At 37.3% G+C, this 57,671-nt stretch carries 36 protein-coding genes, 2 tRNA genes and 2 pseudogenes (2 of these 40 cut by a window edge); 16 read left to right on the plus strand and 24 right to left on the minus strand.

Going from position 1 to position 57,671, the window contains the following annotated elements:
- The 14 genes and pseudogenes from BC008_RS22145 to BC008_RS22205 all read right to left on the minus strand — a co-directional run.
- Positions 1-546, minus strand: the 5' end (the start) of a protein-coding gene (locus tag BC008_RS22145; RefSeq protein WP_058183830.1) for a GAF domain-containing sensor histidine kinase. The gene continues 1,443 nt to the left of window position 1, outside the view; 546 of the gene's 1,989 nt are visible here — the first part of the coding sequence; its start codon is at positions 544-546; the stop codon falls past the left edge of the window.
- A 978-nt stretch (positions 547-1,524) separates the two neighbouring features.
- Entirely contained in the window at positions 1,525-2,682 is a 1,158-nt protein-coding gene (locus BC008_RS22150) for a glycosyltransferase family 4 protein (RefSeq protein ID WP_027843033.1), read from the minus strand.
- A 394-nt stretch (positions 2,683-3,076) separates the two neighbouring features.
- Positions 3,077-4,843, minus strand: coding sequence for an MFS transporter (locus tag BC008_RS22155; RefSeq protein ID WP_027843032.1), 1,767 nt, complete (start codon positions 4,841-4,843; stop codon positions 3,077-3,079).
- Positions 4,827-5,444: pseudogene (locus tag BC008_RS52775) on the minus strand (DNA repair protein RecO); the annotation flags it as partial. The gene BC008_RS22155 and the pseudogene BC008_RS52775, both read right to left, overlap by 17 nt.
- 129 nt (positions 5,445-5,573) lie before the next feature.
- Positions 5,574-5,888 (minus strand): annotated as a pseudogene (gene recO, locus BC008_RS52780) (DNA repair protein RecO); the annotation flags it as partial.
- A gap of 54 nt (positions 5,889-5,942) precedes the next feature.
- Positions 5,943-6,641, minus strand: a complete 699-nt coding sequence (deoC, locus tag BC008_RS22165) for a deoxyribose-phosphate aldolase (RefSeq protein WP_027843030.1) — start codon at positions 6,639-6,641, stop codon at positions 5,943-5,945.
- 376 nt (positions 6,642-7,017) lie between these two features.
- Positions 7,018-8,481, minus strand: a complete 1,464-nt coding sequence (locus tag BC008_RS22170) for a slr1306 family protein (RefSeq protein ID WP_027843029.1) — start codon at positions 8,479-8,481, stop codon at positions 7,018-7,020.
- A gap of 276 nt (positions 8,482-8,757) precedes the next feature.
- A tRNA-Met gene (locus BC008_RS22175) sits at positions 8,758-8,834 on the minus strand.
- 170 nt (positions 8,835-9,004) lie between these two features.
- Positions 9,005-9,081, minus strand: a tRNA-Met gene (locus tag BC008_RS22180).
- 49 nt (positions 9,082-9,130) lie between these two features.
- The gene (locus BC008_RS22185) at positions 9,131-10,084 is read right to left on the minus strand and encodes an asparaginase (RefSeq protein ID WP_027840607.1); all 954 of its coding nucleotides are present in this window, start codon (positions 10,082-10,084) and stop codon (positions 9,131-9,133) included.
- Positions 10,085-10,146: 62 nt separating this feature from the next.
- Positions 10,147-10,647, minus strand: a complete 501-nt coding sequence (locus tag BC008_RS22190) for a CGLD27 family protein (protein WP_027840608.1) — start codon at positions 10,645-10,647, stop codon at positions 10,147-10,149.
- 6 nt (positions 10,648-10,653) lie between these two features.
- Complete coding sequence (rsfS, locus tag BC008_RS22195; RefSeq protein WP_027840609.1) at positions 10,654-11,106, minus strand: ribosome silencing factor; 453 nt, start codon at positions 11,104-11,106, stop codon at positions 10,654-10,656.
- Positions 11,107-11,882: 776 nt separating this feature from the next.
- Positions 11,883-13,154 (minus strand): glycosyltransferase family 4 protein, encoded by a 1,272-nt coding sequence (locus BC008_RS22200; protein ID WP_027840610.1) that lies wholly within the window; start codon positions 13,152-13,154, stop codon positions 11,883-11,885.
- 702 nt (positions 13,155-13,856) lie between these two features.
- On the minus strand, positions 13,857-14,861 hold the full coding sequence (locus BC008_RS22205) for a sugar transferase (RefSeq protein WP_027840611.1): 1,005 nt from the start codon (positions 14,859-14,861) through the stop codon (positions 13,857-13,859).
- A 225-nt stretch (positions 14,862-15,086) separates the two neighbouring features.
- On the opposite strand from BC008_RS22205, the gene BC008_RS22210 reads away from it, so the two are divergent.
- Complete coding sequence (locus BC008_RS22210) at positions 15,087-15,881, plus strand: 7-carboxy-7-deazaguanine synthase QueE (RefSeq protein ID WP_027840612.1); 795 nt, start codon at positions 15,087-15,089, stop codon at positions 15,879-15,881.
- A gap of 202 nt (positions 15,882-16,083) precedes the next feature.
- Here BC008_RS22210 and BC008_RS22215 read toward each other — a convergent pair whose 3' ends face one another.
- From BC008_RS22215 to BC008_RS22225, 3 genes are all read right to left on the minus strand, one after another.
- Positions 16,084-24,045, minus strand: a complete 7,962-nt coding sequence (locus BC008_RS22215) for a PAS domain S-box protein (RefSeq protein ID WP_058183831.1) — start codon at positions 24,043-24,045, stop codon at positions 16,084-16,086.
- 24 nt (positions 24,046-24,069) lie between these two features.
- Positions 24,070-26,016 (minus strand): ATP-binding response regulator, encoded by a 1,947-nt coding sequence (locus BC008_RS22220; RefSeq protein WP_027840613.1) that lies wholly within the window; start codon positions 26,014-26,016, stop codon positions 24,070-24,072.
- Between the two features lie 496 nt (positions 26,017-26,512).
- Positions 26,513-26,713, minus strand: coding sequence for a hypothetical protein (locus tag BC008_RS22225; protein WP_153009639.1), 201 nt, complete (start codon positions 26,711-26,713; stop codon positions 26,513-26,515).
- 339 nt (positions 26,714-27,052) lie between these two features.
- Here BC008_RS22225 and BC008_RS22230 point away from each other — a divergent pair, with 339 nt between their 5' ends.
- Positions 27,053-27,616, plus strand: coding sequence for an SRPBCC family protein (locus BC008_RS22230; protein WP_027840614.1), 564 nt, complete (start codon positions 27,053-27,055; stop codon positions 27,614-27,616).
- Positions 27,616-28,191, plus strand: a complete 576-nt coding sequence (locus BC008_RS22235; RefSeq protein WP_027840615.1) for a DUF924 family protein — start codon at positions 27,616-27,618, stop codon at positions 28,189-28,191. Before BC008_RS22230 ends, BC008_RS22235 begins: the two co-directional genes overlap by 1 nt.
- A gap of 357 nt (positions 28,192-28,548) precedes the next feature.
- On the opposite strand, the gene BC008_RS22240 is transcribed toward BC008_RS22235, so the two are convergent.
- On the minus strand, positions 28,549-28,800 hold the full coding sequence (locus tag BC008_RS22240; protein WP_027840616.1) for a Nif11-like leader peptide family natural product precursor: 252 nt from the start codon (positions 28,798-28,800) through the stop codon (positions 28,549-28,551).
- Between the two features lie 443 nt (positions 28,801-29,243).
- Complete coding sequence (locus BC008_RS22245) at positions 29,244-30,998, minus strand: FHA domain-containing serine/threonine-protein kinase (RefSeq protein ID WP_027840617.1); 1,755 nt, start codon at positions 30,996-30,998, stop codon at positions 29,244-29,246.
- A 968-nt stretch (positions 30,999-31,966) separates the two neighbouring features.
- Here BC008_RS22245 and BC008_RS22250 point away from each other — a divergent pair.
- Positions 31,967-33,130: a ligand-binding sensor domain-containing protein gene (locus BC008_RS22250; RefSeq protein WP_058183833.1), complete on the plus strand. Its 1,164-nt coding sequence runs from the start codon at positions 31,967-31,969 to the stop codon at positions 33,128-33,130.
- Between the two features lie 221 nt (positions 33,131-33,351).
- The gene (locus BC008_RS22255) at positions 33,352-35,643 is read left to right on the plus strand and encodes a serine/threonine-protein kinase (RefSeq protein WP_058183834.1); all 2,292 of its coding nucleotides are present in this window, start codon (positions 33,352-33,354) and stop codon (positions 35,641-35,643) included.
- Positions 35,644-35,686: 43 nt separating this feature from the next.
- On the opposite strand, the gene BC008_RS22260 is transcribed toward BC008_RS22255, so the two are convergent.
- Positions 35,687-37,495, minus strand: coding sequence for a HEAT repeat domain-containing protein (locus BC008_RS22260; RefSeq protein ID WP_027840620.1), 1,809 nt, complete (start codon positions 37,493-37,495; stop codon positions 35,687-35,689).
- A 682-nt stretch (positions 37,496-38,177) separates the two neighbouring features.
- On the opposite strand from BC008_RS22260, the gene serA reads away from it, so the two are divergent.
- The 4 genes from serA (at position 38,178) to BC008_RS22280 (ending at position 44,550) form a co-directional block, all read left to right on the plus strand.
- On the plus strand, positions 38,178-39,758 hold the full coding sequence (serA, locus tag BC008_RS22265; protein WP_027840621.1) for a phosphoglycerate dehydrogenase: 1,581 nt from the start codon (positions 38,178-38,180) through the stop codon (positions 39,756-39,758).
- A 345-nt stretch (positions 39,759-40,103) separates the two neighbouring features.
- Positions 40,104-40,820: an SDR family NAD(P)-dependent oxidoreductase gene (locus tag BC008_RS22270; RefSeq protein ID WP_027840622.1), complete on the plus strand. Its 717-nt coding sequence runs from the start codon at positions 40,104-40,106 to the stop codon at positions 40,818-40,820.
- Between the two features lie 653 nt (positions 40,821-41,473).
- Positions 41,474-43,123 carry an MFS transporter gene (locus tag BC008_RS22275; RefSeq protein ID WP_235595907.1) on the plus strand — a complete coding sequence of 550 codons (1,650 nt, stop codon included), beginning with the start codon at positions 41,474-41,476 and terminating at the stop codon, positions 43,121-43,123.
- A gap of 260 nt (positions 43,124-43,383) precedes the next feature.
- Positions 43,384-44,550 (plus strand): low temperature requirement protein A, encoded by a 1,167-nt coding sequence (locus BC008_RS22280; RefSeq protein WP_027840623.1) that lies wholly within the window; start codon positions 43,384-43,386, stop codon positions 44,548-44,550.
- 91 nt (positions 44,551-44,641) lie between these two features.
- Here BC008_RS22280 and BC008_RS22285 read toward each other — a convergent pair whose 3' ends face one another.
- Complete coding sequence (locus tag BC008_RS22285) at positions 44,642-45,247, minus strand: GNAT family N-acetyltransferase (RefSeq protein WP_027840624.1); 606 nt, start codon at positions 45,245-45,247, stop codon at positions 44,642-44,644.
- Positions 45,248-45,477: 230 nt separating this feature from the next.
- Here BC008_RS22285 and BC008_RS22290 point away from each other — a divergent pair, with 230 nt between their 5' ends.
- Positions 45,478-46,065 carry a Uma2 family endonuclease gene (locus tag BC008_RS22290; protein WP_027840625.1) on the plus strand — a complete coding sequence of 196 codons (588 nt, stop codon included), beginning with the start codon at positions 45,478-45,480 and terminating at the stop codon, positions 46,063-46,065.
- Between the two features lie 121 nt (positions 46,066-46,186).
- Here the strand turns inward: BC008_RS22290 and BC008_RS22295 are convergent, their stop codons facing one another.
- The gene (locus BC008_RS22295) at positions 46,187-48,331 is read right to left on the minus strand and encodes a peptidase domain-containing ABC transporter (protein ID WP_027840626.1); all 2,145 of its coding nucleotides are present in this window, start codon (positions 48,329-48,331) and stop codon (positions 46,187-46,189) included.
- 610 nt (positions 48,332-48,941) lie between these two features.
- Between BC008_RS22295 and BC008_RS22300 the strand changes: the two genes are divergently transcribed.
- Both BC008_RS22300 and surE read left to right on the plus strand, forming a co-directional pair.
- Positions 48,942-50,291, plus strand: coding sequence for an HlyD family efflux transporter periplasmic adaptor subunit (locus BC008_RS22300; RefSeq protein ID WP_058183835.1), 1,350 nt, complete (start codon positions 48,942-48,944; stop codon positions 50,289-50,291).
- A gap of 829 nt (positions 50,292-51,120) precedes the next feature.
- Positions 51,121-51,816, plus strand: coding sequence for a 5'/3'-nucleotidase SurE (surE, locus tag BC008_RS22305; protein ID WP_027840628.1), 696 nt, complete (start codon positions 51,121-51,123; stop codon positions 51,814-51,816).
- Positions 51,817-51,900: 84 nt separating this feature from the next.
- On the opposite strand, the gene BC008_RS22310 is transcribed toward surE, so the two are convergent.
- On the minus strand, positions 51,901-52,221 hold the full coding sequence (locus BC008_RS22310) for a hypothetical protein (RefSeq protein ID WP_058183836.1): 321 nt from the start codon (positions 52,219-52,221) through the stop codon (positions 51,901-51,903).
- A gap of 646 nt (positions 52,222-52,867) precedes the next feature.
- On the opposite strand from BC008_RS22310, the gene BC008_RS22315 reads away from it, so the two are divergent.
- The gene (locus tag BC008_RS22315) at positions 52,868-53,548 is read left to right on the plus strand and encodes a sugar transferase (protein ID WP_027840630.1); all 681 of its coding nucleotides are present in this window, start codon (positions 52,868-52,870) and stop codon (positions 53,546-53,548) included.
- Between the two features lie 252 nt (positions 53,549-53,800).
- Here BC008_RS22315 and BC008_RS22320 read toward each other — a convergent pair whose 3' ends face one another.
- Positions 53,801-54,907: a M20/M25/M40 family metallo-hydrolase gene (locus BC008_RS22320; protein WP_027840631.1), complete on the minus strand. Its 1,107-nt coding sequence runs from the start codon at positions 54,905-54,907 to the stop codon at positions 53,801-53,803.
- Between the two features lie 326 nt (positions 54,908-55,233).
- Here BC008_RS22320 and BC008_RS22325 point away from each other — a divergent pair, with 326 nt between their 5' ends.
- From BC008_RS22325 to BC008_RS22335, 3 genes are all read left to right on the plus strand, one after another.
- Positions 55,234-55,734: a hypothetical protein gene (locus tag BC008_RS22325; protein ID WP_058183837.1), complete on the plus strand. Its 501-nt coding sequence runs from the start codon at positions 55,234-55,236 to the stop codon at positions 55,732-55,734.
- A 451-nt stretch (positions 55,735-56,185) separates the two neighbouring features.
- Positions 56,186-57,409: an urease accessory protein UreH domain-containing protein gene (locus tag BC008_RS22330; RefSeq protein WP_027840632.1), complete on the plus strand. Its 1,224-nt coding sequence runs from the start codon at positions 56,186-56,188 to the stop codon at positions 57,407-57,409.
- Positions 57,387-57,671, plus strand: the start of a protein-coding gene (locus BC008_RS22335) for a hypothetical protein (RefSeq protein WP_027840633.1). 414 nt of this gene lie beyond the right edge of the window; the window shows 285 of its 699 coding nt (coding positions 1-285); the start codon lies at positions 57,387-57,389; its stop codon lies off the right edge, out of view. Before BC008_RS22330 ends, BC008_RS22335 begins: the two co-directional genes overlap by 23 nt.

Here is a 57,671-nt window from a genome sequence, read left to right on the forward strand (position 1 = left end):
AAGGAATTTGAGCATCTCTATGCGATCACTCGTAAACACACCACTGGTCAAATGGTTCTCCAAATACACAATCCCAATCAAATGTCCCTGATTGAGGAGGGGCAAGCAGAGGAGACTCTTGGGTTGTTGCTGACTCAGATACTCGTCAATCACGGGTAAATCCGTGTTGAGATCGTCAATCACCACCATCTCTTGGGTATTTTTGACATATTCAATCAGCTTAATGGGCAAGTTGGGATTGTCATCAAGGGGATGCGAACAAAGTTCTATGGTTGAGGGTGTGGCAATGGCTGAAACATGCCATGAGTCATCACAATTGGGAAGAATTAGAGCACAGTGTGAACCCCCAGAGTTTTGCAGAATAATTTGCGTAAGTTGGCGCAGTAGCTCATGGAGTTGAATGGTTCCAGAAAGTGCTTGAGAGACTTTGAGGATAGCTGCAAAGTCTAGATTAGTATTCATGCTGCCGCTAGAAGAACTGCTGGCTAGAGCGGCAGCATTGAGCCCAGATTCTTGTAAAAAGCTGCAAGATGTATTCAAAATCATTGATTTCTTATTACTGATAAAAGTATTTTTGAGTTGTATGGTGCAGCAAACTTTCCGTCTGCAGAAAGGGTAAAAATTAGAAAGCACATATTGTACTCAATTACACATATCTAGCCCTACAGTAATGTCAATTTTTGTAATCTGTTTTTACTATTTTTATTGCGATTATTTTTTATTTTTTTAATTGTGTGTTCATATTTTATTAACACTAACTATATTAAGCTTATAGTCTTATAATTAGTCAAAAAACCTTTAAAGAAAAAATAGATTTTGGATAAATAAAATCTATTTTTTGTCATTTTATAGACTGAATAAATACTGATTTACAACCATATTTCTCAAGATAAAATAATTATAGAATAGCTGTTTAATACCAGAAAAAATACTTATTTGAAGTCAGTAATAATACCAGTGTTTTCATTAACTTCAAATTTCCCCTATATATAGAAAGAATCTCCTTAAAAATATCATTGGACCCGTCCAAAAATTAAATTTGCGGAAAGATAGAATATAGGAATCCTATTTGATTTTTGAAAAAACTCCGTACATCTGAAGAGCAATGATGATAAATTGACAGGTAAATCTCCCTTTATTCAAGCAAAAATTGATCTTCCTGTTTTTTGCAAAAACTCGGAATTTAACTTCATTAGTTAAAATGCTTATAATGCCTAAATTTTACGTTGCTCCATTACAGCGATAACACTAGTCGCGATAGCATTGCAAAAATGAGATAAACTACTCCCTCAGCAATGCCCCTATGTTTTGATAGATTGAATATAAGCCCCCCTAAAAAAGGAGAGCTTAAAGTAATAACAAATCTTTAATAGGAAGTTGTAGGAAGATAAAAAATCTTGCAATCTTAATTATCTGCTTTAATTTACACCGCCCTGTTTTTTTAAAGTCGTGCGTTACGCAAATATGTCCCAATCGATAGTATGAAAAATGTCGACTTACAGCAAAGAAAAATCATAACACTTATCACCAACCATAAGTTCTGCGACTCATCTGTACGTGCGTATTTGATAAAACTTCTTCATACAGCTTTTCTAAACGAGTGATGTTATCGTCAAGAGTATAACGTTCTAAAATTCGTTGCCGGGATTTTTGCCCTAATAAAGTTGTTATTTCTGGATGGTCTTGGAATAAAGGTAGAAGAGTACGTAATTGCGCCCTTACCTGCTTAGGATTAATAACAACACCTGCACCTTTCTCTAAAACTTCACCATCAGCACCAACATCTGTTGCCAAACAAGCTACCCCGCAAGACATTCCCTCTAATAAAGATAAAGAGAGACCTTCAACAAGAGAAGGTAAAATAAATACATCTGCCCCGCGTAAAATTTCGATTCGCCTAGTTTCTTCAGCAATAAATCCCAACCAAATAACGCCGTGTTCCTCATTAAAATACGACTCTAAAGAAGGCTTTAGGGGTCCGTTACCAACAATTAGTAACTTACTTTGTGACCCCATATCTGCTTGTTTCCAAGCACGAAGTAAAGCTTCAACATTTTTTTCTGGTGAAATTCGCCCTTGATAAACAAATAAACGTTCGGCTCCAAATTCAGCTTTGACATTTGAAGGACCAGGGGAATATTTATTTGGATCAACTCCGTTGGGAATAACGGCTATTTTCTCCTGGGGAACGCCCAAACGAACTAGCAAATCGCGTTGTAATTGAGAAAAAATAATTACGCGATCGTAATTCCCTAAAAAAGGTGCATACACTTGGTATGCCAAAAGTTGTGTGCCAGAGACAATTTTTGCTCCCTTCGCAGCAAAAGCAGTATGAAAAGTCGAGACTAGGGGTAAATTTAATTCTTCACAAATTTCTGGGAGAACGAAGTCTAAAGGAGAAAGAGTCAAAGAAGCATGAACAATATCTGGCTTAATTTGCTGTAAAGATTGAGTCAGAACCTTTGTCGCTTTAAAACTAGGAATTGTGTAAACCTGAGACTTGTAAATACAAGGAAGAGGAACTTCTGGGCAATTAGGCCAATCATCCCGTTGCGCTTCTTCTTGGGCAAAGTGGAGGAAACTAACTTCGTATCCCCGATCTAGTAAGGAATTTGTTATTTCTCGACCGTAAGTGACATTACCGCAAAAGGGTGATTTTTTTCCAATCCAGGCTATACGCATTCTTTATTAGCTATCAGGAAAGTAGGTTTGATATGAACTTTATTTTCGTAAAGTATTTTTTTTCGCCTTAACTTACTTATGGCTCCTGGCTATCATACAATTTAGCCAATACCTGTATCAAACCCTATACAATACTTTAACAATAATTGAGTATTTATAATTTTATTAATAAATTTACTGCCCACATCTGAAACAGCAGTTAAATTCAGAACATCAATGATTAACTTTTATAATATTCTAGTTAGCTTATTGTCTTTATAAATTATTGATTTTATAAGCATTTATGATTATGACAATTCTACACAAGTATTAAATATTCTATTTAACTGACAATCATCATAACCTAACTGATAAAACTCACTATTTATTCCGATCAACTAACTTTAACTAATACTTATTCATAATAGCTATAACTGGATAGTAAACCACCGACAAAAACAATTGCACCTAGTCCTAAAAACACTGTGCGTAATCCGAAAAAAGTTTCTGCTACTCCCGCTAAAGCTAAAGGTAGGGAAAGAGCAATATTAATTAAGTTATTTTGTAATCCAAAAACCTTTCCTCGCATTTCTGGTGGTGTTTCAGTTTGAATTGCAGTTTGCATGGGAATACCAACTAATGCTCCAAAAGCACCTAACAAAGTTACTAATAACAAAACTATCCACAACTGTTGGCTGAATAAAGATAAACCAGCCAAAGATGCAGCCATTCCCAAACAACCGTACAAACTTAAGCGAGCATAAGCAAAACGTTGCCCAAATTGACCTAATATTCCTGCACCAACTGCAACTCCGACCCCACCAGATGCGAGAAGAAATCCAAACTGTTCTGCCTTTAGATTTGGAATTACTTCTGCCATTCTTACTGCAAGGACAGTCAATGCTGCCAATACAGAAAAAAGAATAATTAATCTTACTAAAGCATTACGCAAACGGTTATTGGCCTTAATATAAATAAAACCGTCTTTTAAATCAGCAAAAATATGCGGCTTTTCGATTGTTTGATGGGATTTCTCATTAGTGATTAAAAGCAATAAAATTAATCCGGCGACAGCATAACCTCCACCAACAACAATTTCTTGTCCTAGCCCAGCAACACCACCAAACTTTTGCCATAAATGCTCAACAGCACCTAATAACGGTTCTCCCACTGCAAAACCAACAATCACTGAAGCCATCATTGTTGTAGTGTAAAGTGAGTTGGCACTTAGCAAATCTTTTTCTTTAACAATTAAAGGAATTGCAGCTTGTTCTGCTGGAGCAAAAAATTGCGTAAGTGTAGATACTAAAAAAGTTATGCCAAGAATGATCGCAAAACTGACTGGAATTATTCCTTTAAATGATTGCCAATCATGGGTCAACCATAATAAAGGTGGTAGTACAAAAACTAAAGCTCCTCGCAAAATATTGGTCGCAACCAGTACTGTCTTTTTTGACCAACGATCTACAAATACACCAGCTAAAGAACCAAAAAAAATTGCAGGTAAGGTAAATGCCATCATTAGCGCTGATACCCACCCACTGATAGTCCCAGATCCTGACTGGAAATTAGCATTAATCAAGGCAATCATCAGTACCAAATAGACTTTGTCTGCTAATTGGGAGAAAACCTGACCAGACCAAAGTGCTAAAAAATTTCGGTTTTTGAATACAGCCAGAAAACCTTCTTGGTTGTTTTGTATCGATATATCATTGATACCATTTGATGAACCTGATGCCAGTTCTAAATTATTGTTAGATAAATTATTGTTAGATAAATTATTATTAGATAAATTATTATCAGATGTGTTATCCGACTTATTGTTAGATAGATCATCAGATTTGTGGTTATCATCGCGATTTACAATTTGTGAAGAAGTATGATTGTCGCGATCGCTGTTATTGTTTTCGATTACTTCTGACCTAGTTGATTCTGAATTATTGTTTTTTTGTTGGGAGCAATCTGGATTAATCAACTGATTTGGCTGTTCGATATCATCAGGAAAGCTGTAAATTTCTTCACTACCAGATGTCTCTTGGGAAGAAATTTTACTAGTTATGGTTTGAAAATTTGGCCCATAATAATTTAACCTAGAAGATGAATCATACAGATTATTTGTGTCATCTGTTGGGTAAGAAGCACTATTTTTTATTTTTTCATCAAGTTTAAACGGTTGCATCATAATTAATTGCAAAATAAGAGTCAATCAAAGTAGCAGAACGAATAGATAAGCCTAAGTGGTATTGCGTGTACTGACGTAGAATTTTTTCGATGGATAACCAGACCGGATGGGTAGTTAAATTTTTAGCTATTTCCGATCTTGATAATTGTTGTAACATTTCTAGTTCTCTAGTACTCAATCTGTGGGATACTCTTGGGATTTCTTGAGTATGATTAATTGTCTTATAAATTTCGGAATTCTCTTTTGTAACCGATGAAGGGACTGGTGATGAAGAGATTCGCGGTCGGGAAACTGAGTTGGACAGAACTACTTTCGGTACAGAATCTTGAACTGATGTAGAATTCTGAACTGATGTAGAATTCTGAACTGATATAGAATCCTGAATTAGTTTGTTTTCAGTAGCTTTACGCTGCTTGTGTAAGTTTTCCCAAGTTTTTAAACAAAGTATTCCACCTCCATTAATACTAAATCCTACCTGTGGTTCGGGTTCATTAAAATTAGGAACTAGAGAACGTTGGCTCAAACAACAAATATTAATTTGTGGCGTTACCCCTGCTAAAGCTAAAAGTTGAAAAAGCCCATGGGTCAAATAAGCTAAGATTTCATACTTATTTGAATCCAATTTACTTGACGTCCCATAACCACCAAACGTACTGTCCGGACTGATCGCTTCTAAACGACCGATATGCTCATTAAATAGGTGGAAAAGCTCTGCTTGAGGTTGCTCGCTGAGTGCTTGACATAGTACAACTTCTGCTAAATATTGACTTGCTGCAAGTTTTCCCAAATCTTTTGCAAGCCCAGGATATGTTTTTACTGTTTGAGCTTGAGTAATTTTACCAAGACTTTTACCTTTCGCAATCAATAATTCATTAACCACAAACACTCCACTCCTACCACCCAAGCTGGATTTGTGTTTGCGAGCACCAGGAGCAATGACTCGGATTAAACCATGCTCCTGAGTCAAAATTGTAACTATTCGGTCGGACTCACCAAATACTTGGGTTTTGAGATTAATACCAGTGGCTTTAAAAGTTTTACTCATTAGTCAATAGTCAGTAGCTACATAGTAGCGAGCAAAGACATCATATACAAACTACTAGTAAACTACCGACCCCTGCTGTTTATTTTCAGTACGTTCGCGAAGTAGTTCTACACCTCGGGATGTACCTAACCTCGTCGCACCGGCTTGTATAAGTTCTAAAGCTTGTTGAATGGTACGAATACCTCCAGAAGCTTTTATACCTACCCTTTCTCCGGCAATTTCTTTCAACAATCTCACGTCTGCAACTGTAGCACCACCATTCCAACCAGTACTGGTTTTAAGGAAAGCTGCTCCGGCATCCAAAATAATTTCTGCTGCCAGTCGTTTTTCAGGCTCTGTAAGTAAATTTGTCTCCAGAATTACCTTAACAACCTGCCCTGTTGCTTCACAAATTTCTGCAATTTCTCGATGTACTTCATTAGTTTTGCCAGACTTTAACCAACCCAAATTCATTACTACATCTAATTCGGTTGCTCCATTTTCAACTGCTTCTTGTGCTTCATAAAGCTTAACACTTGAAGTTGTAGCCCCCATAGGAAATCCAATCACCGTGCAAACCTTGGCTGTCTTACCATGAAGCAGTTCCGCTGCTTGTTTCACATGTACTGGATTGATGCAAACTGTGGCGAAATGAAATTTATCTACTTCTTCACACCATTGCTCAACCTGTTGCGGACTTGCTGTTGGTATCAATAAGGCATGTTCGATGTATGGCGCAATATCAATGTCTGAATAGTCTACTCCTGCTGCCATTGCTTCTAGTTCTTAGTTAACAATTATTAACATTTGTGAAAATTTAAGACTATTCTTCTAGAATAGACTAGAAATAGAATAATTTTCGTAGAAAATTTCCATTCCTCATTTATTGGAACCTCCAAACATAAATAATTATGAGGAAGCACTATAAGATATTTTACTTTGCTTTGGCTTTACTTTTGTTTGTTAAATATTAGACAAAGATAGCTTAAGCAAAAATAATATTAGCATCGATAAAGATTATAGAATTATCATTTTCTGTCCATTTGTATCGAATAAGTAATCCTCAATCCTCAATAAAAAAGATGGAGATACCAAAGATGACTCCATCTTTTTTAATTTTAATTAGAGTATGGAAAAGAGTATGGAAAAGTTAGGTTGCAACTTTTTGATTTGTAATTAATTTATTTGTCTCAGTTCCCGGTAACAAACGTTTAATACCTTTTTGAACAAATCCTTGAAGGAATTTTGTTTGTTGGTTATTCTCAAAAACACTTTGTAGAGTTTGTTGTAATTTACCCAAATTTAAAGCACTACCGGAATTGATGGCAATTTCTTGCTCTTGGAAGTATTCAATTAAAGCCAGACCAGCGATTCTTGTTAGATAGGCTGCACTAATTCCCTGAACAGCACCTCCAGCAACAAAAGTTACAGTATTACTTTTCAGGATAGTACTTACAGTTTTGGTGGAAAGTTCTACTAAGCCCAGTTTTAACATTAGGCTCCCCATTGTGCTAGCTACATTTTGTGCTTGTTCTAGGGAAAATTTTTGCTGATAAAGTTCACCTAACTCTACAATCATTTGGGCATTAATTGCCACTGTCGCGAGAACGTCTAAGGCTGGAACAGGATTTACAAATGCTGCTGCTGCTGCGATCCACTGATACTGCTCAATGGTTGGTTGGGCGCGATCACGTCTGATTTCATTTAACAAGTCTTTAGCTTGAGCTTTTAATCCTAAGGCTTTACGCATTGTAGTAGCCCAGACTAAATTCTGTCGTTGGTTCGCCAACATTTCACTTAGTTGAGTATTTAACTCTTCCAAGTTTGGTTTTACTTGTTCCATCCACTCTTGGAAAGAACCATCTTGATGATGTTTGCGCACTTTAATGGGTAAGGGGGATGCAGCTATCCCAACTACGGGAGAAGATATTTTTTGCTTTAAAGATTGCAAAATACTAGCCCGTTCGTCTGCTAAATATCGATCTTGCTTGTTGAAAACTAAGATGACTTGTTGATTCCTGGCTTTAAGTAGTTCCAAAGCCTGAAATTCTGAGTCAGTTAGATCGCTGTCGATCGCAAACAATACAAAATCATATTCGTCTCCACTTTGAAGCACTTTATTATCTGCTTCTTCATCAATCTGCAAGAATAAAGGTGATGTTTCCTGAATATCAACAGTCAGTTGAGGAAAATTCTCAAAACCAGCATTTAGCTCTTTGACTAAAATTGTTTTCCCTACCGATTTACCACCTGTAACAAGTAACTTAATTTCTTGTCTGTCTAATTCGACTTGTAACTGAGTAAGTCGCTCCCGCAGATTGTCCAATGCAAAATGACTTTGTGATTCTTGAGCTAATCTGTCTATCACTATTTCTGAACTAGCGATCGCATCTACTGCTGTTTGTCGATCTACGGGTACGATACTTTGAGTTTGGGAGTTCTCCACAACATTATTTTGCCTGACCAGCCACAAACCACCACCAACTGCAGCTAAACTTAATAGGCTAAACTCTCCAATCTGTATTATGGAATCTTGCCAACTTTGTAAAACCCACAACCCGAATGAGATTCCCAATCCTCCAACTAAAATAGGTCGCTTTAATTTAACAATCATAAATCACCTTATTTTTTAGATGGTTTTTATACTGTTGCAATAATTGTAGGTGGAAAAAAGCACACAGAACAAAACTCAATGCTAATAGGAGTCAGGAATTAGGAGTCAGGAGTCAGGAGTCAGGAGTCAGGAGTCAGAAGTCAGAAGTTAGGAATTAGGAATTAGAATATTTTTTGCACCTGGATTTGAGTTTTTTAGCTCACTTGCAATTGCTATTACTTATAAAAAATAAAGCCTCACACTCAAACTAGAATGTAAGACTTTATTTTGTGTATTTGGTAGCGGGAAGTGGATTTGAACCACTGACCTTCGGGTTATGAGCCCGACGAGCTACCAGGCTGCTCTATCCCGCGTCGCTTTCTTAACTTTCACTATAAAATTTTCACCTTACTTACATACAATCCACTATTTTTATAACAACAATGAATCTACGTTTTCTGGTTGGGATATTTTCTATTCCCTGTTCTCTACAAAAATAATGCCTTACACTAAAAATATGGTGTAAGACTTTACTTTGTATATTTGGTAGCGGGAAGTGGATTTGAACCACTGACCTTCGGGTTATGAGCCCGACGAGCTACCAGGCTGCTCTATCCCGCGCCGCTTTCTTAACTTTCACTATTAAAGCACACAGATAATAATTTGGCAACTACAAAATTGATAATTCTCCAATAACTTCCAAACGCTTGTATTTGTCTAGGATTGTGAACTTTTCTGATAGGGCTTCCGCAACAGTAGGAGCGATCCAACCCATTTGTTGCAATAAGTGAATGGCTACTGCATATTTTGCCCGTCTTGCTCCATCTATGACTTTAATTGCCATGCCCATACCTTCACCAAGACGACCGATGCATTGTATGCCTTCTCCACCAGATTTACTGACTAATTCTCCCGGAGTTAAGCGCATCAATTCTGTATCAAACAGCCCATCTCCTGCCACCATCGTTGGATGATGGGTCATTGCACGAACAATACGTTCCATATCTAAAGTACTTCGCGTTGCCAGTTTCGCATATAAAGTGGCAATTTGAGCAATTTGCATCAGATAGGTTGGTACGCCACAATCATCATGGGCGCTGATAAATTCTTCTGCCGGCATTCGCAGTAATTCTGCAACTTTAGTCAGAATTAGTTGCTGTACGGGGTGCTTGCGCTCAAAATAGTTATTAAATAACCAGTTATTTTGTTTGCATACGGCTAACATCCCAGCATGTTTTCCAGAACAATTATGTTCTAGACGACTACTTTTACCTTCTGGTAGAGGGCATTGTAACAATAATGGGTCGATATCAGAACGCCAAAGGATATTAAATGCCTGTCTTACATGCTCAATACTACCCTTGTGGGAAGCAGTAATAATTGCCAAATCGCGATCGCTCAGATTGTAACGCTCTAAAGTTCCCGTCGCAGTTACAGCTAGCGCCTGAAATGGTTTAAGCGCCGAACGCACAAAACTAGCAGTTTCTGCATTTCCGGCGACAGATAAAATTCTTCCACGTTCATCTGTGACAACAGCCTGAACTATGTGCCTTGATTCGATTATACCTTCCCGCAATAATCTTACTTCTAGCGGTACGGCTTGAGTTCTTTTTGCCATCGTCAATATTTAGCTGCGAACCCCAAAGTTATGAATTAGTTCTTCTTAACGGTGGAAGTCCCAACTACTCATAGTAATTGCCAAACTATACTACCAGCAATGAATAATCCAACCAAGCCAACAAAGGTAAGCTTTATGCGCTGCAAAATTGGTCTGATTTCATAACTAACAATTAAGCGATCGCGATCAAGTATATCTTGAGGTTTAGCCCAGTTATGTCCGTCATACCACCCTGATTCTTCATAAAATATTATTGGGCTATAAAGACGGGAGCGAATATAAGACCAACCCAGATATAACCTTGTTAGCAACAGTATGACCCCCACACTTCCACCAGCAGCACTGGATAACAAAAAATGTGAGAGATCTTTGTGTAGAGGAAAGCTGGTAGCAGCAACAGGGGCAGCAAAAATCAAAGACAAACCCCAAGCCCAAATGATCTTGGTTATATATTTTCGCCACGTTAAAGTGCAATCGCGAAATAACCAAGATGACTTTAATTCTTCATACTCATTAAGGGGCTGTTGCTCTGTTGGTACTGGACAGTTAAAAACTGAGGACCTAATCATGCCGATTTACCCCATTTCATCATCTGATAACTGCAACTCAATACGTTCGGCGTGACCCCAGAACGCTTCTAAGTTATAAAATTCCCGTTCATATGGCATCATAACATGTACTATGACGTCACCATAATCTTGCAATATCCAGTTACCTTCAGTTTTCCCTTCTGTGCGTAAAGGACTTTTCTGCCATTCAGTTTTGAGAGTATGTTCTACAGCATCTGCAATTGCTCTTACTTGTACGTTGGAATACCCTGTTGCGAGGATAAAATAATCTGCCAGATAAGAAACATCTGCGACTTTAAGCAACAAGATATCTCCTGCTTTTCGCTCGGAAGCAGCATTTGCAATACTTACAGCTATTCTTTCACTAATTTCTCTGTCTTCAAGCTGTTGCCTCTCAACTTCACTCTTGGTAGTGGTGGTAGACTGTGATGGAAAATTTGCTTGGAAATAATCAGTCATTAAACCTCAACTTATTTTTCTGTTCGTCAAAAGTTTTCACGATTACTGACAAGCTTTCATAGAACTGCAACCTTTGCTCTTTGTTATCTTGAATACTAACAAAAAAAACAGGTTTTTATGCACAATGAATTAACAATTGTTTGAGATTACTTTCACGAGAGCGAATAGCAAATTACAATTTGTCGCAACTCGGGTCCCAATTTACTAATTATTAAGGATAATCAACTCTTTAAGTGTATAACCATAATTCAATTAACAGTTCAACACATGTATATATGACTTAATATCCTTAAAGCTTGCAACAAGTGTGAAAATTATTTGTTGATTTTAAATATCTGCCTTCACATAGAATACAAGATAGTAAAGTGACACTCGGTCTACCTAGAGTATGATTGGTAATTTCCTGTAATACTTCTTCACTCGATTAGATGTAACAAGTATCACATTATTCGTTGTTAGTAAAAATTAAAGGTAGATACTTTAAACTCTGTTTAACTCTGTTTATTCATGGGTCCTTAGCCTTAAGACAAGATATTTCATTACTTAAAGTTTTGAATCATTGATTCATTTCCAGCTTATCTCAAAAAAAAACATTCCCGATGTTAATTAAAATTCTTTCACTAACATCAGGATTTTTGAGGGCTATTCATAATAGATGTATCAATTTATTGCTTTAGAAGTATCAAGCCATATTTGTAAGCAAAAAATCTAACAATATGGCAGTTGATACCCATGTTTAAATGCTAGCGTAATATTTAAAGATATTAAGCAATGAATTAAACTTCTTGTTTGGATGCAATTGCCGGATTGATTGTTTCTCTGTCTGCAGTTACAGAATAAAATAGTGATTCATAATTTTTCAAGGCTTGTTCAAAGCTGTATTGCTCTGTAGCAAATTTACGGCTGTTGTAGCCCAAAGTTTTAACTTTTTCCGGATGTTCATATAGGTCTAACACAGCATTAGCTAGTTCCTGAGGATCTTCTGGTGGGGCTACAATTCCACCACCGCTTTGTCTGATCGCCCTAGCTGCGGTTCCATTATCCGGAACAGAGGCTACAATTGCTCTTCCACTGGCTAATAAAACTTGGATTTTAGATGGCATATTAAAAGAGATCACATTTTTCTTTTGTACGACCAAACCCACGTCTGCAGCAGCTAACATTTGAGGTAAATCTTTGCGGGGTTGAAATGGTAGTAGTAAAACATTATCTGCACTGCAATTGGCGCACTCTTGTTTTAGCCGTTGTAAACCCGAAGCTTCTCCAACAATTACAAAAGCAATATCCTTGATTTCTTTTAATTTTGCCGCAGCTTTAATAACCGTTTCTAATCCTTGGGTCAGAGCAATGTTGCCAGAATATAAGACAACAAATTTACCATTTAAATTATTTTGTTCGCGAAAATAGTTACCTTCTTTTTTGAAAGGTCGGATAAAATTCACGTCAACCCAATTGGGTATTTGCACCATTTTATTTGCTGGTACGTGCTTCTCTAGAAGATTTTCCACAAAACCATCAGCAATAACGCTTATTTTAGTTGCAGAGCCGTAAGCAAATTTTTCTAATCTCGAAAATAAGCGAATCAAAAACTTATTTTTCAGTAAGCCCACATGAACTGCAGCTTCCGGTAAGATGTCTTGAAGATTGAGAACTACAGGGCAAGCATGTAACAATCCTAGTAACGTGCTAGGTAGACAAGCAGGTAGTGATGGAGAAGTTGTTAAAATTACATCTGGACGCCAATCCATTAATGCAGGGAAGAAGCTATTAATAACAAAGCTTGCGTCTAACAATATTCTATCTATTAGCTTGGGTTGGGGGCGAATCCAAACATAGCAACGTTGAATTTTAACCCCATTTTTGTATTCTGTTAAAAAGAATTTTCCTTTATAGTCTTCGTATATTTGACGTTCTGGATAATTAGGCATAGCTGTGACTACACGCACTTGATGTCCGCGTTTAACTAAGCCTTCTGCTAATTCCGTCATCAATGGTGCAATACCAATTGGCTCCGGATGATAGTTATAAGAGTAAATTAAAATCCGCATAATAAATAATTCAAAAGAATCTGACTTTTCTTAATCTGTGTATTTTTAATTCGTGTTTTATTTCAAATAGAAGTTTTATTTCACACTTCTATTTGAATTTTCACTTCAGAAACACTTAATGTCAGTTCTTATTCGTTGAATATTGAGTAAAATTTTACTTGAATAGCTCAAGTAGGTAATGCAATATTTTTAGCTTGCTCTGTGGAGGTTCAACTTGATGATTTAGAGGATTTTTAATCTCAGGTTGCGGTTTTTTACGGATATCAAATGATATTGATCGCAAAAACAAATTTTTAGTTGTAGATTTTAAGTATAAATATCAATATAAAAGGTGAAAATAAATTTTATTTATACTATGTGTATGTTAAAAATAGATACATTAAATATTTCAAAAAACAGCAATGTTACTTACTTTAGTAATAAGTTTAGAAAAATCCGAATTCAACATGCATTCGAAGATTTTCATCTAAAATTAAGTACAGAACAAAACAATCGTTCGCCTATTACCTTGACAATAGTTTGACCTGATTGACAAAGCAATATAACGAACGATTTGTTTGTTTTAAAATTTACAGTGCGAACTAAATAATTGAACTATTTTTGACTGCTAGGCGTTGCATCTGCCATAGGCGCTGCGATCGCTAAACAGCTTTATAGTTTGTCATAACTACATATAGTTGGTTTTAGGAAAGTTAAAAAATATTAAACAGCACCACTATTTTTATCAAATAAAATTGTTACTGTTTTGAAAATGAGCTTTAGATCGTAGAATAAATTCCAATTTTTCTGATACTGCAAATCAAGGCGGATAACATCTTCAAATTTTCGGACGCTAGATCTCCCATTAACTTGCCATTCTCCAGTCATACCAGGTTTAACGTCTAAGCGTTGCCATTCTGGAACTTCATAGCTTTCTACTTCATTGGGTGTGGGTGGTCTTGTACCCACCAAACTCATTTCCCCTTTTAAGACATTCCAAAATTGTGGTAGTTCGTCCAGGCTAGTTTTTCGCAAAAACTTTCCGACTTTAGTAATTCTGGGATCGTTATCAATTTTGAAAAAAGCACCTTCAACTTGATTGTGCTTTTGCAACTCAGCTTTTTTTGCTTCTGCATCAACACACATCGAACGAAATTTCCAAATTTTAAAATGCTTACCCATCCAGCCACAACGAATCTGACCGAAGAAAATTGGACCGGGATCGTCGACTTGAATAGCGATCGCGATCGGAAGAAATAAAATAGCTGTAATTACTAGACCAACTAACGCACCAAGAATATCTATAGAGCGCTTCATCCAAGATCGTATGGAAGGATGAGTGGTGGGTAGCTGTTCTTCTAAAACAGCATTATTAACTGGGCTAGTTTCTGTAGCCACTTCAATTGGAAAGACTAAATCTAACCCAGTAAGATTTAATACAGCCATTACCTGAGGGGTAACATTTTTGAGTTTAAAATCAATCCCCTTCTCTTGTGTAGTTTTTAAATTACTGACCAAAGCACCCAAGCCACTGCTATCAATAAAAGTTGTTTGGTGAAAATCAACTGTAATCTGTGTGACGGGTGTATTGCTTGGCTGAGTCAAGTTTTCACAAGTTTGCTTGAAATTGATAGCCTCAAGTACGCTCAGGCGAGATGGTACTTCTACCATCGCTTTATCTTTGGATAACGTTACAGGAAAGTTTACCTCTGTGGGTTGTCTGCTCATGAAACCCTACTCTTTTTTACTATAGAAATAAATTCAATAAAGTTAAACATTTTTATGTTTTAAGTTATTCCTGACCTGCGATCGGCACTGAATAAATATTAATCTCTAATTTGAGAATGAATTTAAGACCGAAGACGACCTTTCTCGATTCACAATAGAATAAGAAGTCAAAAATTTCTCTACCTTTATATTGACTTCACGCATACTTTACTTCCCAATTATCCAATGAATATTGAAACAATTAAATCAACCGCACGCCTGATTGAGATTTTTTCTGCAATTCAAGGAGAAGGATTAAATGTCGGAACACGCCAGATTTTCATTCGTTTTGCCTTTTGTGACTTACGCTGTCACTATTGTGATAGCGCTCACACTTGGAATGCACCCGATACTTGTCGTATCGAGAAACTTCCAGGCTCCCGTGAGTTTGAAATACATCCTAATCCAGTTTCATTACCTATATTAATTGAATGGGTAAAGCGACAAAATATACCTCGTTTACACGATAGCATTAGCTTAACTGGTGGTGAACCACTTCTTCACTCTAATTTTTTAATAGATTTTTTACCTAAAGTCCGCTCTGTGACTAGTCTACCAATATACTTAGAAACTGGAGGACATCGTCCAGAACAATTAAGCAAAATTTTGCCATATCTTGATTCTGTGGGAATGGATTTGAAATTACCCAGCACCAGTGGTGAATCTCATTGGCAAGCGCACAAACAGTTTCTTAAAATTTGTAACCGCGCTCAACTAGAAGTTTTTGTGAAGATAGTTATTTCGCAACAAACCAGTTGGTCTGACTTAGAACAAGCTGCTTTATTGATTAAAGATATCAATCCGAAAATTCTAGTATTCTTGCAGCCTGTAACGCCTTTGGAGCCGGGTAAAGTATTTACAAGTGAGCAAGTATTTGCTCCTTTTCCCGAACAAGTTTTAAGTTGGCAAGCCTCATTAAAGCAGTTACTCGATAGAGTGCGGGTCGTACCACAAACTCATAAATTTATCGATCAACTATGATTGAGTACTCAGCGATTGGCAAGCAAAAATACATGAGTCATAATCATTACTCTACAACATCAAAGACAGTTAAGCGGATCGTTTAATTTCTATTCAACTAATATACTTAACTCACCCTCCAGAGAACAAGTAGTAAAAAGCACGAATTAATACACTTTGAAGAAAAAATGAACAAGAACAGAAATATTATGATATTTGCAATTTATGGAGTATAGCTGTACTGATCGCTATTAATGTTGATTGATTTAATTAATTCCATGATCCTTTCAAACTGAAAGTTATGATTCAGATCGATTAAAAATTCTGCTAATAAAGCTTTAGTCTGAGGAATTTGTTCCAGTAGACCGGAAATGGTGCAATCGCTTCCTTGAGCAGCAGCATAATTCAGTTCCTGCAACCACTCTTGGGGCATTTGAGCAAGTAGTTTTGATACTTCTTCTGGAGTTGTTTGATTCTCTGCTGATTTTTGATGGCTGTTTTCTTGATAAATATATTTCAAGCCTAGATGGTATCTGAGTTTTTCTAGTAATACTTCTTCCCGGAAAGGTTTATTAACAAAATCATCGCAACCAGCGTTAATCATTGCTTTTCTATCTTCTTCAAAAACATTAGCGCTCAGAGCAACAATAACGGTTTGGAAACTGGATGCTGAATGCTCTGTATTTAATGCTTTAATCTGACTTTGTTTATTTTTGATTATTCTGGTAGCTTCGTAACCGTCAAGCACGGGCATCCTTATATCCATGAGAATCAAATGTGGTCTCCATGATTCCCAACTGGCTATCGCTTCTTTTCCATTTACTGCTTCCTTGACGCTAAATCCTAAAGATGAAAGTGATTTTACCAGTAACAGGCGACTTTCAGTCGCATCATCTACCACCAAGATCCGATATTGGGGTTGGTTTACTGCTAAACCAATAACCTGACGATAATTTGTTGTGGAAATGATTTCTTGGGAGCAGGATAATTCTACAGGAATATAAAAGGAAAAAGTACTTCCCATACCAATGATACTAGTAACGCTAATATCACCACCCATCAGCTTAATATATTTGCGACTAATTGCTAAGCCCAATCCTGTTCCCTGTTGAGATTTTCTTCCTGTCTCAGTTTGCCCAAAGGCTTCAAATAACAAGTCCATTTCTTCTGAAGATATGCCCGCTCCAGTATCTATGACATCAAATATCAAAAATTGTGAAGGAATATCAGATTCATTGTTAGTAGATTGAGATGGATCAACAGCTGCAGTCCCGATTCGATCCATTTGTTGCTCCGATTGATTTCGAGCGGCTGTATTGTTTTCTAATTTCTTGGGAAGTTCGGGCTCATCAATATTGAATTTAACTTTGAGGGTAACGTTACCTGTTTTGGTGAATTTAATTGCATTCCCCAATAAGTTCAGCAACACCTGACGTAATTTACTCGAGTCAGTTTGAATGTAGCGCGTGAGTTGGCGAACGTCGTATTCAAATACCAATTGTAGTCCTTTAGAAGTTGCACGAACTTGCAACATATCTTGCAAGTTGTCTAATAGAGCAACTAGATCGAAACTGGTGACATTAAGTGTCGTTCTTCCTGCTTCAATTTTTGACATTTCTAAAATATCATTAATTAAATTGAGCAAATGTTCCCCAGCACGATTGATAATTTCTACATTTTGTTGATGTTCGTTGAGGATGGAGCGATCGCGACTCATAATTTGGGTAAAGCCCAAAATTGCATTGAGTGGCGTTCTTAATTCGTGGCTCATATTGGCCAAAAATTCACTTTTTGCTCTATTTGCGGCGTCGGCAGCAATCACAGCTTGTTGGAGTGCTTCTGATTGGTTCCGGGTCTGGGCGAGTAATTGTCCTTGCTGAAGTGCTACACCTAAATGGTTACCAATTTGAACAACAATGTTGATTTCTCCTGTTTTCCAATGGCGAGGTCCGGAGTTTTGATAACTTGCAAGTAGACCCCATATTTTGTTCCCACAGAAAATCGGAACCGTAATATATGCTCGGGCTTGAAAACGCTCCAAAAAATTTATATAACAGCTTTCAAAACTTGCTTTATAAATATCTGGGACGCAAAGAAAACTAACTCCGCGACTATAAGCACCACCTTGGGTCTCTTGTAAATAAGTATCTACTAACTGCTCGTCATCACTGTCGAGCATTTGGACAACACAGCCTTCATTGTCCAAGGTATCTCCCGCCAACCCAGAACTATCTTTACCTTTATTTTTCATCATGGCGCTGACCCAAGGAGAACCTACAGACTCAGCAACGAATTCGCCACTCCAGTCGGGGTTGAAGCGGTAAACTACTACGCGATCGCAGTTAAGAACTTGGCGTAATTCTTGGGTAGTGGTGGTAAATATGCTTTCTAAATCTAGTGTTTGACGCATATTTTGAATAACTTGGGAAATAGCTTTTTCTCTTTCAGCACTTTCTCTTAAAGCAACTTCTGCTTCTTTGCGTTCGGTGATGTCGGTGATTGTGCCAATATAGCTATTTACTTCCCCATTTTCGTTATATTCGGCTAAAGCTTGATAAATTACCCAAATAACTTTGCCGTTTGCACCTAGAACTCTATGTTCGCACTGGTATTTTGTTTTGTTGTCAACAGCTTTTTGCCAAGTTATAAAAACGCGCTCGCGATCGTCTGGATGAATCACTTCTAACCAACCTTTACCCAATGCTGCTGATTGCGGCAGTCCGGTAATTTCTGTCCAACGTTGGTTGATATAAAAACAATTACCATCAGCATCATCGTGGAAAATGCACACAGGTGAAGCTTCAGCCAAAGTTTGATAGCGTCGCTGACTGGCTTGTAAATTTAGTTCAGCTTGTTTGCGTTCGCTGATATCTACCCAATATCCCACGCATTCAATAGGGTTTCCTAAATCGTCATGAATTAATCTTACCTGTTCGTAGAACCAGTGATAAGTTCCGCTTTTGTGTAGAAAACGATATTCAAAAGAACTATATTTTTGCTCGCAAAGTTTTGATAATTCGCAATGGACGCGTTCGATATCATCTGGATGAATGTGAGAAAACCAAAAGTTGGAATGTTCGAGAAATTCTCGGGCTTCGTAGCCCACCATTGCTTTAACATTTTCGCTAATAAAGGTATTAGCAAAGTCTTCTGATGGTTTCGTACTAAAAATGACTGCAGGACTAGAAGTGAGCAAATATTGCAGTCTTTCTGAAGCTAAACGTAATTCTTGTTCGACCCGTTTGCGTTCCCTTAGCACGGCTTTACGTTCGCTGATATCTTCGACAACGCCAATACAATATTTGAGCTTTCCTGATGGTTCTCGGACAACTGAAGCGGTTAGATTGGTCCAAATTGGTTCTCCATTTTTACGAATAAAGCACTTTTCCATGGAAAATACATCAATATCACCTTTTCCAGCTAAGCAAGCGTAATCTAAGTATTTTTCCAAAGAAGCAGGGTGAGTGATATCCTGACATGTCCTTTGTAATAGTTCGGCTTTGGAGTAACCGACTATTTGACAGAATTGTTGATTAACTTTAATGAAAAATCCATCTGGTGCAACTTGAGCAATCCCAACTGCTGCATTTTCGAATATTGCCCGAAATTCTTCTTCTCGCTCTTGTAACGCAGCTTCTGCACGTTTGCGATCAGTAATTTCAAATAAAACTGTACCAACATCAACACAGCGTTCATTTTCTGAGGGGATGGGAAAATAAGAAACTAAAAAGTGACGTAGGGTGTTTGGCTCTTCAAGTGAGGTACCACTCAATTCCAAATTTAGAACGGGTTGACCGTCGGTCATGACTTGTTTGTATACCGGCGCAATTACAGGTGCAATTTGAGGTAATACTTCATTGATAGTTCTGCCTAAATGTTCTTCTACTGAGATACCGTTAATTTCAGCAAGTAATTCATTAATTTGCAAAAACCGCAGTTCTTTATCTAAAATTGTTAATCCTACAGGAGCACAACTAAAGAAAGCATTGAGACGAGCTTCTCTCAAAGCAATTTCTCTTTCTAGAGTTTTTCTTTCTGTAATATCTTTATGGGTCCCCGTCATCCGCAACGCTTCGCCCCAGTGGTTGCGTTCGACAACTTTACCTTGAGATTGAATCCATTTCCATTCATTAAAACGAGAACGCATCCGAAATTCAACTTCATAAACGGGACTATTCCCGGCTAAATAATCTGTTAGGGCTTGTTTAATTTTTGGTATATCCTCTGGATGCATCAACTCTTCAGATGATGCATTGTTGTTGTTAGTTATCGTTTCTTTGTCGTACCCCAACATTTTCCACCACCGCCAGTCGCGATAAATTTTATCGTTGACTAAATTCCAGTCCCATAGTCCCAAGTCACTGGCTTCTAATGCTAGTTGTAAGCGTTCTTCACTTTCCCTGTGAGCAGCTTCTGCTTGTTTGCGTTGGATTAATGTTCCCAATTGAGCTGCAACTGCACCCACAAGTTCTAATAACCTTATGTCTACAGGAGCGCGATCGCTTTTGAAAAATACTAAAACTGCTAGTACTTGTTCGTTGGCTAAAATCGGCACCCCAAATCCAGCTTTTAAACCTACTCGGTCGGCGACGGTGGCGCGGACAAAGTTGGGGGGGAAAGTTTGAGATACATCTTCCAACCATTGTGGTTGTTTGGATTGCCAAACTTTACCGGCTATTCCGATTCCGGATGTCAGGGTGATACTTTCGCTATACAGACAAAATTCTTCTAAATTATTTTGATACCCATACCACCCCAAACAATATTCTAAAAATGTTCCATCATTGTTTGGATTCCAAGCTTCTGCAAAATCCCAACTAATATTGTTGCAGATCAAACGTAGGATTTGCGCTAAAGCATGATCAACATCAGCCGCTCGACTAATTGCTTGAGTTGTTAATAGTAACAAGCGGTTTTCATTTTCTGCCTGTTTGCGTTCTGTAATATCTCGAACAGTAGCTAAAACATGCTGTTGGTCACCAATTTCGATGGAATCAGCACTTAACAAAGCCGTACAAATTTCCCCATTTTTTTTGCGAATCTCAACTTCGTGGTTGCGTATAGTTTCAATTTGTCCCAGGAGTTGGGAAATTTGATGGTATTCCTTCAAATTCACCCAAATATTTACTTCTTCTGGGGTTCTATCTATGACTTCTTGACGAGTATAACCAAAAAAGTTGCAGAAACTGTCATTAACCTCGATATAACTGTTTTGGGGTAAGGCGCTGAGGAAAATTGGATCGGGAGAAGCACGAAATGCTGAAGCTAACATGACTTCTGATGCTCGGCGTGCAGCTTCTGCATTTTGACGGGACCTTGCTTCCAAGGCTAAATAAACTAAGTTTCCTAAGGAACGGGCAAAGTTTTCATCTTCTTGTGTCCAGTGGTGTTCGTTACCTACTTGTTCTAAGGATAGAATTCCTGTGGTTATTCCTCCTAATCTTAGGGGAATGCTCAGAGTAGCAGTAATATCTAAGGGGGTTAAATATGACTCAGTCAGTTGTTGAGTTCTGTGGTCGAGGATTGGCTGACTAGTCACTATTGGTTGATCGGCTTCTAAAGCCTGAAAATAATTAGGATAATCTGCTACTACTAATTCCGATCCTTCGCTGTGTCGGCTGCAACTTGACTCAAATAAATCTAGACATCTGACAACGGAACAAGAATCGTTATAAAGCCAAATACTAGCCCGTTCCACATTAACGTTTCTAGCTGCAGCTTCTGTGATTTCCCGTAGAGCTAATTTTAAGTCTCCCTGATAAATAACTTGATTTTTTGCAAGCTGGGTTAAAACAATATTATGATTACGAAGCTTAATGGCTGTTGTTCGAATTGCCTCATTGGCATGTTTGCGTTCTGTAATATCTCTATCTACACCCCGATAACCACTAAATTTACCCCAAGCATCAAATACTGGAACACTATTAGTTTCCAAGATTACTTGATGTCCATTTTTATGCAGGTTAGTTTTTTCCAAAGCCTGAAACGGATGTCGGGCAGCAATTTTTGAGTTGAAAACTCCCTTTAGCCTATTGGCTTCTTCGGGAGACACGAGGTCAAAAGGAGTTTTACCTAGTACTTCATGGGGATGATAACCCAATAGATCGAATACTCTGGGACTAGCATATGTATAGATAAAATCTCGATCTACTTCCCATACCCAACCACTACTAGTTTCAACCAAACTACGGAAACGTTCTTCACTCTCAAGGCGTTCGCGAATTTCTTCTTGGAGTTGTAAATTTTGCCGGTCGAGTTCGCTTCGAGCTATTTGCTCTTGTTCGAGAATTTGGGCTTGGGCTAGGGCTATTCCCAATTGAGAGGCGATGGACTCCAATAATTCTATTTCTTCAACTTTCCATTCCCGGTAGCGATCGCATTGATGCAAACCGATTATACCGTTGGGTTTTCCCTGATAGGAAGTGCGAACAGCCAACATGGATTTCATTTCCAATATCCGGCAAATATCCCTAACATTTTCTAGTAAGGGTTCTTTATAAACATCTTGAGAAGCAATTGCACGATCTTGGGACAAGACTTTATGAATATGGTGATTATTTGCAGTCAGAATTTGACTAACATGAACTTTTTTGTGCGAACTGCAACTAGGTGCAGTGAATTCTCCCAAACGTAAAAGCTGGGGTTGAGGAATATCAGTATAGCTACTAATTAATGCCCGGGATACATTTAAAGCTTGACCAATTTCTTTTGTAGATATCTCTACAATTGTTTTAGTATCTATATTGGAGCGAATTTTATCAGTAATCTTTCTGATGAATAAGCTGCGTTCTAACTGTTGCTGCAGTTTTTCTTCAGCTTGTTGGCGTTGACGCGCTAGAGAAATTGCTGTAGCTGCTGCTTGTAAAAAGGAAATCTCGTAATTATCCCAGACTTTTGCTTCTTGACAGTTATCAAAGCCGATAAAACCAAATAATTCTCCTTTGATAATCATTGGCAAAACTAGGGTTGATAAAACTGAATTTCCTCCTAGTATTTCCTGTGCCAATTTACTCAAACCTGAAACTTTACCACAGATAATTTCACCCCGAGCAAGTAATTTTATCCAAGTCGTAAATAATTTTTCTCTGAGCCGACTTTGGACTAATGAACTATGATTATTTGACTTAAATTCATCCTTACTCCATTCAGCTTTCTCACGTACAGACTTTATTCCGTTATCCTGACGCTGAATTTCAAATATATAGGCGCGACTAGCATTGGCTACATTACCTAAAATCTGGATAATTTGAGTCTCTAATTCACGACTTCCATCAAAACTCAACAAAGCACGCTGTACATCTACTAAACCGGCTAAGTAAGCTTCCCGTGAAACCCTTGCTGCTTCTGCTAATTTCTTTTCAGTAACATCTATTAAAGTAGTTACAGCAAAAGATTTCCCGTCATAGGAATCAAAATTTCCCCGCGCCATTTCCACGGTTAATTGATTCCCATTTTTCTGTTTTATCGTGTATTCATTTTTTCGTTTTCCTCTACCATAGTTATTATTCCCTAATTCGTAGCGGTAGGGAATTTTTTCTATGACTTCGAGTGGGTCGGACCCAATATAATTTAATTTAAATTTATTTCCAATTAATTCGTCCTTACTGAACCCATACAATTGGCAGTATGTTGGATTTACATCTACTAAAGATCCTGATTCATCAGTAAGACAAATTCCAACTTGAGCATTATTCAAAATTGATTCTATTTGCTGGTTGCGGTGATCTAACTGCAACGTAACTTTTCTTCTTTCTCTAATTTCTGTTTGTAGTTGAAGATTTTGAGCTTTAATTTGCTTTTGTAATTTTTGAATGGTGAGTTGATTCTCAACTCTAACTAAAATTTCTTCTGCTTGTAATGGTTTTGTTAAATAATCAGCAGCACCTAACCTTAGGGCTTTGACTTTGTCAAAAACTTCATTTTTAACGCTGGTGAATATAATGGGAATATCACGAGTTTTTTCGTAAGATTTTAAATACTTACATACCTGATACCCATCTAATCCTGGCATAACAATATCAAGCAAGATTAGGTTAGGTGGGGATGTAAAGGCTGCATTGAGGGCTAACTTACCCGATATGGCTCGCACCAGACTATAACCTTTACCAGCAAAAATTTCTGATAAAAAGTGTAGATTTTCTGCCCTGTCGTCAACTAATAAAATTTTGATATTTTCTTCATCCATATTGATTGAAAATGTCAGATTGTTTTAGTTGATTTTTTCATTCCCTAATGCTTTCTTAGTAAATTCAATTATTCTATCTAATTGAAAATGTTTCATCAGATAATTTAAGGTAAATCTCAGGTGATTTTTGTTATTGGGAATTTCTGCAATCAAAGAATTAACTAAACTTTCGTCAACTACACTTGAAGCATAATATAAATTTTTCAGCCAAGCTTTCGGCATTGTTTTTAACTCCTCTAAAGCCTCTATATTAAATCTGGCTTTGGACAAATATTTGTTATCAATTAAATCTTTATTCGAAAGTATAGATATTTTATTATAAATATAGCTTACATCTAAAAATTTAGCTATCATATCAAATACTCGAATTTCTGTAAGTGGTTTGGGAACTACATCATCATAACCAGCAGCTAAAATTTCTTGTTTGTTATTTAAATTAATACTATTAGCAAGGGCAATAATAACAGTTTTGTGAGTTACTGTTTTCATTTCTGCTTGTCGTTCTATTTCCTTAAATCTAATTTGTCTGGTTGCTTCGTAGCCATTAATTACTGGCATTCTTGTATCCATCCATATCAGATGAGGATGCCAGTTTTCCCAGGTTGTTATTGCACCCTTACCATTATTAGCTTCCCTAACTTTGAAACCGACAGATTCTAACAGTTTTGATAGCCATAGACGCGATTCTTTTGTATCGTCAACAACTAAAATTTTATATACTTGTTTGCCTGGCTTTAAGGCAATTACCTGGGGAATATCTAATGTATCTACTTGGGAACGTTCCGAAGTAGTAAATTTAGCATAAAACTTAAATAACGAGCCCTTACCTAAAATACTTTCTACTTGTATTTCTCCGCCCAGCATTTCAACAAATTTGCGGGTTATATTCAGCCCTAAACCGGTCCCTTGAGTTGATTCTTTCCCAGATTCAGTTTGAACAAATGCATCAAATAATTTAGTTGTTTCTTCTTCTGAAATTCCATATCCGGAATCTTCTACTTCAAAATATAAATATTGGGCTTCATTTTTTTTTGAACTACGATTCTCTTGCCAAACTCTTAAAGTAACACTTCCATTTTGAGTAAATTTAAGTGCGTTATCTATCAAATTTAGCAAGCAAATACGTAATTTTTTCTCGTCGGTCTTAATATATTGAGGTACATCTGCAGCCACTATAAAAGATAATTTATTCTTACTTTTAGCAGCTTTGATTTTAAATATTTCTTCTAAACTATCTAGTAGATAATAAAAGTCAAAATCTTTTTCTTCGATTTTATTTATTCCTGCTTCGGCTTTAGATATCTCCAATACTTCGTTGATTAATTGTAATAAATACTCGCCACTATTGTTAATTATTTTTAAATATTCTTGATATTCTAACTTCAAATTTGTGTCACGACTCATAATTTGTGTAAACCCAATAATTGAGTTCAAAGGAGTTTGTAATTCGTGACTCATTCGAGCTAGAAACTCATTTTTTGTTTGGTATGCCCGAAAAGCTATATTCTCTGCTTTTCGTCTTTCTTCAATTTCTATCTTTAGTTTATGATTTTGCTCTTTTAATTGTTGAGAGAGTCGACGAATAGTGATCTGATTTTCTATTCTTGCTAAAACTTCTTCTACTTGAAAGGGTTTAGTAATGTAATCAACGCCTCCCAATTTAAAAGCTTTTATTTTGCCATCAACATTTTGGATCGCACTAAGAAAAATAATTGGGATATCACAGGTGACTTGATCGCTCTTTAATTTTTGACAAACTTCATAACCGTCCAACTCCGGCATCATGATATCAAGCAGGATTAAATCAGGTGCAAGTGCATGCGCTGCTTTCAATGCCATTGAACCTGCACTTGCACCCCTAACTGTATACCCATACTGAGACAATGTCGCTGACAACATTTGCATTTCTTCTATGCTGTCATCGACTATTAAAATTTTACTCTGATGTAGTTGTCGCAGTTTACCGTTCATTCATCTTCATCTAAATTTCACACTTTTTGATTAAACTTAATTATTCTGCATAAAATAGCAAATTTAAACTGTGATAATATCCTTATTTAAAAATTAGGTATATGATATTTTTTAAAGCAAGGGTAGTAAATTTGTGAATAAATTAAATGGAGAAATAAATGGGTAAAATACAATTGATTTAGCTGAAATTTATTTGTGTATTTATTTTATGGGGTATATTTAGTGTTTGAGTTAACTGAAAATGTAATATACGTTTAGAAAATAAATATTCTTGTATTGACAATTGCGAGGGAAATAACACATTTTTCCTGTGATTTGATTTAGTAATTTGATTTTCAGTTAAAAATACTCGCATACTTTGTATCAACTCATTTGAATAATATCAAAAAATAATTTTCTATAGCTGAGAATTATGATGGATTAATCAAACAAGTATAAATTAGTGTGCTAATTTCCCGTGATTTCAAATAGGATTTTTCATAGTTCCATCTAAGTGTTAAAAACGCCACCAAGTTTTTTGGATGTAACTGAGAACTCCCATTATGATCGCAGTCAATAAAAACAATATGATTATTCCTCCAGGAAGAAATGTTAAAATTCCAAATCCCCTTAAAACCCAGACGGCGATCGCAATCCCAAGAAATATACCAAATCCCTGAATTAGTAGGCGATTTAATTTGGAAGATTGACTCACAATAATTTCCTCTGAATCACACAAATATATATTTTTGTATCTAGCTTTACTCGTTGTCCCAGAATTACAACTAAGCAATATGAATTAATAGTAAGCTGCCTGTGTCATTTTAACTGAACCTACCATAATTTTTGAATACGCTTTTGGATAATTACCATAACTAGACGGCTAGTATTTTCCATATTTTGAGCATTTACGGATATTTACAAACTTTGGGAATAATATCTTTTGAAAGATTGTTTCCGGAAAAATTGTCTTTTGAATTGCAAGTAGAATCAATTGTTTGATTTCCAGTGCAAATTCTTTTCAAACTTGAAACAATGAGGCTTTAGAACAAAGATTATGACTAAGTTTTGGAATTCAAATTCAGTTTCTACAGGTATGGATATGGCTTGGGACCAGAATAAACATCGGCTGCTGATGGAAGGTGAAATTTTAGTGGAGACCCAAGGACACACGAGAAATGGTGGTGCGGTACAGGCTTCAATGTATGTACCACTGATGCGTTCCAATGTTTGGCAACAATTAACTGATTATCCCCGTTGGGTCCAGTATTTTCCCGATGTTACTAAGAGTGTTGTTCTTAATAGAGGTGAGGTGAAACGCTTGTATCAAGCAGCACAGAAAGCGTTTTTATTCTTCACTGCCAAGGTTGAAATTTACCTTAATGTGGTAGAAGATTTAGGTCAAAGAATTCATTTTAGATTAGAGAAAGGCTCATTTGAAGATTTTAGTGCTGACATAAATTTGCAGGATTGTGGAGACGGGACTTTACTAACCTATGCAGTAAAAGCAACACCAGACATTCCCATACCTTCATTAATCATTCAACAGGCAATGAATTTTGAGTTACCTGCAAATATGCGTAAAATGCGACAGGTGCTTTGTAAGGGTCAACTAAAATAATGTCGCGTGCAGAAGAAATATTATCTTTTTGGTTTGGCGAGCCAGGTACAATAGAATACGGAAAGCAGCGTCAAATTTGGTTTCAGAAAAAAACTGAATTTGATATTACATTGCGGCGCGAGTTTTTATCAGATTACGAACAAGCCATTAATGGCGATCTAAATAATTGGTTAAATTTACCTGAAAGTTGTCTAGCTCTAATTTTGTTGCTCGATCAATTCCCGCGTAATATGTTTCGTGGCAAATCACAAGCTTTTGCAACTGACTGGGAAGCACTTTGTGCAGCACAACATGCGATCGCTCAAGGGTACGACCGAGAAATGCTACCAGTACAGCGTTGGTTTATCTATATTCCATTTGAGCATAGTGAAAATTTAGAGCATCAAAAGCAAGCAGTAAAGTTATTTAAACAAATTAGTGACGATCCTGACAGTGCAAGTGTTATTACTTACGCAATTCGTCATTTAGAAGTAATTGAACGTTTTGGGCGATTTCCCCACCGTAATGCAATATTAGGACGCGCTTCTACTCCAGAGGAGAAATTATTTTTAAAGGAGCCCGGATCTTCTTTTTAGAAATAATATTTAGCTGGTATTAACTAATTCGTATCAAAAGGCTTCCTAGAAAATACGGGAAGCCCTTACACAGCATTAAGTAATTAGGTCAGGATATTAAGCGGCAAACATGTGAATTTCGACCTGCGCCTATCTCTATAGTTAAAATTTAATTCTCCGATGTTTTCAGGGAAAATAGCGCTAGTTTTTTGGTTAGGGCATTTCTTCTATTTCCTTGACGGAAAGTAAGGACGTCATAAATACTATTATTTGGGCTATAAATCCAACTAAAAGTTATTTTGAGATTTCTTATAGCTCAACAATGAAATTATTAAAAAATGAAGATGTTATCCCAAATATAACTATTTAATTTCCAAATTAGAAACTACTGTAGGTTGGCGTTTTTATAGAGTTTTCGGTACTATCTGACTCTGTCTCAAACCATACTTGGTCTAACTCGCCTTCTGTAAAGTCAAAACCTAATTTAGCCGCAAAGTGAACAATTTTAGTCTTGTCCCAATTCCAAACACCAAAAACACCTTGCTGAGAACACTTTTTACAATATTGTTCGTAAACATCTCGATCTGAAACTAAAACTTCATAAAAAGCTGTAGCATTTTCAACTGACATAAAAGATCCTCCCTGTTTCCTTAGTTGCTAAATTTCTATGACTAGCTACGTAAGTACACGATATAATTGCGGTATCAGACAACATTTAGTTACTTAAGTCTTTATACTGAAGTAAATCACTTCTGCCGCCATAAATTATCATTTATTTACATTTCTTTCAGTAAAATACACTGGGTTAGTTAGAGTTTCAGTAAGAAAATCGAAGATCTACGTAGTATGAGTTAAAAGACTCAGTTGGAGAAAATATTGTTTCCTAAGCCAGTATAGAATTTATTCTGAATACAGAAATCTAATTTAGTTGATTTAGTTTATTTTTTGTTTGCGAAGAATCTTGCTTGTAAATAGTTTTGAATGTGGATTTGAACTTTCAACAACTACAGCTAATCCTGATATTAATTAAAATTAGTTCTATTACAGCAAAATTTATACGGGAAAGCCACACATCACTGAGAATTACGCTTACAAGGTTGTATTTGATCCCAAAAAACCCAACCCTGAGTACCATCAGTAAGTTTGACTTGTACAAAGTCTCCTTGAACTTGCATGAACATTACTTTATCACCTTCGGATAACTGTTTGAATCCATCAACTTCGGTATGGGGTTGGGGACGTAGTTTGATAGAGAATTTACCTCCAGTAGGTGCAACCACACGACACATATACCATTGTCGGGAGATCGAATTTTGTTTTGCCAAATTGCGTTCGAAACTCTCTGCTCGGAATAAGCCTAATAGCGCAATAGCACTAGCGATTGCAACACCCCCAGCACCTGTCAGAAATTTGATTTTCCCGAACAAAAACTGTATTAACCAATTATTTGGCAGTAAAAATGCTTTATCAATTGGCGACTGGTTGCTAACTTTTTGTGGAGGTAAAGTTTTAGCTACCGGTTCTTCTTGGGTGGAAACAAATTCTTCTTGCTTTTGCTCTATTTCTGTTTCTATGTGTGATGGATCTGCTTCTGGCTGTATAAGAAACGAATTGGGTCTGTTGGGAAAACGTTTTAAAGTAATAGCATCGACCTTGAGATTTTGTCTTCCCAAACGCACGCAACTTCCTTCTGTTAGAGGTATCTCTCCTGCTAATAATAACTGTCCATCAATAACTGGTGGGTTTGTTTGACGTAAATTCCGCAGAAAAAATTGCTGTTTTTGAGAATGGAAAAAGATTTCTGCATGTACCCCTGATACGGTAGGCTCAGAAAGGACAATGTCACATTCGTGGGAATTACGACCGATACGAATTTTTCCTGGTTGCTTGCTATCCTGATTTTCCAAGATTAAGCAGCTCTTTTCTGCCTGAGATTCTTCCCATCCCAACTTTAGTTCGTACAGACTACTAGCTGCAAGCGCTTTTTCTAGGTGGTTTCTACTTTGAAAATCTTCTAGCTTTCTGAGTGCTTCCAAGACTTCAGTTACTTTCTGATAACGTTCTTTGAAATGGTAACGTGTCATCTTGGTCAGTATTTCAGCTAAGTCAGGACTTACTGAAGTTAAATGTTGCCAAAGTATTTCTCCCGTATTTGGATCGTCTTCTAACTCCCCCGGATATAGTCCTGTCAAAGCTTGAACAGCTATCATTCCTAAGGCATAGATATCGCTACTAGAACGAGGTAAACGCCGAATTTGCTCGGAAGGCATGTAACCAGGAGTACCCACACTGATAGTTACTCTTGGTTGTCTGTAAATAGAAGTTTGACTTTGTATTTGCTTAATTGCTCCAAAATCAATTAGTACTATTTTTTTGTCAGATGAACGACGGATTAAATTTGCCGGTTTGAGATCTCGATGAATAACTCCTTGAGAATGGACAAATTCCAAAATTTCTAGAATTTCTACGAGCATTTCAATAATTTCGCCCTCTGTCCATCTCAGCCCTTTTGGTAATTCTAAATTTAGGGTATGTCCTGGGATAAATTCTTGTACTAAGTAAAACTGTTGCTCTTCTTCAAAATAATCTAATAGTTTGGGTATCCGGTCATGACTTCCTAATTTTTCTAATGTATCTGCTTCCTTTTCAAATAGAATTCTGGAAGTTTCTAAAACTTTAGATTCGGTACTAGAGGGTTTAAGATGTTTCAGGACACACCGAGGATTACCGGATAAAAGAGTATCTTCTACAAGATAAGTTTGTCCAAAGCCTCCCGAACCCAAGACTTTAATGACTTTATAATGTCCTGCTACTAAATTACCTATCATATTCTGATGGTGATGTTTTAAATATTGCTATTTCGAGATAGATGTCCAGTACTAGAAGTTTATTTTAACTAGTTATTTTGACAACATACCTAACTGACAAATAATAACTTTTAGTTAGTTTGTAATTCAGTTTAAACATTAAATAAAAATGAGTGCGATAAATATTATCTTAGATACACCAACTAGTAAATCAATAGCAAACCTAGAAAATCATTGTTGCCATTTTGGCAATTATTTATAAGGTTATACTATCTATTTTTTGGATAAGATTATTTATCCAGTTACATTTATGGCACATTTTTTAGGAGATGTCAGCTTTAGATTATTACTGACGATAAAAATTTATAAAAAAAATCGTAAAGCTTTATTCGTCGTGAATGGCTATAGCTTAAACTTAATTGCAAGGGAATATATACACAATTTGTGTTTATAGTAAACATTTTTAATACTGATGAAGAAGCGAGACTATAAAGGCCAATATAAATATAAATATCAACATCTATCTATTATGAGTTTTATATTACGAATATAATCAAAATTTAGATAATTACTAGATATAAAATATACATTTTTTGTATTTTCAATCTAATTATTTACCAAATCAACAAAAATAGTTGTACGCGAAATAGATGATATATTTGCTCTTTCATATATTTAAGTCGCTTAATTTATAACAAAAAAATTAATATTAGTTTTATAAACAAATACTTATATTGATAGTTTGTAAAAAGCAAGACTGTTAAAACGTAATGCCAGTTACTATTTATTGCTGTTATATCCGAATGTTTTAGTAAATGTTTTAGTAAAAGATTTATGCCTGACTTTTGTGCTCAAAGTATGCTAAGACATAAAAGTTCTACTGATTAAGTTTATAAAACTGCAAACTCGGGGAACACTGAGATTAACCTTAAACCTGCAAAGGGTAATTGGTAATAGAAAATCTCTCCCAAGGAAATTGAGACGTGATAATGCTACGTGGGTTTACTTCTCTGGTATTAGCTTGTACTGTTTTCGGACTAATCGCTGTCCCAAATGCTAGTAATGCTGTTGTATCTAAACAAGATGAACAAGAAAAATACCCAACTGAAAGTTCTCAGCAAACAATTCTGGCTGAAAACTATCTTGAAAAATATCTTGAAAACTACAAATCTGTAGGTGTTGACTCCTCTGAGTTAACCCCTACGTATCCAGCAACGACGCCACCACCTGGAGTAAAGCCCCTACCAAATCAACGAATATTGCAAGACAATCATAAAGATGTAGATTATCGCGTTCATGCTTTACAAAAAGATTATCTAGGTCATCTATGGGTAGGTTCTGGAAGAGGTCTCACGCGCATAGATCCGAACACTGGAGATATTTTAGCTCGTGTCAATTTGCCAAGCCTTGCAATTGGCGCTTTAGCAGAAGATAAAGTTGGACGTATATGGGTAGGAACCTATGCTGGGTTAAAACGAGTAGACCCCCGCAGCAGTGAAATTACAGCACAAAATTTATTTTTACCTTCTAAAAGGGTTTTGTCTTTACAACTCGACCAACGGGGCTATTTATGGGTTGGAACTGATAATGGATTAGCTTTGGTCAGTCCCGACAAAGGTTTAATTATGACGACCTTAAAAAAATTACCGGGAGTTAGCGCCAATAGCATGACCCTCGATGCAGATGGTCAGCTTTGGGTTGGAACTTTAGAAGGTCTGGTACGGGTAAATACAGCCAGCGCTTTTGTGATGAAACATATTAATAATTTACCCGGTACAACCGTACAAGCCCTCGCGATCGATTCCAAAGGTCTAATTTGGGCGGGAATGGCAAACAATTTACTGGTAATCAACCCTAAAAATGGCACAATACTCAGATCTGTAACTCGGTTGCGGGGTAAAGATGTGAGATCGATTAAGTTTGCTCGAGATGGTAGCGTTTGGGTTGGAACTAGAAATGGTTTACTCAGATTAAATCCCCACAACGGAGCGGTATTGGATCAAGTTGCGGGATTACCATCCAGTCGAGTTATGTCCATTGCACCCGACGTAGGAAATAAATTATGGGTTGGTACTAGTGAAGGTTTAGCTTGGCTAATGCCAAATATGGAAAGAGCACAACCTCATTTTGCATTTGGTCGAGATGTTGAGTAATTAGTAATGACCTGTCAAAGATATAAATAATTTTGTTTGCCAAATAAAAGGACAAGATTAGAAGTCAAAATTTAAATTTCTGCAGAGAATATATGACAAATGGCGGATGACAATTACACATGCAGCAGTGAACATTGCACATGCAACCTCACAGACATCTGATATTTGTGAACATTTTGCAGAACTCTCTTGCAAAGGGGTGAAGTTCCGCAGATAATTAGGTGTATCCACGCAAATTAATTGCAGTGATGCTCTGCTGTCTTAATCCTGCCTGTAAAAATCCCTCCCACCCTGATGACACTAACTTTTGTAGTAATTGTGGTACCCCACTGTTGCTGCTGAGAAATCGCTATCATCCAATCAAATTAATAGGTGCTGGAGGATTTGGAAGAACTTATCTAGCAGAAGATATTGATAAGCTCAATGAAAAATGTGTTATTAAACAATTTGCCCGTCAAACACGTGGAACTTATGCTCTAAAAAAGGCAAAAGATTTATTTGAGCAAGAAGCTAGACAGTTACAAAAATTAGGAGAGTATCCACAAATACCAAGATTGCTCGCTTATTTTGAAGACAATTCTTGTCTATATATGGTGCAAGAGTTTATCGATGGGGAGAATTTACTTTCTGAATTGAAACAAGAAGGAATTTTTGGCGAGCAAAAAATTAGAGATTTACTACAGGACCTCTTAAATATTCTCCAAATAGTTCACGAACATAAAATTGTTCATCGGGATATTAAGCCAGATAATATAGTCCGTCGTTCTAGCGATCGCAAGCTGGTGCTGATAGATTTTGGTGCTTCTAAGCAATTAATGACCACAGTGATGCCAGAACATGGAACAGCTATCGGATCTATGGGTTATGTTCCCATGGAACAGATAGAAGCTGGTGAGGCTTATCCTGCAAGCGACTTATACAGTTTGGGTGCTACTTGTTTTCATCTTTTAAGTGGAATTTTACCTTGGGAAGCTTGGAAGAGAGAAGGTTATAGCTGGGTAAAATGTTGGCGGAAATATTTACAACAACCTTTAAGTCAAGAGTTGGGATTATTTATCGATAAGTTGCTTCGGCAAAACTACAAACAGCGCTATCAATCAGCCGAAATTGCTTTACAGGAATTAATTAAGCTCCCATTGAACTCCAGTCAACCAGGGGAATTTTTCTTTTCCGGAAATCAACCTTACTTGTCTCAAGAATCTTCACAAGAATCTGTAACGCGTACCCTTGAACCTTCATACGTCAATTCAAACTCAATTAATTCAAACTCAATTAATTCAAACTCAATTAATTCAAACTCAATTAATTCAAACTCAATTAATCCAAACAGCATAAGTTCGCCTTCATTACAACCAGGAATCCCCACTCGGGAAATTATTTCTCCAAGCAACTTTCAAAGTATGCTTTCATCATCACTTCTGGAAGCACCTGCAGCCGTATCAACCAGCAATAATTTGCCATCCCTCCATTCTCTTGCCTTACCAAAACAAAGTAGTAAAGTTAAACAAGGACTGACTGTAGTTGGAATTTTTATACTCTTGAGTTTGGGGATATATGGTATTTGGAGCAAGAATAAAGAAACTTCTCCCTCTGTGCAAAAAGCTGAAACATCACTATCCTCAACTGTCCCTTCAGAGGAAATAGTTCTAGTTAAGACTCTTACCGGACATGATAGTCGCATCAAATCCATGGTGATTAGTCCCGACAGTGAAACATTAATCAGTGCTAGTACTGATAATACTATCCATATCTGGCACATACCTACAGGTAAGTTGGAAAAGAAAATTGCCAATCGTAATAGTCATGTGAGATCTATCGCAATCAGCCCTGATGGTAATACTTTAGTCAGTGCTCATGATGACAATAAAATTGACATTTGGTATTTACCTACTGGTAAATTAGTAACGAGTCTCAATGGTCACAATAGTGATATCTTTTCCGTTATTATTAGTGAAGATGGTAGGACTTTAGCGAGTGGAAGCGAAAATGATATCAAAGTTTGGGAACTAGCAACAGGGAAGTTACAAACTACACTTAAAGGACATTTTGCTCCTCTAAAATCAATAGCACTGAGTCCGGATGGTCAGACTATAGTAAGTGCTAGCGCAAATAAAATCAAAGTTTGGGATTTGTCAACAGGGGAGTTAAAAACTACTATTCCTCAAGAAGCTGGAATCTATTCTTTAGCGATCGCCCCGGATAGTAGAACTTTGATAAGTGTTGATTTCAATGGTCACGTTCATCGTTGGAAGTTAAAAACAGGCGTTCTCAAACACACTCTTGCAGACCGAAGAGATACTGTATTATCCGTATTTATTAGCCAGGATGGTAATACCCTGGTTACTGGAGGTCCCAACAACCAAATTAAGATTCGGAATTTACGGACAGGAGATTTGAGAACTATCTCCACAGATCATCCCGATGATGTAAAGTCTGTGGCGATCGCTCCTGATGGCAAAACTCTGATTAGTGGAAACAAAGATGAAACCATCAAGATTTGGCGAATACCTTAGGAGATTTTTTCAGAATAATATTTACCAAACTATTATCACTATACTATTTATTAATACTTCCGAGCCTGCTTAGAGCGTTACGAACGCGAGCGCGCGGTTCTTTGTTAAATCGAGCATTAGGGGCTTCCATAATTCGCAAAACTTTTGTGAATTCTGCGATCGCTTGTTGGCGCTGCTGAGTTGGAAGATTACTATTTTGCCAAGCTGTAGCCGTATCACGCGCGATTTGTCCTAGGATTGTTGCTGCATAGCCAGGTGAATGCTTCTGATTACCAGTAAGAATTGTGCGTAATTTGGGAACTAAACTCAATGCATTTGCTCCCATATTCCCAATTCCAAGAATTGCTTGATTGCGTTTGTTGTCATCTACCGAATCTAATCGTACTTTGTAATAAGGTAAGAGATAGGGAGCCGACTGAGTGCCATAATACTTTAACTGAGATAATGCCTGACGTTGCACTGAAGTCTTAGGGTATTGTAATAATCGTCCGATAACAGGTAAACCTTGATTCTGTCCGAATTGGAGTAATGCCCAATTGCTTGCCAGTTGCATCTGAGGATTATTATCTTTGAGGGCTCTTATAAGAGCACGAATAGCCCTGCGATCGTCTAATTTACCTAGTGCAATTGCAGCATTTACTCGCACTAAGTTTTCAGAATTATGAGGTGGATTGGGATATCTCGATGGTATTAAAAACGGTGGCAAAATAGGCAGTGAAGAAAAGTAGTTTTCTTTGGTGCGTCGTAGAATATAACGCCCTCTATCTTTCAGTAATTCTACTAAAGTAGGAACTGCAGACCGAGCGTTTTCTCCCATATTACCCAGCAATTTTGCAGTTTCCAAGCGTATAATGGGTTGTGGGGCTTTTAATCCTCGAACTAATTCTGGTAATGCTCTTCTTCCTAACAGTTTTAAGCCATCGCTGGCGGCATTACGAACTACAGAATCCTCATCTTTAAGGGCTTTAAGCAACGGAGCAGCAGTGCTACTATCAGCTTCGGAACCAAAAACTTTACGCAAAAGTGACCTCGAATCTTGAAATACCCTAGCTGCACTACGGCGTAGCTTTGGATCGGGATTCTGTATTGCTTCTAACCAATGAGATAGTAAAGGTGTGGAAGCTCCAATTTCTGCAAGCGCCCATGTAGCGTTAAGTTTTACCCAAGGGTCTGGGTCTTGCAAAGCTTCAGTTAATACAGGAGTCGCTGCTGCTCTAGTGGGTAAACCAATTTTTCCCAGGGCTGCGATCGCAGTAATCCGCAGTAGGTTTTCGGGATTTTGAGGGGGAACGGGTGGTACACGTCGTTGTATTTGGGTACCTGGTAAAACACGGGAATTTATTCGGGAAATTGGTCGGGGAGAAGGTGATAAAGGAGGTAATGCAGGTAAAACCGGTAAGTTTGAACCATACCAATTGGATGAAGTTCTAGGTGGTGATGGTACTATTGCTCTTTGAGTATTGCCGACCATCTCAACCAATGTGGGAATTGCTGGAACTGCTGCATCGGTAAGATTTCCCAAAACTTCTGCAACACCACTTTTGACTAGAGGGTCAGGGTCTGATATTGCTTTAACTAGTTCTGGCACAATATTTTGTTTACTTTCGCTTAGTTGTCGAATGATTTTTCGACGCTTTTCGACATCAGCAGTCCGGAGTTGTTCCACTAATTCCGTAACAATAATGGATTTTGTACTTACCCGATTCTGAGGAGATCCTGACGTGGGTGATGTTTGTGAGACAACTAGGGGTAAAAAGTTTAATTTTTTGCTGGGAACTGCAACAGATTTCTTCTCCGTCAAAAAAGTCAAAACCGCAAACAGACTTACGGCAAAATAGATTTGAGAATTCATTTTATTGAACTTTGAATTTTTATAAAATTTACGAAGTATTAGTGGCTTTCAAGTATTTTAATATACTTGCACCTGCTAGTCGATTCCTTTATGTGCAACTATATCTCGCTTTCATATATCTCCTTTTTTGTCTCTATATTTAATTTATTTCGATTCTCAAAAAGAGTATTATATTTGACTTGACAAGGAAGATATATTTTCAGTTAAACAACAAAGAATAGTCACTAACATAGATTAATTAGAAGATTTTATGGGAGCTTTGTCTTCACCAAACTTTGTTTTTTCTAAACATTTCGGATATTTCAAAATCCTCAGTAATTTCTTGTAGATAAATAATTCAGATAAAGAAAATCCTGAGAAAAATTACAAAAAATAACTTAAAAATAATAAATCTTGGGAAACAATTTTTTTATAAACCTATATTTCTTTTAGTCCACTTAATGCTTTATATTGGGCGAGGGAGTGGTTGTGTGTTCCGTTAGGGTTTTAAATATGTAAATAAGTGCCGCGCTGCCTTTATAAAGCCATAATTTAACACCATTATGGGTGAAACGCGGGAGATTTATTTTTATTTAAAGTTAAAATTAATCGTTTACCGCCTAATTGCAACCATTCAAGCGTAATTAAGATTAAACTGAAAAGTCTTCATCAGGAAAAACTTTTAGCTTCACAATAAGCAATCATGTCTAAGGTTCTCGTATCAGATTCGATCGATCGGGCTGGGATTGATATTTTGTCCCAAGTCGCAACTGTCGATGTAAAACTAGGTCTAAAACCAGAAGAATTAATCAAGATTATTGGTGAATATGATGCACTGATGATTCGTTCTGGGACCCGCGTTACTCAAGAAGTAATTGAAGCAGGAGCGCATTTAAAGATTATCGGTCGCGCTGGTGTGGGTGTTGATAATGTAGATGTACCTGCAGCAACCCGTCAAGGAATAGTTGTTGTTAATTCTCCTGAAGGTAATACAATTGCTGCAGCAGAACATGCTGTTGCAATGATGTTATCTTTATCCCGCCATATTCCAGATGCAAATGCTTCAGTGAAAAAAGGAGAGTGGGATCGTAAAACTTTCGTTGGTGCGGAAGTTTATAAAAAAACTTTAGGTATCGTCGGTTTGGGTAAGATTGGTTCCCATGTTGCTGCAGTTGCAAAAGCAATGGGAATGAAGTTACTTGCATTCGACCCCTTTATTTCTCGGGAAAGAGCCGAACAAATTGGCTGTCAACTAGTAGATTTAGATTTGTTAGTACAGCAAGCTGATTATATTACTCTGCACATTCCTAAAACCCCAGAGACAACTCACCTCATTAACAGCGAAATGCTGAAAAAAATGAAGCCCACTACCCGAATTATTAACTGTGCTCGTGGTGGGATCATTGATGAGGAAGCTCTAGCTGTTGCCATCAAAGAAGGTACAATTGCAGGAGCTGCATTGGATGTTTACGAATCCGAGCCATTAAAGGAATCTCCTTTAAAATCTTTAGGAAAAGAAATGGTGCTGACTCCTCACTTGGGTGCTTCAACTACAGAAGCACAGGTGAATGTGGCGGTTGATGTTGCGGAACAAATTCGGGATGTATTGTTGGGACTTCCTGCACGTTCAGCAGTGAATATTCCCGGTTTGAGTCCGGATATCTTAGAAGAACTCAAGCCTTATATGCAGTTGTCAGAAACTTTGGGGAATTTGGTCGGACAATTAGCAGGTGGAAGGGTAGAACTGCTTAATGTCAGCCTCCAAGGTGAATTAGCAACTAATAGAAGTCAACCTTTAGTTGTAGCTGCTCTCAAAGGTTTACTTTTCCAAGCGTTGCGCGAACGGGTGAATTATGTAAACGCCAGTATTGAAGCGAAGGAGCGCGGGATTCGTGTTATTGAAACCCGAGACGATTCAATAAAGGACTACGCTGGTTCTTTGCATTTAGAAGCAACTGGTAATTTAGGAACTCACTCAGTAACTGGTGCTTTATTGGGTAATGGGGAAATTCGCGTGACAAATATTGATGGTTTCCCAATCAACGTTCCCCCGAGTCACCATATGCTATTTACCGTACACCGCGATATGCCAGGGATTATCGGTAAAATTGGTTCCTTACTGGGAAGTTTTAACGTGAATATTGCCAGTATGCAGGTGGGACGTAAAATCGTACGCGGGGATGCTGTCATGGTTCTCAGTTTAGACGATCCTTTACCTGAAGGCATTTTAGCTGAGATTATTAAAGTACCCGGTATTCGTGATGCATATACTGTGACATTGTAATATTTGTCTTATGGAATTTTAAAGCCGTTCGGATCTCGAGCGGCTTAGTCGTGGCTAATCGGTAATAAGTAATTGGCGATCGCGTGAGTTTCTGGTTTCAAAAACACCGTTCGCAAAAACAATTGAAAACTGAACGATTCTCACACCAATTACCAACAACCAATTACCGACTACCAGTTTTTAAACATACAAGAAAATATGTAGGTAAAGTATGATACAAATTTATAAATTAAGATCTTAAAATTAAGAAATATAACAGATGCAGATTCATCACAGTTTGCATAAGCTAGTAGTAGACTGAGCTAGATCGTTAAATTCTTAGAATCAAAAGGAGCGCGATCGCGCATGAGCCAATTAAAGGTTGCAGTGGTTGTTGGCGTAGGAACGGGGCTAGGAAGTGCGATTGCTCATCGGTTCGCAGGCGAAGGCTTTAGTGTGGGTTTAATCGCCAGAAGTGCAAAAACGCTGGCTAATATTCAATCTGATTTGGAAAATTTGGGCAGTAAGGCGTTGTCTGTAACTGCTGATGTTACAGATCCTGTATCCCTTGCTGCAGCTTTGGATCTAATAAAATTAGAATTAGCTCCACCGGACATTTTAGTGTATAATGCCGGCATATTTAAAGTTAATGGCATTTTAGAACTGTCACCAGAAGAGTTTGAGTATTGCTGGAAAGTTAATTGTTTTGGTGCTTTTGTCGCAGCACAGCAGGTTTTACCAGCAATGTTAGAACGTGAAAAAGGTACGATTCTTCTAACTGGTGCTACTGCATCCCTTAGAGGTTCGGCTCGATTTTCTCCCTTAGCTGTGGGTAAGTTTGGATTGCGGGCGTTAGCGCAGTCATTAGCAAGAGAGTTTGGAAACCAGGGTATTCATGTGGCTCATATTGTCATTGATGGTATGATAAATACCCCTAATATTCGGGAACTATTCCCACAGGTAGAAGAGGATAACCTTCTCTCGCCTGATGCGATAGCTGAAACTTACTGGCATCTTTATAAACAGGATCCTAGTGCTTGGAGCTTAGAAATGGATATACGTCCTGCAGTGGAGAAGTTTTAACTCTGTGGTTTTGATTTCATAGGTTTGAACTCCAAACATAAATGGATTCTTCCTCAAGCTGAAGCTTTTAAAAATACCACGTGTAAACCCCTAAGTAAGACTGATAAAAAATTAAAAATGTGAAGTTACCGTTAAGAAGATAAATATCTGTACTCATTCTATTTGGTTTTCATTCCTTTAAATGATTTAAATCTGGGGCTTTTCTGGATATTTCGACACATAAAGTAGTTCCAGATCGGAAGTAAACTTCATATCAGTTTAACTTGATTCAGATATTAGGATTTGTAATTGGTAAATTTACAACGAGGTTCTTGGCAAAAATCACGTCACAGTTTACGCAATTGCCAGGACAGTTTTTACAAACAAATATTCTGAGAAATCAACTCTTCAAAGGTTTATGAAACAAGACTTTAAATCCCTGAAACAGTAAAAAAATCCCGATAATAGTTTATTTTTTCGGGGTTTGCACTGAGGCTAAATATGATACACGCTTGAAACAATGAGTTGTTTTATATACATATTTTCATAATATTATCAGCAAAAACCGATTGTGACAGTCCTGGGTTCGGACTGCAGGTCGTATGACCCTCTATTCCTCTCGGGTAGAATTCGGAAATTGTCTTTTTAGAAGATTGTCCTTTTGGTGGCCTTAGATGACAAACATCATGCATCAGATGACAAACATCACCCAACGACCATGGTATGAAGCTGCTATTTTGTCAGCACCATACAAACCTTCTTCAAAAAATTTTGAGAAGTGGGTGCTTGCAGCAACTATCATCGGTTCGAGTATGGCGATGATGGATGTTACTGTCGTTAACGTAGCGCTGCCAATATTGCAAACTGTATTGGACGGCACGGCAGCTGAAATGCAGTGGGTGGTTGAGTCTTACTCATTGTTTCTTTCTGCTTTAATTTTGGTCGGTGGTTCTTTGAGCGACCGTTTTGGTAGACGAAAGATTTACGCTGCTGGCGTGATTCTGTTTGCCTTGGCTTCGGCTTGGTGTGGTTTATCATCAACCGTAAACCAACTAATCATTGCTCGTGCAGTTCAAGGTATTGGTGGTGCACTTTTGGTTCCTGGTAGTTTGGCAATTATCAGTGCTGTTTTTGAAGGCGAAAAACGAAGTAAAGCCATTGGGACTTGGGCAGGTTTTACAGCTATCACTTCGGCTTTAGGAACCGTTTTAGGTGGCTGGTTAGTAGAAGAATGTTCCTGGCGATGGATATTTTTTCTCAACCTACCTTTAGCTGTGATTGTTTTGGGTATTTCATTTCTATATATGCCAGAAAGTTTTGGTGAAGATTCTCCTAAACTTGACTGGTGGGGAACCCTTTTAGCAACTTTGGGTTTGGGGACACTAGTTTACGGATTAATTGAATCGTGTAATTTAAGTCTTACCCACCCTTTGGTGGTTACCTGTTTAGTTGTAGGCACACTGATTATGTGTGCTTTTATTTTAGTTGAGGCTAAAAGTTCTTCTCCAATGATGCCGCTAAATTTGTTCAAATCTAAAACATTTAGTGGTGCTAACTTACTTACTTTGTTACTCTACTCCGCCTTGGGAGGAGTGTTTTATTTGGTTCCCTTCGATTTAATCCAGATTCAACACTATTCTGCAACTGCAGCTGGCGCGGCTTTTCTACCTTATATTCTGATAATGTTCTTTCTGTCAGAGTGGTCGGGGTCTTTAATGTGTCGCTACGGAGCAAGGTTACCTTTGACTCTTGGTCCATTGTTAACAGCTGTTGGTTTTGCTCTGTTCATCATACCGGGCATTGGGGGTAGTTACTGGACTACGTTTTTCCCAGGAATTATTGTTTTAGGTTTTGGAATGACAATCAGTGCTGCACCTTTAACAACAACTGTCATGAGTGCAGTTAACCAGCGTCAAGCTGGTATTGCTTCAGGAATTAACAATGCAATTGCTCGAACTGCGGGATTAATAGCGATCGCAGTGTTTAATATTTTCCTGTTCAATGCTTTCAATTACAATCTGGATCGGTATTTGGCAAAATTGAATATACCTTTATCAGTAATAGAGCAGCTATCGGAACAAAGATTCAAGCTAGCAGGTGCTGAAATCCCAGCAAATGTTACTGAAGAGATGAGAAGAACACTTCAAGAAGCAATCACTTTTTCGTTTGTAGATGGTTTTCGTTTGGTAATGTTAATTGCGGCACTTTTAGCCTTCGCAAGTGCATTAGTTGCTTTCCTCACAATCAAAAATAGACCGGAGGTTTCCGAAGAACCTTCTTCTAATGCTAGTAAGCAGCAATATATAGTATTGACACATCACTAAGAGTAAAAGAGATAGCCCTCAGCAAAAAAAAGAGGGGCAATCGGTAGCTATCGATATAAATTGATTAAAATATCTATATTAGGGAAGTCGGGTAAATATTAATATTTTCGTTAGACAATATAAATATATTTTCTAGGGGTGCAGCGTTATCATTACTGTGCCCCTTAAAAATGCAGCAACTATACACCAACATGATAAAAACTTAGTAACCAAAAAGTAATAATTTACTTGTAGAGAGCTAAATTAGAGGATAAGCACAAGTGAAAATCTGGTTAGAACCTCCCCGTTTACGGATTGGACCAGAGACGGAAAAAGAACATCGTCATGCTACTTGGCTAGAGCTTTTTTATGATTTAGTATTCGTAGTTGCAATTTCTCAGGTTGCTCACTATCTCCACGAACATGTAACTTGGTCGGGATTTTTCAGCTTTGTATTTTTGTTTGTTCCTATTTGGTGGGCTTGGATTGGAAGTACCTTCTATGCTAATCGTTTTGATACTGATGACATTGGCAATCGTTTGCTCACGGGTTTGCAAATGTTAGCAATAGCAGCACTTGCTGTCAATGTTCATGAAGGTTTAGCGGAAAGTTCCACCGGTTTTGCTTTGGCTTATGCTGTTAGCAGATTTATTCTTGTTTTCCAATATTTGCGCGTTATCAAACATATTCCCCAAGCGCGGAAATTTGCAACCCATCATACAATCGGTTTTGCGGTCGCAGCGTTCCTCTGGTTTATCTCTGCATTTATTCCTATTACTTTGCGGTTTATCTTTTGGGGATTGGGATTAGCTATAGATTTTGCAACCCCAATCACAGCTAAACGTCATCAAACAAACTTACTTCCTCACCCAGAACATTTACCAGAAAGGTTTGGGCTATTTACAATAATCGTTCTAGGTGAAGCTATTATTGCTGTTGTTAATGGTGTATCGGAAAAACATTGGGATATTGGGAGTGCAATATCAGCTGTATTTGGTTTTATTATTGCCTTTGGTTTGTGGTGGGTTTATTTTGAAAATGTTGCAGGTTCAGCTTTAAGAAATGCTGGTAAGCAAGGCAAATTAGGTATTTTTCAAGTTTGGTTATTTGGACATTTACCTTTAGTTATTGGTCTGACAGCTACTGGAGTTGGGGTACAAGGTGTAGTTCTAAGTGATGCAAGTCTTGCTTTACCAACTCCCGAACGCTGGTTGATTTGTGGTGCTGTAGCACTTTGTTTGTTCGGTTTATGTATTCTCCACCGTACGGGGTTAATATTTCCTTGCAAAGTTCGAGCTAGATATAGATTGGGTGCGGCTGTTGTATTGTTGGTTATTGCAGCAGCAGGTGTAAAGTTTAATTCGGTAATTATAATTGGATCGGTGGCTTTAGTAGTCGTGTTCCAAGTATTGCAAGATTTATACCAAAGTGGTCAGTTTAGTTCTTGATGAGGATTGGGGATAGCACTGCGTGCCGCCTTGCGGCATATGGCGAATGGCGACTGGCGACTGGAGATTAGGGACTGGGGAATGATTAAATTTAGTCATGTCGAAACATGAACGAAGTTTTCACACCATCAAGTTCAGCTATTCTATAAACGCTATAGCCAAAACGTTTGTAATAAGCTATGTTCTGCTCTGTTTGAGTTTCAAGAGCAACACCACGAGAGTAAGGATGTTGTTCTGAGATTGCATGCACTTGTGACAAAAGAGCTTTACCAAGACCTTTTCCTTGACTTTGAGGATCCACAGAAATCACATCGAGATAAAAATGAGGTTGCGGTGGTTTATTTTTATCTTGAAAACTTAAATATGCATCAATTCGCATGACAATTTTCTCACCAATTATTGCAATTAGCTGTTTTTTAAGGTGAGTGATTATGCTTTGAAAATCTTTTTGTGGTTCTTGTGGTGATAAAACAAAAGCAAAGCCTTGTAATTCACCTTCAGTAAAAGCCCCCAAAAGTATTCCATCAACAATTAGTGCAAAGTCATAAACATATTTCCAGTAATACCTTGCTGAGTCTTGATATGCATTACCAAAGAAGAATTGCATCAATGGATAGTCTTCAAAGGATCTAAATAAAACTTCGACAATGTCATCTTTGTGCTTTTTCTCCAAATGAGCAACTTCGATGGTAGTCATTATTTAGAATATGGGGAAATATTTGTGCCTACATAATTCATACCTCATTTACGGAATGTCTTATTTATTAATTTACTTTAAGATAGCATTACTGCGATGGAACCAAGCCTCTACTAATCGTACCGACTGATGTACGATATTTTTCCTTTTAAAGGTTTGAGTGAAAAATAATCCTAATTTGTGCTGACGTACAATTTAAAGAGGAAGCAGTTAAATTTAATGGTTCTCCCATGACTGTTGTAACACCAAAGCGATTTACAATCGACGAATATCATCAACTGATTGAACTCGGTTTTTTAACAGAGAAAGACCGAATTGAATTGATTCGGGGAGAACTGATTCAAATGGCTCCAAAGGGAACGCCACATACATTTTCTACAACACGACTTTCCCGTCAATTGGATCGGTTACTTGATGACAGTGCTGTTATCCGTTGTCAAGAACCTATTATTCTGTCTGCAAATAGCGAACCCGAACCAGATGTGGTAATTGCAGTGGGAGATGAAGCTGATTATCTGGCTCATCATCCTTATCCTCAAGATATTTTTTTAGTTGTAGAAGTTTCTGATTCTAGTCTTGAATACGACCAAACAACAAAGTTGGGGTTATATGCAGAAGCAGGAATTAATAATTATTGGATTGTGAATTTGCAGGCTTTTCAACTAGAGTGCTACGGTCAGCCTTATCAAAATGCTCGAGGTGAGTTTAACTATTTGAGTAAGCAAATTTTTCTATCAAATAATTCAGTTAATATTCCTGGATTTGAGGATGCTTTGTTGGAATTGAGGCGGATTTTTCCAGAAACAACAAGTTATTAAAATTCTACAATCGAAAAGCATCTTACGTTCCGGGAAGTCCGATCGCTGCTGTAAGACAACAACAGCTTCCCGTCATTGACGAGAAGCAAAGACCTTAATTTTATTTTTTTATAAACACCTTCTAAGGATTTAAAAAATCTAAATGGTTACCCGATTGAGAACGCAATTCTTCGAAAGTTCCTTGAATTTTTAATTGACCTTGATCTAACAGTATTATCCAATCAGCCTTGGAAATTACCCGGGGACGGTGACTGATCAAAATTGTAGTTTTTCCTTTACGAAAAGCAAACAACTGACTCAAAACTCGATTTTCACTAACTGGATCTAGCCCCCCGGTTGATTCATCCAAAATCAAAACAGGCGGATCGTTAATTATTGCTCTGGCGATCGCAAGTCTTTGACGTTGACCTCCAGAAATATTCGCACCAAACTCACCCAAAATAGTCTGGTATTTATCCGGTAACTTACTAATAAAGCCGTCAGCTTCAGCAATTTTACAAGCAAGCACCATTTGCTCAAAACTAGCTCTCGGAGCAGCTAAACGAAAATTTTCCACAATCGTTCTACTCCAAAAGTGAGCATCTTGAGGAACCAGAACAATCTGTTCTCGTAAACAATCTAAGGATAAATCCTTTAAATTATAATCACCAATGCGAATATTACCCGACTGAGGTGTGTACAAACCTGCAATCACTTTAGCCACACTACTTTTACCACAACCCGATTCGCCAATCAAAGCCACAACTTTTCCACCAGGAATGCGGATATTAAAGTCTTCCAACAGATTTAATCTACCCGAATAATGAAATGTGACGTTATCACAGGTAATATCAGCGTCACCAGGAATTTTAGCGTAATGCTTCTTCTCATCGTCTTTTGTTTCTGGCGTGGCGTCAGTCACTTCTGACAAGCGCTGAGTCGCAGTCTTCACCATCGTAAATTCATCGACAAAAGAAACTATAGTACTAATAAATGACGACAAATTTCGATTCATAGTGGTGAAAGCCAACAACTGACCAATAGTGATTTCCTGATTAATTACCAAACTACTTCCATACCAAAGCAGGGCTAAATTACCATTGGTCGAAACAAACCCAGAGAATACATTATTGATGATGCCAATTTGAATAGTACCGAATGATACATTAGCAAATCGAGAAAATCTAGCTTGTAATTCCTCCCAAAATTGCGGTACTGCATTGGTTGTTTTGAGTGTCAGTGCACCTTTGAAAGTTTCAACCAAAATACCTTGATTTTCAGCTTCCAAAATTAATAAATTTCTTGATTTGCGCTGTAGTGCGGGTAAGAAAACAAACGTGGAACCAGTCATCAAAATAGCAATTCCAACTGCAACTAATGTCAGTATGGGGCTATAAAAAATCATCACACCCAAAGAGACTAATGCGATCGCAGATTGACTGGGTACGGCAATTACTATTTGTGACACTAACTGGTTAATTTTTTGAATATCTTCTAACCGACTCACTACTTCACCACTACGACGAGCTTCGTAATACTTTAGAGGTAGGCGTAATATTTGTCGTCCAAATTCAAGTATCAAACTCAGTTGCAACCTTTGGGCAAAATGGGCGACTAAGTTAGATTGAACCATCCGTAGGCTGTAGCTGACGATGTTCATCACTAAAACAGCAATCCCTACTTCCCTCAACATATCCATGTCACCCCGAACGAGTACATCATCTGTGAGGATTTGCATCAGGATAGGAGAAGCAAGGGAAAGCATACCAACTATGATGATACAAACAAGAGCCTGGGCCAAAATACCTTTATAGGGCCACACTCGGGAAAAGAAGCGCCCGAACCCTCCTATTTTGTCATTCGGTTGCTCGTAAAAACGACCCGTATCTGGCTCAACCAATAGCATGACCCAGTTTGCCCATCCTTCGACCAACTCTTTCTTAGATAGGTAACGAATATTGATCGCTGGGTCTGCAACTACGTATTTATTTCCTTTTTGCCCGTATAAAACAACCCAGTGCTTACCTTTCCAGTGAATAATCGCCGGGAGCGGTGCTTTTTTTATTTGATTAACCAGTTCTGGTGAAGCCCTGACTGCTCGAGCATTAAAACCTAGAGCTTCTGCTCCCTGTCTTAAGCCCAACATGGTTGTTCCTAGTTGTCCCGTACCTATTGCTTCCCGAACTCGGTTGAGGGCAAATGTGCGCTGATAATGTTTTGCAATGGCAGCCAGACAGGCGGCACCACAGTCTTCTTCACTATGCTGTCGAACAAACTGATATTTCATAATACCTTGCGGCTATATCCTGGAAACCTCGGTCTGATAACCGGAGGTGGTTAACTTAGACTATAGATTTTCTTCTTACTATAAGCTTGAAAAATTAAACCATACCCTATGCTTAACTCGGTCTAGGTTGGTGTTTTTTTATCATTTAAGGTTCTACTCCATAGAGGTTGAAAATTGACTTTACAAATTGTGATATGGCTGATTTTAACAATAAAAATACACTTTTAAGTTACTTAAATTTTATGGCAAATTATTTTACAATGTTGTTTTTTACTCTTTAGCTAAGTAGTAAATATTGCAAGACTTTTGAGAGATAAAATAATTTGCAAGAGTCTACAAGTTTTGGAATAAAAGCTTTTAAACAAGCAGCAGAAATAATAGGTAGGATCTAAAAAAAAGATATAACGTTACATGAAAAACATCGTATTAGTAATAAATAATATTGTCATACTGTTTTTCTTAGAAGTTTGCATTAAATTGAATATTTCAATATAAACTAAAAAAGCGTATATCACGATTGACAAGAATATTACAGAAATAATTCCTGCGAGCAAATCTGTGATGCTTTTCTCAGTCAATTTATACTAGTCAATTTATATATTGATTTATCATGTTTATTGAAAGCAAACCCATAGAGAGTAAACCTGAATATTTGCCCCAAATCGGGAGTGAAGATCTGTTACCGGAAATTGGTACTTGGACAAGATTAGGAGGCTTGGTTCTACCAGGTTCTGTTGGGATTGCAGTTGCACTAGCTGCAACTACCGAATACCCGATGACAGTAAAAACAGCTGCTAGGGTACGCCCAATTGGGGAAGATCGAGTCGTGGAAGCAGCAGCATCGGGAATGGTGACCAGCATTAAGGTCAAGCAGAATCAAGTAGTTGCAAAAGGTCAACCAATAGCTACCATTGATGATTCTCAACTACGGACAAAAAAGAGTCAGGTTAAACTGCGAATTCGTCAGAATCAGTTAGAAGTTTCTCAAATTGATGCTCAACTGTGGGCATTACAAGCACAGATTAATGCAGAATCTAAGTCAGTTGAGAGACAAGTTGCATCGGCACAAGCTAAATTAAGACAAACCAAGAGAGAATATAAAGATAAAGAAATTGGTACTCAGGCGCAATTACAAGAAGCAATTGCAAATCTAGATTTAGCCAAGGAAGAGATGAAGCGATATCAAAAACTGGGTAATACCGGAGCTATCTCTGAATTGCAAATTAAAGAGAAAGAACAATCTTTTAAAGCTGCACAAGCTAGGGTGGAAAATGCTAGAGCCCAAATAAACCCAACAAATGCAGAAATTTCCATTGCTCAAGAAGAAATTGCTCAAATCAAGGCTAGAGGCGAATCTACTTTAGCTGCATTGCACAAAGAAAAAGAAAGTATCGTCCAAAGGCGAATCGAAATCGAAAATCAAATTATGAGCGATCGCCAGGAATTCAAACAGGTTCTTGAGGATTTACAAAAAACTATAGTCAGAGCTCCAATGGCGGGAACTATTCTTAGCTTAGAATTAAGAAATTCCTCCCAAGTAGTCAATCCAGGGGAAGCTGTTGCACATATTTCTCCCGGTTCTGCTCCCTTGGTGGTTAAAGCTCGGGTTACAGCAGAAGACATCAGCAAAGTTAAAATTTGCAAAGCTGTTAAAGTTGCTGATTGTCAGGAAGGTAAAGTCCAAATGCGAGTTTCTGCTTACCCATATCCAGACTACGGCGTTCTTAAGGGTGCAGTCAGAGAAATAACCGCCGATACAGTTGAAAAAGAGCAAAAATCTCTGACTCCCGAACCACCTTCTTATCAAGTGACCATTGAACCAGAACATTCTTACTTAGAAAAGCAAGATGAACATTTTGATTTACAAGCGGGTATGGAAACTACAGCAGAGATAATTTCCCAAGAGGAAACAGTATTGACTTTCCTTCTCCGCAAAGCTAGGTTAATTACAAACATTTAAGTTTGTATAAATCAAAAATATCTGGATCGCATAATTTTTAGAATTCTAGGGTCATGGGGGAAAATTACGGTGCATAAACTTATTGGAGACGTGGCAGGAGTGTAACGTCTCCAAAGAGACTGGTGTTTGTAATGATAATTCCAATAACTATTAGACTCAAACTAAGCATCCGAGTAATTCTTAAAGGCTCCCCAAGAAAAAGATTGGAGAGAATCACAACACAACTGAACATAATTCCACTTGACACTGGCTGAGCGATAGAAACCGGTAAAAAATCTGAGGGTCTTGCAAAAAGAAGCAAATCAATACAGTAAAAAACCAGCACAGCAATAAACCACAAAGATGTAACATCTGCAAACAATTTTGACTCTACATCAAGCAAACGCCATCTCTTTAATAAAATATTTCTAATTCCAGCACTTAATAGGTACTCGTGTGAGGACACTACCATTTTTAGCCAATTAGTCAAAAATCATGTGACATATGTCTATATTTGACTACATTTACCTTAAAACTTTGCAACACTCAATTTCAACAACTATCCAACTCCTCAACGGAATAGTCCGCGTTTAATTCTTTTGCCTTTATAATTTGATTGTTTAGATAAAGGATCTGAATCAATAAATGAACATTTAGAAGTCTTACTCAAAGAAAATTGCTCTTAAAAACAAAGTTAATGTAATAATTGCTTTGATGGATGATATTGGTAGTTGCTGGTCTTGCGATCGAAGCTATTGGATTTCTTTTTGAGCAACAGAAATATCGTTTACGTTTACAACATATATTGACTCTTTGTTGAAAGAGTAACTCGGTAACTAACCAAAAAGTTATGACTTTTATACTCACCAATGACGATGGGATCGACGCTCCCGGAATTCAAGCACTCTACAAAGCTGTAAATTCATTACCAGAACGCAAATTTCCAATTGTCGTTGCAGCTCCAAAAGAACATCACTCCGGTTGCGGACATCGAGTAACTGCAAACGCTCCAATTCATATTCAAAATCGCTCTGAAAGTGAATATGCAATTTCAGGTACTCCTGCAGATTGTGTCCGCGTTGCTGTAAGCCACATTAGTCAAGAAATCAAATATGTGCTTTCAGGAATCAATGCCGGTGGTAATATGGGAGTCGATACCTACATATCTGGAACCGTTGCTGCAGTTAGAGAAGCAGCAATGCACGGTATCCCAGGAATTGCAATCTCCCAGTACAAAAAAAAGGATTTAGAGTTTGATTGGAATTTATCCTCTAAGTGGACTGCTAAGATTTTAGTCGATTTGCTCGAGCGTCCCATAGAGCCAGGTAGTTTTTGGAACGTAAACTTGCCCCACCTGTCTCCGGAAAGACCACAACCGGAAGTAATATTTTGTGAATCTTGTACAAAACCTTTGCCCATCAGCTATCACATAGAAGGGAATAACCTCTACTATAACGGTGAATATGCCAAACGAGAAAAAACTCCCAATAGTGATGTTGATGTCTGCTTTTCAGGAAAAATTGCTGTTACCAAATTGAGACTGTAACTTTTACTCTTGGTCAGTTTATGCTTTGCACCAAGCCCTTACGGACTACGATTATAAGTTACCAATATCTCCGATACACTATTTTTATTTTTCTGTCCCTTCAAGTATATCCATTAAGCGGTTGAGACTCTGTGTCAATCCAGTGATTTTCTTCAGCGAGTCATCTTGGTTGTCAGCTAGAGTCTCAATGACATTGCAAAGCGCCAATATTTGATAACCTTGCTGCTGAATTTGCTTTCCTTGTTCCTCTACTTGGACGCTCAAATTATCAATTCTATGACCAAGATTTTCGATGGTTTGGGTTGTGGCTAGGACAGCTTCTCCTATTTGCTCCACAATAGACTCTAAGCCATTAACTCTAGCATTCATTTCTTTGACTTTATCTTCAACCTCTGTTGGGATCATATTTTTAAAACCTTAATTCTGAGATAGCACCACAAAAATTTATTTGAGCAAAAAATTATTTGAGCAAATAAAAAGTAATAGTAGCACTCGAAGCATTCAAAATACTAAGTGAAATTTACAGCTTATACGGAAGTATAACTAAACATATTTATACCAGAATTAGATAATTTAAAGTTAGATAAAGCAAGTAGCTAGCATTTAATTGTTAAGTACAACTTAATTTTATAATTAAAACAACATAACTAGTTAAATATATTACTCTGAAAAACAGTTTCCTATCAAGCAGAGAAAGGTGTTTTACCCTTATTTTTCTGCATTATACGCAGATTGACACTCAGAATAACATTAATTTATATTTTTGGCTTTAGTTAGCTTAGTTATTTTTTTAACCTATAGTGCAAACAGTGAATTACTAGCAAGCAAGAACACTAATAAAAAGAATTTTCAGATTGTCAAGTCAATTATCATCCCCCACAAGAAATATTTATTTGACTTTATCGTAAATTTATTAAAAGCGATCTGATAGATTACCTTGATGAAGATTAAGTAAATATACTGTTTAACAATGATTAATTGAGTAAGACTAGGTCTATATTCAGAATTAAAGACTCATAAATATATTTTTTATCTATTATTTCGCCGAGCAATGTACCAGACATCATTAACAGCATATGTTAGGGGTGGAAATTCTAGCACTTGGAAATTACAACCCGAACCACATCCTTCTGCAACATCAAAATTTAAACGTTGTTTGGACATTGTTGGTAGTTTGGTTGGACTACTGATTTTGGCAATTCTATTTGTACCCATAGCTATTGCAATCAAACTTGACGATCCAACAGGTCCAATCTTTTTCGATCAAGAACGTTACGGACTTCAAGGACGTCCATTTCGTCTTCGTAAATTTCGTTCTATGGTGAATGATGCTGAAAAGCTCAAATCTTTAGTTGAAAATGAAGCAAATGGATTGTTTTTTAAAAGTAAAAATGACTTTAGAGTCACAAAAATCGGTAAGTTTCTTCGAAGCAGTAGTTTAGATGAATTACCACAATTTTTTAACGTTCTGGTAGGTGAGATGAGCTTAGTAGGGACGCGCCCACCAACAGCAGATGAGGTAAGCAAATATCAAATTCATCACTGGGAGCGTCTAAATGTTAAACCAGGTTTAACTGGAGAGTGGCAAATTAATGGACGTTCCCAAGTCAGAGATTTTGAACAAGTGGTTCAATTAGATTTGCAGTATCAGAAAAAGTGGCATCCACTGTATGATGTGCTCGTCATAGTTAAAACATTCCGCATTCTTTTGGGACGTACAGGAGCATTCTAAATAAATTATCCTTTGGGGTTGAACCGCTCTAAGTTGTTGAAATAAAGGAGATAAACGGGAACGGAAAAATTGGCAAATGTAATAGCAAAGAATAAATTTCCAAGCAGCAAAAAATTTATTTATAACCGTACATTTTTATTGAAAATTTTTCTTATTCCCTGTTTTCTATCTTCTGATCCTCTTTCGGAGGACTTTGAATTATGATGGGATGGATAATGAGGATATAAATAACAAAGCTTCTAATCTAAATATTTAAGTATTATTTTTTACAGGAGTTTTTAGAGATTCTTTATTTCCAAGTAAATCGGTAGTTGTATCAACAACTATTTGTGCAGCACCTATAAAAAACGATCGCTCAATATTGCTAACTGTGTCACTGGGTTTGTGATAGTGAGGTGTGCGAAGATTCGCTGTGTCTGTTACTAAAACTGCACCTACTCCCTGATACCAAAATGGAGCATGATCGCTACGCAACACATCAGGTGTCAGGATACCTTTGAGAGGGATCGGTAACTTTAAAACAGATGGTTGGGGTAAAGTTTTTAAGTTGCTGACTTTTGAATTTTCATTTGAGTTTTTAGATTTTGAAGCTATTAGCTTGTGAGCGCTAAAGGAATTTAATAAAGGTAGGTGTTCTATATCGCCAATGACTGCAAGAAAGTCACCCCGATCGCTAGGTGGAGTTACAGGTAAATTATCGGGATATTTCTGACAGCCAGAAGTATAACAGCCATAACCCACCATATCCATCACAATAACCCCCTGGAGGTTTTCTATATGTTTTGGCTGCGCAGTAAAAGCCAAACTACCTAAAAGTCCAGCTTCTTCTTTATCAAAAAAAACTAATTCTAAGGTTCGAGGTGTTGGAGTTTTTCCGAGAAGTCGAGCTATTTCCAAAATTACAGCAACGCCACTAGCATTATCATCGGCTCCAGGAGATTTAAACACCGTATCATAGTGAGCTCCAATCAGAATTGCTCCCGCACTTTCTTCAGTTCCTTTACGTTCAGCAAAAATATTAACTCCTTGGGGAAATTTTTCTAATTTCGGTTCCCATCCTAAATTTTTCAGTTGATTGACGATGTAATTACGAGTGCGTTCTCTTTCTGGGGAAGTATAGCGCTGAAAATTTAATTTATTCAGGTGTGTAAATAACTTTGTTTCAGATACTTGAGGATAATGATTTATTGGTGTAGAAGAATTTTGAGGCTGATTTTTTTTAGTTAGGTGTTGTGGAGCGGTTTTATTACTTTTGACTTCTGAAACAATTCTAGACTGTGGCGCTTGCGAAAAACCACCATTTCCCACTACGAAAAATACTGCTGCTAATAAAAAAATTAGCCATATCCACTTTTTCATTATCTTTCCCACTTGAAGTTTGGATGATGTGATGTGTGCTTAGATGGTAAAGACGATAAATGTTTAATCCAGTTCGCTTCACAGAAACTAGGAATAAATCAGTAAGACACAAAATATATGTAGCACATAAAACATTATTTGCTGTATCGTCTTATATCTTTATAACTCTTATTTTCGTAGTTGATTTTACCTCTGTAAGTACTATTTTTACTAGGTTTGAGGCTAGAAACTTTTTTAGGTTTGACATTATGTCTTTTGACTTTGTACGTATTTACACGTAAAATACTCAGGATTATCTACAGCGTAATTAATTTTCATTGCAAATCATGAAAAATAAATTTTTTGCTGCTGCGCTCGGATTATCTTGTTTCAATATGATTTTTCTTACAAGCTGTCTTGCTAATGCTAACCCCAGAACTCATAAAAGCAAGTATCATCATCATAAACAAGTGGAAATTCCTGCTACTCAAGAAGCACCAAAAGTAGATTTAATAGTCCACAAAGATACAATGAAGGGGTGGAATTTAGAAATTAAAGTTGATAATTTTAAGTTTGCACCAGAACGAATTAATACAAACTCAGCATTAAATGAAGGTCATGCTCATCTGTTTATAAATGGGAAAAAAGTTACCAGGCTTTACGCTTCTTGGTACTATCTCAATAATCTTGAGCCAGGTAACAATGAAATAACCGTAACTTTAAATACTAATAAGCACGAAGATTTAACTGTCAATGGTAAGTTGATTAAAGATACGGAATCTGTTGAAGTAACAGCGGCTAAGCAGCAGGCAGACAAACAGCAGCACAATAACAAGCATCAAATGTAAATCAATTTTACATCAATCAGGTAGATAATTGATGTTCGGCATTTGGTAATGTAAAAATACCACGAAAAAATATTACCAAAAATTTCCAAACTACATACAGTTAAAGCTATATACAGTCAAAACTACATACAGTCAAAAATTTTGATTGTCCTTATTTGGGGATTTGAGTAATAGCCATCGCAGAAGTAAAAAGAGTGTTCTCAGTTATACTCTTGGATTTCAGTTAGTATTTACTAGAACTTACAAACTGATAATATATTTGTATTGTTGGTATTTCAGGTTACCATCAGTATTACTTTAAGGAAATAGGAATCCTAAATCCTTGTTTCTTAGGTTGGGAGTGCATCAACTTGGTTTATGTTTCTAATTTCGGTTTGTGTAAGAAATTAATGTAGCGCTTCGAGGCAAAGATTATTTAAGCATCAATAGCCTCTAATTTTATAACAACATGATGCTAAATTTACTACTCATTATGACCCTGGGTTTTCTAGGTAGCTTTGGACACTGCTTGGGGATGTGCGGTCCCTTAACAGTGGCTTTTTCTTTGTCTAAAAATCAACAAAATCCCCATTGGGTAGAACAGTTAAGGTTTCATTTTTTGTTAAACGCAGGGCGAATATTGAGCTATACACTTTTTGGTGCTGGGATTGGAGCCTTAGGTTCAGTATTGCTCGCTGGAGGACAATTAGCAGGGGTAGGTAGTACTTTACGTCAATGGATGGCAATTATCGGTGGTTTAATGCTGATATGGTTTGGAATTCAACAAATTAAACCTGACTTTCTCCCGCGCATTCCTTTACTGCACCCAATTTTACAAGGGAATTTGCACAATCGCCTAAGTGCAGGGATGAGTAAGCTTTCTCTGCAAAATAGATGGTGGACCCCAGCCTTATTGGGAATGACCTGGGGATTAATGCCTTGTGGTTTCTTATACGTAGCCCAAATCAAAGCAGCAGAAACTGGTGAATTAGGAATGGGTGCTGCAACTATGTTCGCGTTTGGTTTGGGAACTCTACCCATGATGTTGGGTATAGGGGTCTCTACATCCTTGGTAAGTAAGGACAGACGCTCTCAATTATTCCGTATGGGTGGTTGGGTAACCATAAGTATCGGTATCATTACTCTGCTGCGAACCGGACAAACAATGGTGGACTACACGGGACACGCAGCATTGATATTTTTGGCTTTAGCGCTAATTGCTCGTCCTCTAAGTGGTCTATGGGGTTCCCCTTTACGTTACCGACGCGCCCTAGGTGTAGGTGCTTTTGTACTTTCCCTTGCACATACTATTCACAAAGTCGAACATTCGTTTGAATGGAATTTAGAAGCTGTTTCTTTTTTTACGGTCGAGTATCAATGGGGTATTTTAGCCGGTTTAATCGCATTATTGTTAATGGCTCCAGCTGCTTTTACCAGTTTTGATAGATTACAAAAATACTTGGGTCATTGGTGGCGCAAGATTCACTTACTCAGCGTTCCAGCTGCAATCCTAAGTGTATTTCATGCAGCGTTCATTGGTTCTCACTATCTTGGTTCTTTTGATCTCACTTGGCACAATCAGTTAGCAACTTTGATACTGATTATTGTTAGCACTGGCGTAATACTGCTGAGGAATAGATATTTTTGGTCACTTTTTGGTTTACAAAAGTTTTATGTATCCAGTAAAGAATCCTAACAAAATTGTTTGTACCACCAAAATAATTCACGCAACCAAAAATATTTATACTCCATTTTTTGGTTCTGGGATTTGCTTATTTCTGATACTAACTTCAATTGGCACAAATATTACCTCAACCTCTGCCCATAAAATTAAAACTGACTCGGAAGTCGGAGCAACATTACACATCGAACCCAATGACAACCCCAGATCTGGTGAAACTGCAAAAACTTGGTTTGCATTAACTCGCAGAGGTGGTAGAGTAATACCCTTATCAGAA

The sequence above is a fragment of the Mastigocoleus testarum BC008 genome, from assembly GCF_001456025.1.
GTDB classification, from domain to species: Bacteria; Cyanobacteriota; Cyanobacteriia; order Cyanobacteriales; family Nostocaceae; genus Mastigocoleus; species Mastigocoleus testarum.

Excerpts from the sequence above, each read along its gene's own strand:
- BC008_RS22150 (WP_027843033.1), bottom strand. The coding sequence starts at position 2,682 with ATGCGTATAGCCTGGATTGGAAAAAAATCACCCTTTTGCGGTAATGTC.
- BC008_RS22155 (WP_027843032.1), bottom strand. The coding sequence starts at position 4,843 with ATGATGCAACCGTTTAAACTTGATGAAAAAATAAAAAATAGTGCTTCT.
- deoC (WP_027843030.1), bottom strand. The coding sequence starts at position 6,641 with ATGGCAGCAGGAGTAGACTATTCAGACATTGATATTGCGCCATACATC.
- BC008_RS22170 (WP_027843029.1), bottom strand. The coding sequence starts at position 8,481 with ATGATTGTTAAATTAAAGCGACCTATTTTAGTTGGAGGATTGGGAATC.
- BC008_RS22190 (WP_027840608.1), bottom strand. The coding sequence starts at position 10,647 with ATGATTAGGTCCTCAGTTTTTAACTGTCCAGTACCAACAGAGCAACAG.
- rsfS (WP_027840609.1), bottom strand. The coding sequence starts at position 11,106 with ATGACTGATTATTTCCAAGCAAATTTTCCATCACAGTCTACCACCACT.
- BC008_RS22200 (WP_027840610.1), bottom strand. The coding sequence starts at position 13,154 with ATGCGGATTTTAATTTACTCTTATAACTATCATCCGGAGCCAATTGGT.
- BC008_RS22205 (WP_027840611.1), bottom strand. The coding sequence starts at position 14,861 with ATGAGCAGACAACCCACAGAGGTAAACTTTCCTGTAACGTTATCCAAA.
- BC008_RS22210 (WP_027840612.1), top strand. The coding sequence starts at position 15,087 with ATGAATATTGAAACAATTAAATCAACCGCACGCCTGATTGAGATTTTT.
- BC008_RS22215 (WP_058183831.1), bottom strand. The coding sequence starts at position 24,045 with ATGGATGAAGAAAATATCAAAATTTTATTAGTTGACGACAGGGCAGAA.
- BC008_RS22220 (WP_027840613.1), bottom strand. The coding sequence starts at position 26,016 with ATGAACGGTAAACTGCGACAACTACATCAGAGTAAAATTTTAATAGTC.
- BC008_RS22230 (WP_027840614.1), top strand. The coding sequence starts at position 27,053 with ATGACTAAGTTTTGGAATTCAAATTCAGTTTCTACAGGTATGGATATG.
- BC008_RS22235 (WP_027840615.1), top strand. The coding sequence starts at position 27,616 with ATGTCGCGTGCAGAAGAAATATTATCTTTTTGGTTTGGCGAGCCAGGT.
- BC008_RS22240 (WP_027840616.1), bottom strand. The coding sequence starts at position 28,800 with ATGTCAGTTGAAAATGCTACAGCTTTTTATGAAGTTTTAGTTTCAGAT.
- BC008_RS22245 (WP_027840617.1), bottom strand. The coding sequence starts at position 30,998 with ATGATAGGTAATTTAGTAGCAGGACATTATAAAGTCATTAAAGTCTTG.
- BC008_RS22250 (WP_058183833.1), top strand. The coding sequence starts at position 31,967 with ATGCTACGTGGGTTTACTTCTCTGGTATTAGCTTGTACTGTTTTCGGA.
- BC008_RS22260 (WP_027840620.1), bottom strand. The coding sequence starts at position 37,495 with ATGAATTCTCAAATCTATTTTGCCGTAAGTCTGTTTGCGGTTTTGACT.
- serA (WP_027840621.1), top strand. The coding sequence starts at position 38,178 with ATGTCTAAGGTTCTCGTATCAGATTCGATCGATCGGGCTGGGATTGAT.
- BC008_RS22270 (WP_027840622.1), top strand. The coding sequence starts at position 40,104 with ATGAGCCAATTAAAGGTTGCAGTGGTTGTTGGCGTAGGAACGGGGCTA.
- BC008_RS22275 (WP_235595907.1), top strand. The coding sequence starts at position 41,474 with ATGACAAACATCATGCATCAGATGACAAACATCACCCAACGACCATGG.
- BC008_RS22285 (WP_027840624.1), bottom strand. The coding sequence starts at position 45,247 with ATGACTACCATCGAAGTTGCTCATTTGGAGAAAAAGCACAAAGATGAC.
- BC008_RS22290 (WP_027840625.1), top strand. The coding sequence starts at position 45,478 with ATGACTGTTGTAACACCAAAGCGATTTACAATCGACGAATATCATCAA.
- BC008_RS22295 (WP_027840626.1), bottom strand. The coding sequence starts at position 48,331 with ATGAAATATCAGTTTGTTCGACAGCATAGTGAAGAAGACTGTGGTGCC.
- BC008_RS22300 (WP_058183835.1), top strand. The coding sequence starts at position 48,942 with ATGTTTATTGAAAGCAAACCCATAGAGAGTAAACCTGAATATTTGCCC.
- surE (WP_027840628.1), top strand. The coding sequence starts at position 51,121 with ATGACTTTTATACTCACCAATGACGATGGGATCGACGCTCCCGGAATT.
- BC008_RS22310 (WP_058183836.1), bottom strand. The coding sequence starts at position 52,221 with ATGATCCCAACAGAGGTTGAAGATAAAGTCAAAGAAATGAATGCTAGA.
- BC008_RS22315 (WP_027840630.1), top strand. The coding sequence starts at position 52,868 with ATGTACCAGACATCATTAACAGCATATGTTAGGGGTGGAAATTCTAGC.
- BC008_RS22320 (WP_027840631.1), bottom strand. The coding sequence starts at position 54,907 with ATGAAAAAGTGGATATGGCTAATTTTTTTATTAGCAGCAGTATTTTTC.
- BC008_RS22325 (WP_058183837.1), top strand. The coding sequence starts at position 55,234 with ATGAAAAATAAATTTTTTGCTGCTGCGCTCGGATTATCTTGTTTCAAT.
- BC008_RS22330 (WP_027840632.1), top strand. The coding sequence starts at position 56,186 with ATGCTAAATTTACTACTCATTATGACCCTGGGTTTTCTAGGTAGCTTT.